Source organism: Pseudomonas sp. GW822-FHT04H02 (assembly GCF_058800645.1).
The window spans coordinates 1-55,393 of the sequence record NZ_JBXAMM010000004.1; the positions used below are offsets into that span (position 1 = coordinate 1).

The window sequence follows — 55,393 nt, forward strand, 5'->3', positions numbered from 1 at the left end:
CCCCCCCCCCCCCCCCCCCCCCCCCCCCACCCTGCCCCTTCCTGCTCATTGGAAAGGCCAAACATGAAGCTGTGCTATCTGTTGCTCGTGCTGTTTCTAGCCGGCTGCGACAACACCCAAGATACCGCCTCGAATAAAACCCGGAGCAGCGTCGCACGCCTGCACATCCCCTTGGGCACACCGGTTGCCGAGTTCCTGGAAAAGAGCCCGGTGAGCTTTACCGCCGACTGCCTGGATGCGGTCAACCTATGTTGGTATGAGGCGGATCGTCAGGGAGCACTCCTTGACCTGAGCCTGGCCCAGCCCGAGGGCACGCTTGAACTGGATCAGGTGGCCGGGCTGCTGATTGCCGTTGATGGCAAGACCTCAAACACCATCCAGGAATTGAACATCGACCTTCGCGGGCTGCCGGACAACAGCACTCACAAGGCCAACAGGGCGCTTGTCTATAACCTTCTCAGGACGTTGAAGAACGCTGGATGGCAAAAATACTACTTCCCTTCCGACCCCCGAATAGCCGCTGGCGAGTTGCACAAGCTGGACTGGAAGGAAAGCCTCCTGGGTACCCAGCCACTCAGCCACCCGCTGTTCGATGCCAACCATGAGATGAGCCTTGAGCAGTGGCTGGGCAACAACATGTTCTATGACTGGTATCTCTATCACGGCAACTACATTGCGCATGTCCGAGCCCTGCGCTACGACTCGAAAAGCGCCCCCCTGCAAAGCGCTGTCTACCTGATAAGCCTGAACCTGATGTCCCTGGACACGTTCTGGACCCGCGACTTTGCAGAGGCACAAAGAGCCCAATGGAGAACCCTGTTCCCTGCGCATTTGAAAGAACGGCTGCAACGTCGCTCAGAAGTTGAAAGCCGGGCCAGGGCGGCCGGGGTCGACATCGAGGAAAGCTATAGCCCACCGCTGATGGAGCGCGGCCAATAGCGCCCTGCCACTGACGCCCTTCCCTGCCCCGCGTCACCGGGCAGGGCTTGGCGGCAGCAACCCTCAGCGAGCCCGCTTGCTCGCCTGCTTGTGCAGGTACATGGCCTTGTCGGCGTCCGCCAGCAACGCCTCGATGTCGGAATGGCGTCCGGCGTCGTATTCGATCTGGCCGACGCTGAAGCGGATGTCATAACCCCGCTTCAAGGTGGCATTGCGCTCGTCGAGAATCTCCCGCAGGCGCGCCATGATCGCCGAAGTCTCGACATGGTCGGCAGCGGTCAGCAGGGCCACGAATTCATCGCCCCCCAGGCGGCCGATCACGTCGCTCTCGCGAAAGGCGATGCGCAGCACGTCGGCGAAGGTCTTCAGGGCGCCGTCGCCTTCGGCATGGCCGTAGGTGTCATTGATCTGCTTGAAGTCGTTGAGGTCGAAGAACAGCAGGGTTGCCGGTTTTTCCAGGCGCTTGCACACTCCCAGGGCATGCCGGGCCAGGGCCTCGAAGCCGCGGCGATTGGACAGCAGGGTCAGCTCGTCCATGCTGGCCATCTGCACCGCCGTCAGTTCCTGCTCGGCCATGCGCGCCAGGTCCCGTAGCAGTGCCCGATCCTCGTCGTCCAGGTCGCGGGGCTTGATGTCGATCAGGCACAGAGTGCCGAGCTTGCTGCCATTGGTCACCGTCAGCGGGCAACCGGCATAGAAGCGGATGCCCGGCGCGCCCACCACCAGCGGGTTGTCGTGGAAGCGTTCGTCCAGGCCGGCGTCGGGCACGGTGAGGATCTGGTCGCCGAGGATCGCGTGGCCACAGAAGGAAATGTCCCGCGAGGTTTCGCTGACGTCGAGCCCCACGCAGGACTTGAACCATTGGCGGTCGGCATCCACCAGGCTGACCAGGGCAATGGGCACGTTGAACAGACGCTTGGCCAGCCGGGTCAGGCGGTCGAAACGCTCCTCCGGTGAGGTATCGAGCACATTCAGCTCCCGCAGGGTCTGGATTCTCAAGGCCTCATTGTTGGGTTTGCTGGGATACAACATCGCTGACTCCATTCGCGGCTAAGATTCCAAGCGTAGTCCAGAATAACGACGGCTTATCATCTAAAGCGGCGCGGCAGGAGCCAGTGAGCAGGTGGCCCTCACAACCGGGGGGTCAACAGAATCCTCCCGTAGCCAGCCACGAACACGGCAAACGCCAGGCCTGCCAGCAGCGCTGAAAGGCCCAGCCCCAGGCTGCTGAACGGCACCAGCAGGACCCGGCACAGGGCCGCCAGGAACAGCAGCGCAAAGCCACCGGCCATGGCCCGCGAAGCCTGCAGGGGCCGACCACTGTGGCCGAGGCTGACCCGCGCCACCATGCCCAGCACCAGCCCGCCCAGGCCGCCCACCGCCAGGGCATGGGTCACCAGGCTCTGGGGTATCGACCAGCCCAGGTGCCAGAGGGCCATGCCCAGGGTTGCCAGGGCCAGCCACCCGTAGGCCAGGTACAGCGACCAGAGCAGCGGCACCCGCCACACCCCCGGCCGGTGCCAGCGCCACAAGCGCCAGCCTTGCAGCCCCGCCAGCAGGGCGAACAGCGGCGCCAGCCACCCGCGGGGAGCGTCACCGCCGCCCAGGGCCATGGACAAAGCGGCCAGCAGGCTGCCCACCAGCAGCACCCGGGTCGGCCAGGGCGATGTCGGCGCCTGGGGGGGCAGTTGCAGCCCGCGCTGGATGAAGAAGGGAATCACCCGGCCGCCGATCACCGTCATCAGGGTCGCCACCAGCCACAAGGCACCCAGTTCGCCGCGCCGCTGCCAGCTGTCCTGGTGTTCCAACAGGCCCCACAGGGTCAGCCCCTGAAACAGCGCCAGCAGCCCCAGTACCAGGACCATGGGGTAGTTCTCGCGCTTGCCGGCGCACCACAGCTCGCGCCCGATCACCGCCGCCAGCAACGGCATGAACGCCAGTTGCACCACAACGAACAGCGGGCCCGGCAGCGGCAGCCACCAGGCCAGGCGCCCCGCCAGCCACAGCAGCCACAGCAACAGCAACGGCGTACGGCTCAGGCCCGGGCGGCCGGTCCAGTTGGCCACCGCCGTCAGCAGGAAGCCGGCAACGATCGCCACGGCAAAGCCGAAGAGCATTTCGTGACGGTGCCAGGCCAGCATCCCGGCCACCGGTTGCAGGCCCGCCAGCGCACCATGCAGCCACAGGCCCCACCCCACCAGGGCAAGGCAGGCGAAGCCGGCGCCGGCGAGGAAGAACGGGCGGAACCCCAGGCTCCAGAGGGGCTGGCCGGTCCAGCGGTGCCAGGCTTCAGGCAAAGACACAGGCAGCCCTCCCCTGGCACTGGGCCATGCGCCGCTGGGCCAGCAGCCGCATGACATAACCGATCTTCAACAGGGTCGGCCCGATCATCACCAGGCTGTGCATCAGCACCAGGGTGGCGATAGGCAAATGGCCGGAATGGACATAGGCGGCGTACACCCCCAGGCCCAGCAACAGGCTGCCCGACCACAGCAGCGCATTGGACAGGTGCAGTACATGCAGCGGCGAATCGAAGTAACGGCTCATGTCGACAACTCCTCGAACACACAATGGCATGACTGGCCCTTCACGTTTCATGCCAGCGCGCAGAGCCCGTAAAACCGGGCCCCTGCCACCTCAAGAGTCTTTATGACCAGATAAAGAAGAAGTCATAAAGACCGCCAGCGCAGTCAATATGACTGCATTTTTCCCCGCTGCCCTTTTTCGCCGGCAAGGGCAGATTGCCCCTCTTGAGCCAATCCCCCCTCTGCAGGAGCGAGCTTGCTCGCGATGCATCGGAAAACGCCGCGCACTTCCTGTAGACCCGCGTTATCGTTGACGCCCATCGCGAGCTCGCTCCCATACAAGGATGTCGCCGATGCCCGAAGCTTCCTCCCCCGCATCCGAAAAGAGCCTGTCACGCCTGTTGCTGGAGTTGCTCTGGCAGTTGGCCGCCCTGCTCATCCCGATCTTCTTCGTCACCCTGCTGCCGCCCCCGGCGGCCCTGGGGGTGTTGCTCGGCTGCGCAGCGGCGATGACCCTGGCGGCGCGCCTGGGCTGGCCTAAAACCGCCCGCGGCCTGGCGCGGCTGATGATCAGCGCCGCGTTCGGCCTGGGCTTCAGCCTGGGCCGGGCCCTGCCGGCCTACTGGGATATCGCCGCCGCCTTCACCAGCATCTTTGCCGGGCTGGCAGCGGTCAGCCACCTGGAACGCCGCCTGGGGCTGGTGCAGCCGAGCCTCACACCAATCAGCGCCTGGGGCGGCAACGAACCGCAACAGACCCCGGAGGGCCAGCCGATCCGGGTGTTCAACCACGGCGAGATCGCCATGGGCGGGCCCACCTATTGCGACTACCTGTTCCCCGATGGGGTGCTGCTGCAAGGGCTGGGGTCCTCGGCGCGGTTTTCCAGTGACGGGCGCTACTTCGCCGCGCCGCTGCCTTCCAGGCAACACTGGGGGCTGGCCATCCTCGACCGTGAACAGCGCCGCCTGTACCGCTGCAACCGGGAGCAGTTCTGGGAGCTGGATGCCTTCAGCGCCGACACCCTCAGCGGCCGCCACAGCCCGCTGGTAGACAACGGCCAGCACCAGGCCAGCCTGAACAGCCTGCTGCAGGAGGCCGAATGCGTCGATCTGGTGGCGGTAGCCGATCTCTGGCTGGAGCCGGGCCAGTGGCTGGAGGCCCTGGCTCGCCAGGATTTCGAAGAAAGCGCACCCCACGGCAGCCACCGGCTGCACACCAGCCTGGCGCTGCCGGCCAGCCTCAGGGCCCTGGAGCAACCCCTGGAACCCCTGCGTACGCCGCCCTATCGCATAAGCCTCGACGGCCAGCCCAGCGGCTTGCTGCTGCGGGCGGACGCACCCCGCATCTGGCGCGACGACGGCCAGGCCCTGGCCTGCATCGCCCACGAGCAGGCGCAGCCTGAGGCCGCGTGCTGCTGGCTGTGGCAGGCCGACAAGGGCTGGCGGGCATTGCCCGCGCCCTGGGTCGCCAGCCATGCAGAACCATCCTTCTACCCTGGCCCGCTGCTCAGCCTGGATCGCCACTGGCTGGGCTACAGCGCATACCTGGACCTGGCCGAGGCGGACCACGGGCGCTACGGCTATCGCTTGCACAGTACCCACAGCGACAGCGAAACCGGCGTCGGCCACGACCGGCAAGGCTGCCTGCAAGTGGCGCCGCTGCCGCTGACCCGCACCCAGTTGCTGCAGCCCCTGGACGGCAGCGGGGCCCGGGGCGAAAGCCGGATCCAGTCCCAGCCCCTGCTGGGCGAGCAGCGCGCGCTGTTCAGCTGGCTGACGGACAACCCCCGGGGCCTGGGTGCCTACCGATGCCAGATCGGCACCTGGCAACTGCCCGGGTGCTGGTTGCTGGACCATCGGGTTTCCGATTGCCAGCGCTACCTGGCCCTGCTGCCCTGGAGCGAGACCCTGGAGCTGGCCCCCCAGGTGGTGGTGGCGGACCTGCAACAGCAGCGCCTGATTTACAGCCCGGCACTGCTGGCGGCGCGCCTGCTGGACTTTCGCCAGGGCCGCCTGAGCCTGGCCGTGCTGGTCGGGCGCCTCGACCCGGACCACGCCAGCAGCCCGCTGCAACGCTTCAACCGGCCGGCGCCCGCACCTGAACACGCCGCGGCGTTCTGCACCGAAGGCCCGGCCTCGCAGCCCTGCTATGAGCGCCAGGACTGGCTAGTGATCGATGACCAATTGCAGCCCGTGGCGCCCTGGCGCCTGGTGGATCGGCCTCAGGCCGCGGTCGCCGAGGGTGACTTTATCCAGCCTGCCCCCGATGGCCGCGACGCCGCGTGGCTGTTTGGCAGCGAAACCGAGTACGCCGACAGCTGGCTGCGGGAAACCAGCCCGCGGCTCGGCGGCCACCTGCTCACCGCCTCCGGCTGTGCAGTAGGCGATCTGGCCCCGTCGCTGATCTGGTCCACCGACGCCCGCTACCTGGCCTTGACCCGGCTCCGGCTCGGCGCCGGCGACCCGCAGCAGGGCTACCGCGCCTGGCAGTTGCTGCTGCTCGATGTGCAGGAACGCAGCCTGCGCATCGCCCCCGACTGGCTGCGCCACCGCCCGCTGTTCCAGCACTTCGATGCCCGGGGCCTGGCGCTGCAGCTGTTCGAACGGGATTGGCAGGCGGCGGACGATCCCGATCCGGGCCACAGCCTGGAGTGGGCACTGGAGGACCTGTTGCGCCTGCCCGCCGAACCCTTGCGTGAACACCAGGGGCTGTGGCTGAGCGCCACCGACTGGCCCCAGGCCCGGGCGTGGCAGGCGCTGCGCCGCCCGGCGCACCCGGCCTTCCGCGCCGGGGCTTGAGCCCCGGGGTCAATCGGCCTTCAGTGCCTGGGCGTCCCGCGCGCGCTGGCTGACAAAACCGGGGATCTGCTCCCCGGGCAGGGATTTGCTGTAGTACCAGCCCTGGATGGTCAGCTCGGCACTCGATTGCAGGAAATCCAGCTGCTCGCGGGTTTCCACCCCTTCCACCACCACTTTGAGCTTGAGGGTTTCGCAAAAACGCAGCAGGCCGTTCAACACCTGGGCGCCCTTGGGTTCACGCTGGGCGAGGACAAAGCTGCGGTCGATCTTGATCCCGTCCACCGGGAACTGGTGCAGGTAGCTCAGGGCGGAAAAGCCGGTGCCGAAGTCATCGATATAGACCCGGGCGCCCAGCGCATGGAGCTTGCCGATCCATTGCTGGGTCAGCAGCGCATCGCCCACCAGGGCATCCTCGGTAATCTCCACCGACACCTGGCCCTGGGCCCGGGCCAGAATCTCCAGCAGGCGCTGGCCATGTTCCCGGGAGGCCAGGGTGGCGCTGGAGATGTTGATGGTGATGGGCAGCTCGAAACCGACCTTGCGCCACGCCAGGTGCTGGCGCACCGCCTGGGACGCCACCCAGAAATCCACCTCGGGCATCAGCTTGGCCTGGCCCAGCCACTGCAGCAGTTCCCAGGGCGACTGCACCTTGCCCTCGCGGTCACGGGCGCGGATCAGCGCTTCGCAACCGCTGCACAAGCCGCTGTCCTTGATCACCTGGGGCTGATACTCCAGGTGGAAGTCGTAGTCGCTCAACTGCTGGATACGGGCTAGCTGCAATGACTGCTGGGCGGCCTGCTGGTAGGACGCCACCATCGGGTCCAGCTCGAACAGCCGGCCCCGCTCCTCCAGGCCATGGAAGGTGGTGTCGAAGGTTTTCAGGTAGACCTGGGCACTTTGCTCGCCCTGGCGCTGGATACTGCGCACATAGGGCATGTAGATCAGGATGCCGACCCCCAGCAGCAGCCCTTGCAGCAGCACCGCGCCCCAGTCGCCCTGGGTGCTGAGGTAGGCATTGAGCAGCACCGGCGAGGTAAAGGGCAGGCTCACCAGCGCCGGGCTCACCCACCCCAGTTGCACCACCAGCAGCGCCAGGCAGGCATTGACCATCGGCACCAGCATGAACGGTACCAGCAGGCGCGGGTTGAGGATGATCGGCACACCGAACAGCAGCAGTTCGTTGACGTTGAACAGCGACAGCGCCAGGCTCGCCAAGGCCAGCAGACGCATGGAGCGGTTGCGCGAGAAACCGAGGATCGCCAGCACCAGTGCCAGGGAACCGCCAGAGCCGCCAATGAACGCAAAACAGCCCAGCAAGCCGCTGTTCAAGGCATAGCGCAATGGCCGGCCAGCGGCCTGATCCGCGGCGTTGAGCGTCACGGCCTGGTCCATCACATCCATCAGCGGCTGCATGGCATGGGCGCCATGAATGCCGAAGAACCACAGCAACGAATTGGTCGAGGTCAGGAAGATCGCGTTGAGGTAGGGGTTGTCCAGGTTGTCGATATCGATCGGCCGCTCGACGTAGGCAAAATCATGGAACTGCAGCAGCAGTTGCAACACGCAGACCAGCACCAAAGAGGTCACCATCCCCGGCAGCACCATGTTGATGGTGCCCTTGAGGTTGTGCCCCACCAGCCCTTCGTCCACCAGCCGGGTCCAGCGCTGGCGGTGCAGCCGGGCCATCAGCGGCACATTGACCAGGGGCGAGGCAATGGCGATGAACAGCACGAAGGTCGCCGCCGCCCGCGGGTAGTCGCGCAGCAGGTAGATGGCGATCACCACATGGGACAGGCAGAGGAAGGCCACCGGCAGTTGGGGCAGGCGGTATTTGATCGCCAGCATGTAGCCGATGGACGCCGCCACCAGCAGGGGAATGATCGAACTGATGCGGTTGTGCAGGCCGGTCAGCAGCTCCACCAATGCTGGCGGCGCACCCAACGCCTGGGCGCACTGGCCGAGGATCAGCAGCAGCGCCGAGACCAGAAGGCATGGCAGCAGCCACAACAGGCCTTCGCGGATCGAGCGTAATGACTCGGCACCCGCCAGGAGTGCCAGACGATGGGTGAAAAACAGCTTGAACCCCACGTTTCGCATAAGCCCCGCCCCTTTGCCGCTGCGCGTCCGATACCCCCCGGACGTTGCCGCCCGCCCCATGGATACGCAATGCAGCGCCAGGCCATGACAAGCGAATACCGGCGAAGATACCACTGAAGAAACCCCATTCAGCAAGCACTGAATGGCCCCGATCCCAGTCTTATATCGTCCTGTTCGCGCCAGGCTTGACTGCCCGCGCGGCCACCCGCTCAAGCACGGTCGATTGCGCCAGGGCGCGGCGATATCGTTTGCAGGGGCCGATGGCTTTTGCTTTAATCGCGATCAATTCCCATTTACAACCAGAACGCCAGCGGACACGCCTCCTTGCCCTCCACGCCTCTCGCCAGCCCGGACTCGGTCCACAGCCTTTACGACGCCCATCACCGCTGGCTCTACGAGTTGTTGCGTCGGCGCCTGAATCACGCCTGGGACGCTGCCGACCTGGCCCACGACATCTTTGTCCGGGTGCTCAAGCGCCCGCCGGTGCTGCGTGACGAGGTCCACCAGCGTTCCTACCTGGCCACCGTGGCCCGGGGCCTGTGCATCGACCACTGGCGGCGCCGGCAACTGGAGCAGGCCTGGCTGCAGGCGCTGGCTGCACGCCCGCAGGCGGTGCAACCCTCGGCGGAGCAGCAGGCAATCATTGTCGAGACCCTGTACGAAGTGGACGCCATGCTCAGCCGCCTGCCGGCCAAGGTGCGCTCGGCCTTCATCCTCGCTCAACTGCACGGCCGGCCCTACCAGGCCATCGCCGATGAGCTGGGGGTATCGGAGCGCATGGTGAAGAAGTACCTGGCCCAGGCCCTGCTGCATTGCGCGCTGCTGGAGGCCGAACTCGACGGCCTGCTGGTGGACTGAACCATGGACCCTCGACCCGGCGGCCGGCTCAGCCACGCCTGCCTGCAACAGGCCGCGCACTGGTACGTGCAACTGCAGGACCAGGGCAGCAGCGACGAACAGCGCCGCCAGTGGCAGGACTGGTTCGAGCAGAGCGCGGAACACCGCCAGGCCTGGAGCTATGTCGAGCGGGTCAGCCAGCGCCTGCTGCCATTGCAGGAGGCCAACACCCGCCCATCCGCCAGCCGCGCCCTGAGCGCCGCCCGACGTCCGGCCCTGGCACGGCGCCAGGTGCTCGGTGCACTGCTGCTGGCTGGCCTGGGCTGGGGCACCTGGCGCAATAGCCCGTTGCCCCAGGCCCTGAGCCGCTGGCGTGCCGACTACGCCACCGGCACCGGGGAAGTCCGCGACACGCTGCTCAGCGACGGTACGCGCCTGTGGCTCAATGCCCTGAGCGCGGTGGATGTGCGCTACAGCACCGAGCAGCGGCTGCTGGCGTTGCACCTGGGGGAGATCCTCATCGACACCGCCAAGGACCCGCGCCGGCCATTCCTGGTGCAGACCGAACACGGCCGCCTGCGCGCCCTGGGCACGCGCTTCAGCGTGCGCTGCGGCGCCAGCGACAGCCTGCTCAACGTCTACGCCGGCGCGGTGGAGGTACGCAGCGCCAGTGGCTTGCAGGTGCAGGTGGTGAATGCCGGCCAGCAGCTGCGCTTCGATGGCCGCACCCTGGGGCCGCTGCAGGCCGCCAGTGCCGCCCGCGAAGCCTGGAGCCACGGCCTGCTGCTGGCCGACAACCTGCCCCTGGAGCAACTGCTGGAGGAACTGGGGCGCTATCGCAACGGCCACCTGGGTTGCGACCCGGCCATCGCCCAACTGCCGGTGATGGGCTCTTTCCCCTTGCACGACTCCGACCAGGCCCTGGCCCTGCTGGAAGCGGCGTTGCCGGTGCGGGTCAAGCGCCTGGCGTCCTGGTGGGTGACCCTGGAGCCACGTACCTGAAGCCGGAAAACTTTTTTCACCTGGCAGGTTCCCTTTTTCCGACGCCCTTCGGTTAACCCGGTAACAGTCCTCACATTGCCGACCCACAAGGGAACCCCATGCCATCACCCCGTCGTTCGCGCCTGCCCTTTCATACCCTGCCCCTGTGCACCGCACTGCTGTGCGGCGCCGCGCCCTGGGCCCACGCCGCTGCCGATGCGGGCCAGAACCAGCCCCAGGCTGAACGGCGCAGCTACAGCATCGGCCCCGGGCCGCTGGTCACGGTGCTCAACCGCTTCGCCGAGCAGAGCTCGGTGTTCATTGCCGGGCACAACGACCTGGCCGTCGGCAAGCAGAGCCCCGGCCTGAACGGCCGCTACAGCATCGCAGAGGCTCTGCAACTGCTGCTGGCGAACTCCGGGCTGCAAGCCCAGGCGGTCAGCGGCGGCTATGTGCTCAAGGCACTTCCCGCCACCAGCGGCCCGCTGCAACTGGGCACCACGCAGATTTCCGCCCAGGGCCTGGGCAGCGTCACCGAAGGCAGCCAGAGCTACACCACCGGGGCCAGCGCCTCGGCCACCGGCCTCAACCTGTCGCTGCGCGAAACCCCGCAAACGGTGACGGTGATCACCCGCCAACAGATGGACGACCAGGGCGCCACCAGCATCGCCGACACCCTGCGCCGGGCCCCCGGGGTCAGCGTGCAGAACTACGACAGCGAGCGCTGGGAGTTCTCCAGCCGCGGCTTGCCCATCACCAATTTCCAGTACGACGGGGTCAACGCCACCTACGACGGGGTCTACGACTACGGCACCACCAGCACCGACATGGCGACCTTCGACCGGGTGGAAATCATCAAGGGCGCCACCGGCCTGATGACCGGCTCCGGTGACCCGTCGGCCACCGTCAACCTGATCCGCAAGCGGCCGACCAAAGAGTTCAAGGCCTCGGTCACCGGCACCGTCGGTTCCTGGGACAACTACCGCAGCGAAGGGGACATTTCCGGCCCGCTGACCGAAACCGGCAACCTGCGCGGGCGCTTTGTCGGGGTCTACCAGGACCGCAGCTCCTACCTCGACCACTACCAGAACACCAAGGACATCGCCTACGGCGTGCTGGAGGCCGACCTGACCCCCGACACGCTGCTGACCCTCGGCCTGGACCAGCAGAACACCCGCTCCCGGGGTGCCACCTGGACCGGCTTCCCGATGTACTTCAGCAACGGCTCGCGGACCCACTTCTCCCGCTCGTTCAACCCGGCCACCGACTGGAGCCGCCGCGACTTCAAGAACCAGACCCTGTTCACCTCCCTGGAACAGCAACTGGCCAATGACTGGACCCTGAAGGTCAGCTACGACCACCTGCGCCGCCAGCACGACACCCTGCTGGGCTCGGCCAGCGGCGACAACCCGGACCAGGCCAGCGGCGACGGCATGTTCATGTACATGGGCAAGTTCAAGGGCGACCAGCGCCAGGACAACCTCGACATCAACCTGCACGGCCCCTTCAGCCTGTTCGGCCGCGAGCACGAGCTGATCGCCGGCTTCATGCTGATGAACGCCAGACAGGACATCCCGGTCCACGGTTCGGTGTACCCGCCAGTGGGCGGCAGCATCTACGACTGGCGCGGCGAGTTCGCCAAGCCGGACATCCCGAAGATCGGCGACAACGATATCCTCCAGCGCCAGACCGGCGCCTACCTGGCCACCCGCCTCAAGCCCACCGACGACCTGGCGGTGATCCTCGGCACCCGGGTCAGCGACTTCAAGGGCATCGACAACACCCGCTACCTCGACCCCAACAGCCCCGACGCACGCCAGCGCTACCAGCAGACCGGCGTGGTCACCCCCTATGCCGGGCTGGTCTACGACCTCAACGACAGCTACTCGCTGTACACCAGCTACACCAGCATCTACCAGCCGCAGATGAGCAAGGACGTCGACGGCAAGATCCTCGACCCGGTGCAGGGCGACAGCTACGAAGCCGGGATCAAGGCCGAGTACCTGGATGGCCGGGTCAACGCCAGCTTCGCGGTGTTCCACACCGAGCAGGACAACGTCGCGCAACTGGTGGACGGCTGGGGCATCGACGCCATCTACCGCCCGACCAAAGGCGCGACCACCAAGGGTTTCGAGGTGGAGGTGGCTGGCGAGCTTAGCGAAGGCTGGAACCTGTCGGCCGGCTACAGCTACAACCACACCCGCGACGCCAATCACGACTACGTCTACGGCTCGGTGCTGCAGAGCACCGAACCGCAGCAGGTGGCGCGGCTGTTCAGCACCTACCGCCTGCCCGGCGCCTGGGACCGCCTGACGGTGGGCGGCGGGGTCAACTGGCAGAGCCAGTTCTTCGGCAAGGTGCTCCAGCCCGACCCGAGCGATACGGTCAATGGCGGGCATGACTCGCGCATCACCCAGGACGGCTACTTCCTGGTGGATGCCATGGCCCGCTACCAGTTCAGCCAGCACCTGAGCTCGACCCTGAACGTGAAGAACCTCTTCGACAAGAAGTACTACACCGGTATCGGCAACTTCAGCACCGGCTTCTACGGCGAGCCGCGCAGCCTGCAACTGGCCACCCGCTGGGACTTCTAGCCCCGCGCCGATCCACGGTAGCCCGCTCCGGCTGCGGGTTGACTACGCTTGTGCGAGCGTGCTCAACCCGCAGAGGAGCGCCCCCATGCAACGCATCCAGACCATCACCCCGTGCCTGTGGTTCGACCATCAGGCCCACGAGGCCGCACAGTTCTACTGCTCGATCTTCGAGCACTCGCGCATCACCCACGTCAGCCACTACGGCAAGGCCGGCTTCGAGTTCCATGGCCGCGCCGAAGGCTCGGTGATGAACGTGGCGTTCGAGCTTGACGGCCAGGGCTTCAGTGCCCTCAACGGCGGCCCGGCGTTTACCTTCAACGAAGCGGTGTCGCTGCAAGTGCACTGCCGCACCCAGGCCGAACTCGACCACTACTGGAATGCCCTGGGGTTTGGCGGCCCGAAACAGGCCCAGCAATGCGGCTGGCTCAAGGACCGCTTCGGGCTGTCCTGGCAGATCGTGCCGCAGACGCTCGCGCAGATGATGTGCGACCCCGACCCGGCCCGTTCCGAGCGGGTGATGCAGGCCCTGCTGGGGATGAAAAAACTCGATATCGCGGCACTGCAACGCGCCTTCGACGCGCGAAGCTAATACACTCGTGGCCGGTCCTTGAGCGATGGATATGGCCTTGACGAAAACCGCCCCGCCCTCTGCAGACGCCCCCCTCTTCTGGCGCGATGCGGCCCTGCCCTTCATCGAGGCCCGCTCCATCGCCGACGGGCGCAAGGTCTGCTATTGCGCTCATGCCCATGAGCAGTTCTCCATCGGCTGCATCACCGCAGGGGTCAGTACCTACGTCAGCGAGCAGACGCAAAGGCAGGTGGGCACCGGCACCGTGGTGCTGATGAACCCCGGGGTGGTCCACGCCTGCAACCCCATCGACGACCAGCCCTGGTCGTACCGCATGCTGTACGTCGACACGCCCTGGCTGACCCGCCTGCAACATGAACTGGGCGTGAGCCCCGAGTTGCAGTTCCAGCCCTTCGAGGAAACCAGCAGCGACGACCCGCAACTCTTCGCCGACCTCGAGCAGCTGTACCACGCCCTCGTGGACCCACAGGCCGAGACGCTGCACAAGCACAGCTGCGTGGTGGCGTTCTTCAGCGAGCTGCAACAGCGCCTGAACCCGGCCAAGGCTCCGCCCCGGGAGAACAACCACAAGCTTAAGCGGGCCGCGCAGTTCATCCGCCAGCACTGTACCGAGCCCCTGGACCTGGAACAGATCTGCCAGGCTGCGCAGCTTTCGGCCTCCTACCTGATCCGCGCCTTCAAGCAGCAGTACGGCATGGCGCCCCATGCCTACCTGGTCAACCGGCGGGTGCAGTTCGCCCAGGCCCGCCTGCGCCAGGGCGTGCCGATCGCCGAGGTGGCGCAGGCCGCGGGCTTCGCCGATCAGGCGCACTTGCAGCGCGCGTTCAAGCAGCATCTGGGGGCCACCCCGGGCCAGTACCAGGGGCCGCGACGGGCCAGGCGCGGCGAACCCCAGGCCCACTGACGCCCAGCTGCATTCAAAGCAGCAGGCAGGCCGCGCTGACTGCCAGCAAGGCGGCCATGGCCCGGTTGAACAGGCGCATGCCCGCCGGGTTGCCCAGGTAATGGCGCAAAAAACTGCCGGCATAGGCCCAACAGGCCACCGACAGGTAGCAGATGACCAGGTACACCGCCGCGAACAGCCACACCAGCCGCGCCTCGCCATCGGCGGCGAAGGCCCCCATGCCGGCCACGCAAGCCAGCCAGGCCTTGGGGTTGAGCCACTGCATCAGGGCGCCATACCAGGCCGACGGCGCCCGAGGCTGGCCCTCGGTATCCAGCCGGCCATCGTCCCGGGCCAGCTTCCAGGCCATGTACAGCAGGAAGGCCACGCCGGACAGGCGGATGCCCTGGGTCAGGGCCGGCCACTGGCGCAGCAGTTCGTGCAGCCCCAGGCCGACCAGCACCAGCAACAGGACAAACCCCAGGGTGGCCCCGGCCACATGGCGCAGGCTGGCCCGGAAGCCGAACCGCGCACCGCTGCCCAGGGCGACGATGTTCACCGGCCCCGGGGTAATGGAGGCCGCCAAGGCAAAGGCCGCCATGGAAAACACTACGCTCATCACTTGCCTCTTTGTCTCTGTGGGTTGGAGCCGCACAGACTACGAGGCCGGGGTGAGGCGGTATTGAACAAAACTACCCTGCCGGTGGCGGGCTGTCGTGACACCGGGCAGGCCGCGATGAACTTGTGGATCGCGCCCGGCAATCAACTATTGAATCGGGTCACCAGTGCATTGAGTTCATGGGCGGTGGACTCAAGGTCGCCACCAATGCTGCAGGAGTGCACGGCAATATCGGCATTCTGGTCCGAGACCCGGGCGATATTGCTGATCTGCTCGGAGATTTCCTCGGCCACATGGGCCTGCTGCTCCGACGCCGCGGCCATCTGCTGGCTCATCTGGTGAATGCGCTCCACCGCCGAGTTGATGCCGTCCAGCGCCTGCTGGGTGCTGACTACCTGGGCCACCCCGGAGCGCGCCTCCACGCTGCCCTGGCGCGCCACTTCCACGGCCTGGCCCGCCACCTGCTGCAGGCTCTGGATGATGCGCTGGATGCTCTGGGTCGATTCCCGGGTCTTCGACGCCAGGGCCCGCACCTCATCGGCGACCACGGCGAACCCCCGGCCCTGCTCGCCGGCCCTCGCCGCCTCGATGGCTGCGTTCAAGGCCAGCAGGTTGGTCTGCTCGGCGATCGAATGGATCATGTTCGCCGCCACCTGGATCGACTGGGTTTCCTGCGCCAGGCCTTCCACCGACTGGCTGACCGCATCCACCGTATCTGCCAGTTTCTCGATCACCACCCGGGAACGGCGCGCCTCCAGGGAGCCCACCTGGGTCAGCTCGTTGACCTGGTCGGCCGCGGCGGCAGTGTCATGGATGTGCACCGAAACCTCGGCGATCGACGAAGCCATCTGGTTCATCGCCGTGGCCGCCATGTCGGCTTCGTCGCGCTGCTTGCCCAGGGCCGACTCGGCCTGGCGCGACAGGTTCTGGCTGGTGGAAGCCAGTGACGCCGCCTGGTTGGCGTAGTCCCCCAGGCGGCTGAGGGCGGTACGGATCTTCGCCGCCTCGCTGATCAGGATCATCTGCAGGCGTGCCACCGGGCCTCGCTCATCGGTATAGGTGCGGGCAATCAGCTCGCTGTCGAAACTGCCCAGGGACACCGCGCTGATGCGCCCCAGCAACTGCCCGGTGCGGTAGGCGCCGTGGGCCTGCACGGCAAAGAGCCCGAGCAGCGCCGCTCCCAGCCCGGCCCAGGGCCCGGCCAGCCAGCCGGCCATGGCGCTGGCCAGTACCGCCAGCAGCGGCGGCAGCACAAACACCCCGGCGCCCAGCAGCCGATGGCGCCAGGGCGTGGCCAGGCGGGTGCTGCGCAGGTGCGAGTACAGGGCGGCGGCGCGCTCCACCTGCTGGCGCTCGGGCTTGACCCGCACCGATTCGTAGCCGGCAATCACGCCCTGGCTGAATATCGGTGTGACATAGGCGTTGACCCAGTAATGATCACCGTTCTGGCAACGGTTCTTGACGATGCCCATCCAGCTCTTGCCGTCCTTGAGGTAGGACCACATATGGCCGAACACCGCTTCGGGCATGTCCGGATGGCGCACGATGTTGTGCGGGCTGCCAATCAGCTGTTCGCGGCTGAAACCGCTGACCGCAACGAACTCGTCATTGCAGTAAGTGATCTTGCCATGGGTATCGGTGGCGGAAATAAGCCGTTGTTCGGCAGGAAACACCCGCTCACGCTGAGTCACCGGGAGATTGTTTTTCATTTGAAAAACCTCGCAGGAAGTCTGGTAATTGCTCGTCATGATCAAACAGCAACTGGCGCATCCTGCGATTACCCGAAGACTTCTTCTGCGTACCTGCAGAACTTTCCCGAGCCTGATGAGCAATCCACTACAACAACTGCCCAGCGCCCGACCGAATCGAGTTTAGATAGCACTTTTAATCGCGCTATTGCCTCCAGGGAAATAACTTCCCTGGCAACGGAACTAGATTCAACTCTCTTGACCTGGATCAATACTTAGCCTGGCAAGCAATGCCCCGGCCGCCCCTGGTTGAGAACCGATGGCCCATCACCTACCTTCTCCAGGCCCCTAAGCCATAGAGCCGCGCCAATGCCTGCCTCCTGCCAAGAAACTGCCCGCCTGCTACTGCGCGCCCCGACCCTGGACGACCTGCCCCAGGCCTGTGCCATCCATGGCGACCCGCAGACCAACCGCTTCAACCCCAACGGCCCGATCAACGCTGCCGCCTGCGCCGACAAGCTGCACGGCTGGATCGAACACTGGCAGCAGCACGGTTTCGGCTACTGGGCCATCGCCCTGCGCAGCGACCCGCAACGACTGATCGGCTTCGGCGGGATCATGCAGGGCTTCTTCGGCCACGAGCCGGGGCTGAACCTGTACTTTCGCTTGCGCCCCGAGGCCTGGGGCCAGGGCTATGCCGCGGAAATGGCCCGGGCCGCCCTGCACCTGGCCTTCAGCGAACTGCATGCACCGCGGGTCACTGGCCTGGTGCGCCCCGACAACCTGCCCTCGCGGCGCGCCCTGGAGCGCCTGGGGCTGAGCCTGGAAGGCGAACTGGATGATTTTCCCGGCCAGGCGCCGAGCCTGCTGTACCGCATCAGCGCGCCGGACAACCCAGGCCCGGGCTAAGCCTCAGGGCAGGCACCCTGGCAGCCTGCACGGCGGATTCAACGGATTCGAGGATTGACAAAGCGATCGCCGGCTTTTAAAACTGGGCGCCTGATTCTTGAGCCTGCAGCGACCATGTCCCCAGCCACGCCCTTCATCCTTCGCACCATTGGCCTGTCGGCCAAGGTCGAGGCGCGCGTGGCCTGCAGCTCTAAATCGAAGAAACAGTCGCTCATGTGACCGGGGCGCTGTGTCCCGTCAGATGAGCTGACAGGACCTCAAGCGCTACGGACACCCTCCCCCTGCTTACCGCCCTTCTACTCTTCTGACGACGACCCGACGGTCAACCATCAGGAGAACACGCATGTCATCGTTTCAAGGTATCTGGGTCCCTATCGTCACCCCTTTCATCGACGGTGCCGTCGATTTCGCCGCCCTGGGGCGCTTGACCACTCACCTGCTGGAAAGCGGCGTAGCCGGGCTGGTGGTTTGCGGCACTACCGGCGAGGCCGCGGCCCTGGACAAGGACGAGCAGTTGGCGGTGCTCGATGCGGTGCTGGAGCGAGCCCCCGCCGGGAAGGTGATCATGGGGCTGGCGGGCAATAACCTGAAGTCGCTGCTGAGCCTGCAGGAACAGATCCTCGAGCGTGCGGTGGCCGCTTTGCTGGTGCCCGCGCCCTACTACATCCGGCCGTCGCAAGCAGCCCTGGAGAGCTTCTTCGCCACCGTGGCCGACGCCTCCAGCGTGCCGCTGATTGTCTACGACATTCCCTACCGCACCGGGGTGAGCCTGGACACCGCTACTTTGCTGAACATCGTGGCCCATCCACGGATCGCGGCGGTCAAGGACTGTGGCGGCAACCTGGAAAAGACCCTGGCGCTACTGGCCTGCGGGCAGATCGAAGTGCTGTGCGGCGAGGACCTGCAATTGTTCAACGCCTTGTGCCTGGGCGCCCATGGGGCCATTGCGGCCTCGGCGCATATCCACCCGCAACGGTTCGTCGCCTTGCTGCAACAGGTCCGGGCACAGCAACTGGACGCGGCCCGGAGCACCTTCATGCAACTAGTGCCGCTGATCAAGGCGCTGTTCGCCGAACCCAACCCGGCGCCGGTCAAGGCACTGCTGGCCCACCAGGGGTTGATCGGAACGCAGTTGCGAGCACCGATGCACGATTGCAGCGCCGCCCTGCAAACCCTGCTCCGCACCCTGTAGGAGCGGGCTTGCCGGCGAAGAGGCCGCCACGGCTCGCACCCGCCCCAGGTAGGCTTTCGCGGGCAAGCCAGCTCCTACAGCGATGCGACATCGGTGGGGTTCTTGCAGGTGCCTTCAGCGGATGGGCGGAATGCGGATCTGCCCGGCGCGGCACTGGTTCTTCACGCCTTTGCCGCAGGCGCCGAACTCCAGGTCCTTGGTCAGGCAAACACGAACCTCGGACAGCTCGGGGCCGCTGCACAGAATGGCGATGCCGTTCTCGGCGATCCCCGGGTTGCTCTGGCGAAACTGCTGGGCAATCTGGCTGGCCTCGAAATAGCGCACCGTGGTCGAAGGCTGCAGCGCCTCGGGAACCTGTACCCTGGCCAGGGCCTTGTCCGCGGCATCCAGGTACCCCATGGCCCCCAGGCCGCTGCAGGTGCCGTGCTTGCTCCACTCATGGTTCATCAGCTTGGCGGTGGGAAACAGGGTCAGGCCCTTGGCCCGTTCCTGGGCATTGAGCTGGGTCAGGGGTGGGCAAGACTCAGGCCAGCCACCCTTGGCGTATTGCGGCCACAGGCCGTGCAGGACAAAACCGTAGCCCTTGCCGGTGCACTGCTCGTTTTCCGGGTGCATGAGGCAGAAGGTCGGCGACCAGGACAGGGTCAGCAGGTAGTAGTCGAAGGTGCCCGCCACCGAATCGCGCTGCTGCTTGGGCTGACGTGCGTCGCTGATGCCCACCATCCCCAGGGTCAGCACCAGGGCTGCCATCAGGGTAAAAAACTTTCTCATCGTGACCTTCTCCTTGGGAAAGCGCATCGTCCTGGCCCCGCCATCGGGGTGGAACGGATTGAAAACAACCTGATCTTTCTGGCAGGCCGGCGTTGCCGGAACATGACAGCAATTGCCCGGTGTCCCGCAGAAGCCGGTCAGGCAGCGGCCCGGAGAATACCCGCCAATGCCCTAGGCGGCAGCGCCCTCACTGCGCCGATACAGGCCGACACCCAGCGCCAGCACCGCCAGCAGGCCGGCACAACTGCGGTTGATCCAGCCCATGACCCGGGCGGAAAAGCGCGCCATGGCCCGCCGGCCACCCACGGCATAGAGGCTCATCATCAGGCAGTCCACCAGGGCGCTGACCACGGCCAGGACCAGGTACTGCTCGGCCACCGGCTGCTCCGGGCGCACGAACTGCGGCACGAAGGCGGAGAAAAACAGCAGGCCCTTGGGGTTTGACAGCCCCACCAGCAACGCCCGGCGAAACGCCGACCAGCCGCTGGCCGAGGCCCCGCCCACCGTACAGGCCAGGGCACGGGTCGGCGCTCGCCACAAGCCCCAGGCCAGATACAGCAGATAGGCCGCGCCGCAGCTCTTGACCACCACGAACAGCTCTTGCGAGGCCTGCAGCAACGCCCCCAGGCCGCAGCCCACCGCGCCGATCAGCAGCAGGTCGGACAACGCCGCGCCGGCGATGCCCCAGCCAGCCACCCGCATGCCATGCACCGCGCCATTGTTCAAGGCCAGCAACATCGAGGGGCCGGGGGTAATCATCACCGCGCTGACGGTGACGATGTACAGCAGCAGGGTTGGTATATCCATGGGTTCGCTCCAAGGTCATCCGCCGCGATCCGAAATCGCCCGGAGCACCTCAGGGCGCCCACTACGCGGGGGGCAAAATATGACGGATCACTGCGGCACCGGGCAAGCACGACGGACCGCACACGCCACTCAGGCGTCGGGAACGCTGACGAAGATGCTGTAGCGGGCCCCTTCCATGGCTTCGAAGGCGATCAGTTTCTGCACCAGCGGTTCGCTGAGCACCTTGCCGGCATTGAGCAGCAACATGCCGTTGTCGGCATTCAGGTTGCGCCGCAGGACCATCCCGGCCTGCAGCTCCCGGGTTCCCAGGACCTTGACCGTCGGATCATCGACGGTGACATCGCTCTGGTAGGCGGCACAGACCTGGACAAAGTCTTCCACCAGATTCGGGTCGTACAGGCGGCCCGCGTACTTGCGAATGAACAGCAGGGCTTCATCGCTGTTCATGTGCCGCTCCAGAATCAGCCCGCACTGCAATTCGATGAAATCCACCGCCAGCTTCAACAGCCGGGAGCCCCAGGGAATCGCCTCGCCCTTGAGGCGCTGGGGAAAGCCGCTGCCGTCCCAGCGCTCCTGGTGATGAAGGATCAGCCGCGCGGCATCCTGCATCGGTTCCAGTGCCATCAGCACCGATTCGCTCTGCTCGGGATAGGCGCGGTAGCGCGCCTGATCGGTATGGCGCAACAAGTCCGCCGGCGCCAGCAGCATGGCATCGCTCCAGCTCAACTTGCCGATATTGTACAGGGCCGCCGCCATGGTCAGGTCGCGGCTGCTGGCCTCGTCCAGGCCGTGCCTTTTGCAGCAGGCACGCACCAGTTCGATGATCTTGCGGTTGGTTTGCTTGTCCGCGGGCAGCCGCAGGTTGGCCAGCAGCGAAAACACCTCGGTGGCGGTCACATAGCTGTGCTTGAGTTCTTCGTAGGCCAGGTCGAGCATGTCGGCAGTCTGCTGCAGCTCCGCGGTCCGCGAAGCCACATGCCGTTCCAGGCTGGCGTTGCTGGCCTTGAGTTGCTGGTTCTGCTCCAGGACCAACTGCTGCAAACGCTTGAGCTCACGCTCGGCGAGCTGGTGCTCCAGGGTCTGGCGCAGGATCAGCAGCAGCTCTTCGTCATTCCAGGGCTTGCTCAGGTACTGGTGGATCTGCCCGTCGTTGACGGCCTTGATGATGGTGTTCAGATCGGCATAACCGGTGAGCAGGATTCGCCGCACCGCCGGGTACTTCTCCCGCACCCGGGCCAGCAGGGCCGCGCCGTCCATGCCGGGCATGCGCGCGTCGCTCATCACCAGGTCGACGGGGCCTTCGGCGAGGATCTCCAGCGCTCTGGCGCCGCTGTTGGCCAGCAGCACTTCATAGGGCTCGGGACGCAGCAGGCGCTTGAGACTGTTGAGAATCGACTCCTCGTCGTCCACCAGCAACACACGTGGACGCCTACCTGGCTCAACCGGCTGCGGATCTTCCATGGGGCTCTCCCTGTGCGGCATAGGCTGCCCCGCTCCGTGCTCACGGACGGCTCGGCAGCGGCGGTTTTTCCCAGACAATCCTAGATGAGTTTTTTATTTTCACGCCATTGCCCCCCGCGAAATAAATTCGTCGGCCGCGGCACTGCGCAATGACTATGCTGACAACGTTGCAAGGCGGGCTCAGGGTACTAGGGAAGGTCTATGGACGCTGGCAGTGACGCACAGACAAAGGCACAAGGCGCCTCGGACCAGCCCCCAGGGCGGGCCAACCGACGGATCCTGATTGTCGATGACAGCCCGACAATCCATGAGGATTTCCACAAGATCCTGGCGCCGCGCCAGGCCCCGGACCTGAGCCTGGCCGAGCAACAGTTGTTCGGCCACGCCACGATGCCAGCGCAGCAAGCGCCCTTCTGCCTCGACTCGGCGTTCCAGGGCCAAGAGGCCCTGGCCCGGGTCGAAGCGTCCCTGGCCCTGGGCCTGCCCTATGCCATGGCGTTCATCGACATGCGCATGCCCCCCGGCTGGGATGGGCTGGAAACCATCGAGCGCTTGTGGAACGCCGACCCGGACCTGCAGATCGCCCTGTGCACCGCCTATTCCGACTATTCCTGGGAAGCCATGGCGCAACGCCTGGCATTCGGCGACCAGTTGCTGATCCTGAAAAAGCCCTTCGACAGCCTGGAAATCCGCCAGATGGCCAGCGCGCTGACCTGGAAGTGGCAGATGGCACAGGACGCCCGGCAGAAACTCGACGACCTGCAACAGACCATCGAAAGACGGGTGGCCGAACTGCTCAAGGTCTCCCACCTGCTGCACTACGACGTGCTCACCGGCCTGCCCTCCAGCACCTTGCTGGGGGACCGCCTGGGCCAGGCCATGGCACGGGCCCGCCGTTATGAGCAGCGGCTGGCGGTGATGTTCCTCGGCCTGGACCGGTTCAAGCGGATCAACCATGCCCTGGGATACCCGGCCGGGGACGAGTTGCTCAAGAGAATCGCCCGGCGCCTGGAACAAGGCATGCGCGAGTCGGACTCGCTGTTTCGCTACGGCTCCGACGAGTTCGTGGTGGTGCTCCATGACCAGCAGCATCCGGCGCAGATACGCGCGCTTGCGCAAAAGCTGCTGGCCACCGTGAGCCAGTTCGATGACATCGCCGGGCACGACCTGCAGGTGACGGCCAGCCTGGGCATCAGCCTGTACCCCGAGGATGGCCAGGATGCCCTGGCGCTGATCAAGAAAGCCGAGATGGCCATGCGCACCAGCAAGGAGCAGGCACCGGGCAGCTACTGTTTCTTCACCGATGACATGACGCACCGGGCCCGGGAGCAGCAATACCTGGAGTCGGGGATTCTCCAGGCCCTGGAACGCCGGGAGTTCCACCTGCATTACCAGCCGAAAATCCACCTGGCCTCGGGCAATGTGGTAGGCGCTGAAGCGCTGATTCGCTGGCAACGCCCGCAACAGGGCTGGATCAGCCCCGAGCTGTTCATTCCAGTGGCCGAAGACAGCGGCTTGATCACCCGCATCAGCCAATGGGTCCTGGGGGAAGCCACTCGCCAGTGCCGGGCCTGGCAGAACGCCGGCCTACCCCCTGTGCCGTTGTCCATCAACCTGTCGGCGGCTGACTTCAGGCAGCCGCAACTGCTCCAGCAACTGCGCGACGCGCTCAGCGACAACGCCCTGGACCCGGCCTGGCTGGAACTGGAAATCACCGAAGGCGTACTGCTGCAGAACGTCGAGGTCACGCTGGCTACCCTGCTGGCGATCAAGGCCCTGGGCGTGCGCCTGGCCGTCGATGATTTCGGTACCGGCTATTCGAGCCTGAGCTACCTGCGCAAGTTTCCCGTGGATGTGCTCAAGATCGACCAATCCTTCATCCACGGGCTGAGCCACGAACACAAGGACGCCGTACTGGTCAGCGCCATCATCAACCTGGGGCGCAGCCTGAACCTGAAGGTCATCGCCGAAGGGGTGGAGACGCACCAGCAACTGACCTTTCTCCAGCAGCAAGGCTGCGAGGAAGCCCAGGGCTACTACTTCAGCAAGGCGCTGCCCGCCGAAGACTTCGCTCGCCTGCTGGGCAAGCACAGGCCGCAGTTCCAGGTGACGGACCATGACCACTGAACAACCGCGCCAGCCGCCGCGCCGCCGCGCACGGGTACTGCTCCTGCTGCTCTGGGCAGGGCTGGGCGCCAGCAGCCCGAGCGCTTTTGCCGCGCCCCTGGACGAACCGCTCAAGCCGTTGCCCGCACCGCCGGCACTCGACCCCCAGCGGGTCGAGCTCGGGCGCCAGCTGTTCAACGAACCGCGCCTGTCCCAGGACCACAGCCTGTCCTGTGCCAGCTGCCACCGGCTGGACCAGGGCGGGGCCGACTCCCAGGCAAAATCGCCGGGTTTCAAGGGGCAACCCACCCGGGTCAACACCCCCAGCGTGTTCAATGCCGCGCTGAATTTCCTGCAGTTCTGGGACGGGCGCGTCGAATCCCTGGAAGCGCAGATCGACAGCGTCGTGCAAAGCCCCAGCGAGATGGGCAACACCTGGCCGGCGCTGATCCGCACCTTGAGCGATGACAGCGCCTACCAGAAGTCCTTCGGTGCCCTGTACCCGGACGGCATCACCGCAGCCAACGTGCAAAATGCCCTGGCCACCTATGAAAAGACCTTGCTCAGCGCCAACTCGCGGTTCGACCAGTACCTGCAAGGCAATACCGACATCCTCAGCCTGGAAGAAAAATACGGTTACCAGCGCTTCAAGGATTACGGCTGCATCGCCTGCCACCAGGGGGTCAATATCGGCGGCAACATGTTTCAGAAGTTCGGCGTGATGGGCGACTACTTCGCTGCCCGCGGCAACCCCACCGACGCCGACCTGGGGCGCTTCCTGGTCACCGGCGACGAACAGGACCGCAACGTGTTCAAGGTGCCCAGCCTGCGCAATGTCGCAGTGACTGCGCCCTACTTCCACGACGGTTCGGCGCCGACCCTGGAGCAGGCAGTGGAAGTCATGTTCAAGTATCAGCTGGGGCGCCCGCCCAATACCCAGGACATCAGCCTGATCGTCAAGTTTCTCAAGACCCTGACCGGCGAATGGCAGGGCAAGCCCTTATGAAGCTGTCCCGACGCGTGCCGATCATGCTGCTGTCGCTACTGACCCTGAGCCTGGTGCTGGGGCTGGCCTTTCTCTACTTCAAGACGGTGATCGGCCAGCCCTCGAACTACGTACTGGCGCGGGACCTGATCAGCCATATCAAGCAGTTGAATGCCCAATGGGAAACCGAGGTGCTCAAGGCTCGGATCGCCATCACCCACGACTACGATCCACTGGTCATGCCGGTGCAAGAGATCAACCAGCTGTGGAACCGCTTCGATCAGCTTTCACAACAGAACCACAATGACCCGGCCGCCTGGACGGCCGGCCACCAGGCGTTCATCGAGGCCTTCCAGGAAAAGGCCGGCCTGGTGGAGCGTTTCAAGACCCACAACGCGGTGCTGCGCAACTCCCTGGCCTTCCTGCCCACTGCCGAAGACGATATCCAGCGCCGCCTGGCCGGCCTTGACGACCAGGCGCGGCTGTCAGAGCAGACCATTGCCATCGATACCTATGACCTGCTGCTCAGCAGCCTGGAGTTCGCCCAGGTTTCCAGCGACGACCGGGCCGCAGACATCCTGGTGGGGCTGAACAAACTGGCGGTCAACAAGGAGCGCCTGCCCGAACCCATGCATGAGCCGGTGGAGATCCTCAGCAACCACGTCTCGGTGATTCTGCGGGAGCAGCCGGTGGTCAACGACCTGCTGGAGCGCATCACCTCGATCCCCATCGCCCAGCGCCTGGACGACATCACCCATCTGCTCAACGCCGATCAGTTGCAGGCCGATCTGCAGGACCAGAAGGCCCACCAGTACCTGCTGCTCTTTGCCGCCTTGCTGGTGATACTGATTCTCTACCTGGCCGTCAGGCTGGTACGCAGCTACGCGGTCATCCGCCGGGTGAACACGGCCCTGCAGAGCGCCAACGAGCATCTGGAACACCGGGTCGAGGAACGCACCCGGGAGCTCAAGGAAGCCCAGAGCGAACTCATGGACAGCGCCCGCCAGGCTGGCATGGCGGAAATTGCGACCAACGTCCTGCACAACGTCGGCAACGTGCTCAACAGCGTGAATATCTGCAGCGAAATGCTCAGCCGCACCCTGCGCTCCAGCAAGGCACAAGGGCTGGGCAAGGCCATGCAGTTGATCAATCAGCACCAGGATGACCTGGGGCATTTTTTCACCGAAGACGACAAAGGCAAGCTGCTCCCCGGCTACCTCAATCAATTGGTCGAAGCCATAGCCACCGAGCAGCAGGGCATGGGCGAAGAACTGGCTCAGTTGGCCCGCAGCGTCGACCACATCAAGGAAATCGTCGCCACCCAGCAATCCTATGCCGGAGCCTCTCGGCTGATAGAACCCCTGCGGGTCGCCGAGCTGATCGAAGACGCCCTGCGCATGAACTCCGGCGCCCTGGCCCGGCATCAGGTCACGGTGGTCAAGGACTATGGTCCGTTGCCTCCGGTGATGGGCGACAAGCACCGCATGCTGCTGATCCTGATCAACCTGATCAGCAACGCCAAGTACGCCATGTCCAACCTCGATGATCATTCACGGACCCTGACCCTGAGCGCCAGAGTGCTGGACGGCCAGACCCTGAGCATCAGCGTCAAGGATGAAGGCGAAGGCATCCCCGCGGAGAACCTGACGCGTATTTTTTCCCACGGCTTCACCACCCGCAAGGACGGCCACGGCTTCGGCTTGCATAGCTGCGCCCTGGCGGCCATGGAGATGGGTGGACAATTGAATGTGCACAGTGATGGCCCCGGCCTGGGCGCCACCTTCACTCTGGACATCCCGCTGATCAGCGCAGAGGACCCATGATGGACCAGTTGAACAATCGCCGGATCCTGCTGATCGACGATACCCCGTCGATCCACGAGGACTTTCGCAAGATCCTCACCCCGCCCGAGGCAGACGACAACGGTCTGGATGACCTGGAGGCACAGCTGTTCGGCGCCACGGCCAAGCCCCGGCAACAGCCTTTCGAACTGGATTCGGCCTACGGCGGCGAGGAAGGCCTGGCCATGGTCTGCCAGGCCCAGGAGCGGCAGCGTCCCTATGCCCTGGCGTTTGTCGACATGCGCATGCCCCAGGGCTGGGACGGCGCGCAGACCATCGAGCGCCTCTGGCAACAGGACCCGCGGCTACAGGTGGTGGTGTGCACCGCCTACTCCGACTATTCCTGGGAAGAGCTGCTGGAGCGCCTGCAGGGTCATCACCGCCTGCTGATCCTGAAGAAGCCCTTTGACAACATCGAAGTCCAGCAGATGGCCAACACCCTAACCAGCAAGTGGGAAATGACCGCCCGCGCGCTTTTGCAAATGCATCACCTGGAGCACCTGGTGCAGCAGCGCACCGAAGACCTGAGGCAGGCCGGGGCGGCGCTGCAACTGGAGATCGACGAACGCAAGCAGTTGGAAAACCAGCTGGTGCAATCGGAAAAACTGGCCTCCCTCGGGCAACTGGCCGCCGGGGTCGCCCACGAAATCAACAACCCCATCGGTTTCGTGTCCTCCAACCTCGGCAGCCTGGCAGGCTACCTGCAGCAGCTCGACCAGATGCTCAGCGCCTATCGCCAGGCCGAAGAAGCCATCGCCGCGCCGGAACTGCGCAAGCACCTGCAGAGCCTGCGCGAGAGCATCGACCTGGACTTCCTCCAGCAGGACATTCCGGTACTGATCAGGGAGTCCAAGGAAGGCATCGGCCGGGTGGCGCAGATCGTCAAGGACCTGAAGAACTTCTCCCGGGTCGACAGCGACCAGCAATGGCAGCTGGCGAGCCTGCAACAGGGCATCGACTCGACCCTGAACATCGTGGCCAACGAACTCAAGTACAAGGCCGACCTGGTCACCGACTACCAGCCGTTGCCGGAAATCGAATGCCTGCCCTCCCAACTCAATCAAGTGGTGATGAACCTGGTGGTCAACGCGGCGCAGGCCATAGGCCCCGAGCGCGGCACCATTACCCTGCGCAACGGCGTGGACGGCGAGCGGGTCTGGCTGGAGGTCAGCGACAGCGGCTGCGGCATCGACCAGGAGCACCTGGCCAAGATCTTCGACCCCTTCTTCACCACCAAGCCGGTGGGCCAGGGGACCGGCCTGGGCCTGTCGCTGTCCTACGGCATCGTCAAGAAGCACGGCGGGCAGATCAGCGTGCAGAGCCAGCCCGGCGTAGGCAGCACCTTTCGCGTGGAACTGCCGATCCGGCAGGCGCGCCAGGAGTTGCCCGCACAACCCTAGCCAAACCTCCCCCCCTACCGCTAAGGCCTGGTACAGGAGCTGTCCATGAACCGCCCCGACGATTCGATCAAGCTCGGCAAGCAAGCCCGCAAGGACTGCCCCCGCAGCTCCCATTCCGATCCCGGGCAGATCAAGCGCGACCCCTTGCCGTTGATCGAGGCCTCCAGCCAGGGCCGGGTCCAGTCCCTGGTGGCACTGCGCTACGGGCGCATGCTGGTGTCGCCCTTCACCTTCTACCGTGGCAACGCCCTGCTCCAGGCCCACGACCTGGCCAGCACCCCGGACATGGGCCTGCGCTCGACCATCTGTGGCGACTGCCACCTGATGAACTTCGGCGGCTTTGCCACCCCCGAGCGCAACCTGCTGTTCAGCGTCAACGACTTCGACGAGGTCCATCCCGGCCCCTGGGAGTGGGACCTCAAGCGTCTGGTGGCGAGCTTCCTGATAGCCGCCCGGCACCTGCGCCACGGCCCGGGGGTCGAAGAGGCCCTGTGCCGCGAACTGGTGGGCGCCTATCAGCGGAGCATGGCCACCTGCGCCGGGCAAAGCGCCCTGGAGATCTGGTACGACGCCCTGACCTACGAAGACCTGCTGCACCAGGCGCGCTCCAACAGCGACACCCTGGAGCATGTGCAACGGGCCATCGACAAGGCCGCCCGGCGCACCCATGCCGAACTCCTGCCCAAGATCAGCGAACGCGACGCCCGGGGCCGCCTGCTGATTCGCGACGACCTGCCGGAAATCTTCCACCTGCACAACACCACCAGCCTGCTGGACCCCGACGATGACTGGATGCGCCTGGAAGACTGGCGGCCGCTGTACGACACCTTCATGCGCGACTACCGCGGCACCCTGCAGGCCGACCGCCGCGACCTGCTGGCACGGTTCCAGCCCAGCGACCTGGCCTTCAAGGTGGTGGGGGTTGGCAGCGTCGGCACCCGCTGCCTGGTGGCGCTGCTCACCGACGCCCAGCAGCGGCCACTGTTCCTGCAATTCAAGGAAGCCCGGCGCTCGGTGCTCGCCGACTATGTGCGCGAACGCTCAAAGCCAAGGCACAACGGCCAGCGGGTGGTGGAAGGCCAGCGCCTGATGCAGTCCGCCAGCGATCTGTTCCTGGGCTGGACCACCGGCCCCAACGGCCGTCATTTCTATGTGCGCCAACTGCGCGACATGAAGGTCTCGGCGGAACTTGAGACCTTCGACGAGGACACCTTCGCCGCCTATGCCAGGATCTGCGGCCGGGCCCTGGCCCGGGCCCACGCCAAGGCCTCGGGCCAGGCCGCGCGGATCAGCGGCTACATCGGCAAGAGCGAAACCCTGGCCGAAGCCCTGTGGCACTACGCCCAGGCCTATGCCACGCAGAACGAACGGGATTTCGAGCGTTTCCAGCAGGCCTGCCGCAAAGGCCGCCTGCAAGCGCGCTCGGAGGCCGACTTCGCCGCCGACCACCTGCCCTGAAACACAGGCTCAGGTGATCGGGCGCGAGGCCCGGGCGGCTTCGCCATAGAGTTTCAGCAGGGCCTCCTGGTCCAGCGGCGGGCTCAGGTGCGGGCCCTGCACCTCATCGCACTGAATGTCGCGCAAGACCCCAAACTGCTCTGCGGCCTGCACCCCCTCGGCAACCACCCGCAAGGACAATGCATGCCCCAGGTCGACAATCGCCTCGACAATGGAGCGCCCGGCATCGTTGTGGTTGAGCCGGGCGATGAAGCTGCTGTCGATCTTCAGGCCATCCAGGGGGAAGGTCTGCAGGTACTGCAGCGCCGAGTAGCCGGTGCCGAAATCGTCGATCAGCAACTGCACCCCCAGCGCCTTGAGCCCCTGCATGATGGTGAGCACGTGGCGGCTGTCGTCCAGCAGCACCTTGTCGGTCATTTCCAGCTCCAGGCGTGACGGCTCCAGGCCGCTCTGCTTGAGCACCGCCGCGATCCGCGCCACCAGCTGGCCGCGCAGGAATTCCGCCGGCGACAGCTTGACCGCCAGCAGTCGGCCTTCCGGCCAGGCTCGCGCCGCACGACAGGCTGCGTGCAGTACCCAGTTGCTCAGCGGCAGGATCAACCCGGTGTCCTCGGCAATCGGCACGAACACGTCCGGCCCCAGCAAGCCATGCTGGGGATGCTGCCAGCGCACCAGGGCCTCGGCGCCCATCAACTGGCCATCGAGCACGCGGTAGCGCGGCTGGAAATGCAGGAGCAACTGGTCCTGCTCGATGGCATGGCGCAGGTCACGCTCCAGGCGCCGCCGTTCGATGATCCGCACATTCATGTAGGGCGCATAGAAACGCCAGGTGCTGCGCCCCGCCGCTTTCGCCTCGTACAGGGCGATGTCGGCAAAGCGCAGCAGTTCTTCGGCCTGGGAGGCGTCGCCCGGGGCCCGGGCAATGCCGATGCTGGCGCTGATGAAGACCTCGTGCCCGGCGATATAGAACGGTTCCTCGATCCGCTCGATCAGCCGCCGGCACAAGCCTTCGATCTCGTGGCCAGCCACCTGGCCGGTGACCACCAGGACAAACTCGTCGCCGCCGACCCGGGCCACCAGGTCCTCGCTGCGCAGGCATTGGGCCAGGCGCTGGGACACCTCGTGCAGCACCTGGTCGCCAGCGGCGTGCCCCAGCAGGTCGTTCACCGGTTTGAAACGGTCCAGGTCGACGCTGAGCATCAGCAGCGGTTCCTGCAGGGTCGGCGGGGCCTGCAGCCGGCCTTCGAGAAACTCCTGCATGCGGGTGCGGTTGGCAAGGCCGGTCAAGGCATCGTGCTGGGACAGGTACTCGACCCGCCTTCGAGCCGCGACCTCCTCGGTGATATCACTGGCGGTGCCGCGAAAGCCCCCGGCTGCCATGGCCCGCACCGACAGGCGACAGACTCGCGCCTGCCCCTGGCCATCCCGGTACAGGCACTGCTGGATCGCCTGGGAACGCCGCTCCGGGGCCGCCAGCCACTGGCCCAGCGAACCCTGTTCGCAGCTCAGCAGCTCGGTCATCGGCCGCCCCAGGGTCGACTCCCGGGTCAACCCGGTGACCGCCTCGAAACGTTCGGACAGGTAGGTAAAGCACAGCTGCCCGTCGACTTCCCAGATCCAGTCGGACGCAGCTTCAGCCACATCGCGAAAGCGCTCCTCGCTCGCGGCCAGGGCCCAGCGGTTGGCGCGCAGCGCCTGGACCTGCCGGTCCATGACCTGCGCTGCAGCATCGGCGCGGCGCAACAGGAACGCCGCCATCAGGCCCACCAGCAGGCCGGCCAGCAGCAACAGCGGCATCACCAGCACCAGCAACTGGTGCCCGGGGCGCGCCGGCCGCCATTGCAGGGTTCCGGCGCCGTCGGGCAAGTCCAGGGTCGGCAAGCTCTGGTCCGTGGCGGCACGGGCCACCTGCAGATGCTCGATGTCCAGGCCTTGGCCCAGGGCCAGTAACCGCGGCGGGTCGAAACGGGCGACGAAGACCAGCACCGACTGCGGCCCGGCATCTGGGCGCACTTGCGGGTCGTTGCCCGGGCCTATGACAGCGGCGAGCACCAGCGCCGGGGTGCCGGCAATCGACTGGTAACGGTCCACCACCTTGCCGCCGGCCTCCCGCGCTGCGCTGACCAGGGGCGGCAACGCCTCGCCCAGCCAGTTGCGGGCATCCATCTCGCTGAGGTCGCCGGCCACCAGGGAGTACACGGTGTGGCCGGCCGGGTTGATCACGAACACCCCGTCAAAGCCCAGGTCGCGATACAGCGTGGGGCCGAAATTCTGCCGGTTGAAGGCCCAGTCCAGGTCGACCTTAAGGTGCAGGTGCTGGTAGGCATCGCCCCAGAGGGCATAGTCCTTGAGGGTGGTGCGGGCATTGCCGGCAAAGGATTGCAGGGCCTTGTCGATGTCCAGGCGGTTGTGCTGCTCGGCCTCGAGGTTCTGGTCGAGGGCGATGTATACCAGCAGCACACCGGTGAAGAGAAACAGCGCCAGCAGCAGCCCCGAGCACCCCAGCAAGGTGGCGCGGGTCAGCGCCTGATTGGAGGTGCTGCGCCCTTGAGACGGATCAAGACCGAAGTTTTCCATAGTGCTCCAGGCGCCATAACGACAAACCGACCGGTGCGACCCTGCCTCACGCGGCCTTCGACGAAGCTCCCGCTTGCCTATTGACGATAGACAGTTTTTCCCCGCAAGACCTGAAGAAAAGCCCCTGGCGGGGCCTGTGCGGGTATTCCCCCGGCGCCGATTGCCGGCGCCGGGGCATCCTGGAGCGGCGCGTCAGCCAGTGCCGCCGGGCACCACCGGCAGTTGCTCCACCCGGTGATAGAGGGCCAGGCCCAGGCGCTGGCCGATCTCGACCATGGCATCGCAGCCCGCCGACGGCCCGCCGATGCGCAGCACCGCATCGCAGCGTTCCAGCAGGCGCTCGGCGTAGGCATGAAAGCGCTGGTTGTAGATCTCGTCGCCCACCGCCCGGGAACCCGCCAGCCGGGTCATGGGCAACGCCACCCATTCCCCCAGTACCGGAAAGTGCCCCGCCGCCAGGACCTGCGCCGCGCAGTGCTCCATGGCCTCGACATTGCGCGCCAGCAGCGCCGGGTCATCGTCGGTACCAGAGCGATAAGGGCCGGCCACCAGCACCATCAGGCTGCGGGGCTTGAGCACATGCAGTTGCAGGTATTGCAGGAGCATGATGGTCTTGCCGTCGGCGATCTCCCCGCTCTTGATCATGCCCAGGGCCTGGTCGATATCCAGTTCCAAGACCTCGATGTCCTCGCCCTCGTGCTCCAGCCCGCCGCCTGCGTCGATCCGGTCTTCGGCCTGGTAATGGCCAATGAAGAAATGCACCCGCTCGGTCACCGAACCCGGGCTCATGAAGGCATCGAAGACCTTCTGCACCTCGCCGACCCGGTAGCCGGTTTCCTCCTGGGCTTCCTGGCGGATGCGCACCTCGGGGCTGGCGTTGTCCAGGAGCCCGGCAGCGGTCTCGATCAGGTAGCCGCTGTGGCCGTTGACGAAGGCCGGCATGCGGAACTGCCGGGTCAGCAGCACCGTGCGCCGTTGCAGGTTGTACAGCAGGATGGTTGCGCCATTGCCCCGGTCGTAGACCTCGCGGTCCTGGGCCTGCCAGCTGCCGTCGCGGCGGCGCAGCTCGAAGCTGTACTTCTTCAGCACGTACCAGTTGTCGGAGAGGGTCTGTTCGGCGGTGATGCGGATGGTTTCCTCGCTCATGGCTGCTCCTGGGCGTGAAGGGGTGCGGGGCGAAACCCGGCCAGTTGTTCCAGCAATTGCGCCTGGTAGGCCGGGGCCAGGGCGAACCCGCCCGCCGCCTGCCGCAGCTGGCCGCCTGCCAGGCGGTTACGGAACCAGTCGCGGATGAAGTCCGGGGCGTAGCCGCCGGTGCCGAAGCCCCTGGCGAAGGCGATCATGTCCTGATAGACCTGCAGGTACGCCTCTTTGTCGGGGACCGGGTAGCGATTCTGGTACAGCCAGAACTGCAGGTCATAGAGCAGTTGCGACAGTGGATCGGCATGCAGGGCGAAGTAGCGCTTCTCATGGACGATGCGCAAGGCGATCTGGCGGATCAGCGACCCCAGGTCGGGGACTGCGCTGAAATGGCCGAGCAGTTCCTCCAGCAGGGGCGAGAACGGCGCGTGGGCGACCTTGTCCAGATCATCCAGGTAATCCTGTTCCGAGGTGTCGTAGACCTCGGGCGACACCAGCCCGCGGACAAAGGCCTCGAAATCCGCTGCCAGCACTGTCACCGCGTAGTCGGCCTCCTGGTCCACATGCACCACACGCGGCTCGCCCTCGGGCCCGCACTCGCTGTAGTCCAGGGCAACCATGTCATGGCCGGCGGAGGGGCAATCGCAGATGTACACCCCCAGGTCCGGGTAGCCCCACTCCTCGATCATGAAACGGCTGCCCAGGCCACCGCCCAGGGAATAGTCGCCATCGCAGCCGATGCTCAGAAAGCTGTCGATCGCGCAGTGGTCCTCGGCCCAGGAGGTGCCCTGCTCGGTGGGGAAACAGCTGAGGTGCGGGCGCCCGCCGTTGTAGCGGTTCATGAAGGCCACGTAGGACAGCGGCAGGCGATAGCCCAGTTGCGCCTGCAACTGGGCTATGACGCCAGGGCTGGCGGGGGGCTGGTTGATCTTGCTGCTGGTGGCCCGGTCCCAGAACGCGTCCAGGTCGATATCGTGGGGAAATTCGCTCATCCGATGCATCCGTTGCGGTTGAAGGTCGGCCGGTGCCGAAAGCTGCACAGGCTACCGCAAACGGCCCTCAGAACCACCAGCGCAGGAGGAAAAAGAACCCCATGCTCAACAGCATGCTGAGCAGGGTGTTGCGGGTGTAGATCACCAGCGCAATGGCCACCAGGGAGCTGAGCAGGTAGGGGTTGCTCCAGTGCAGGTTCAGCTCGTGGTCGGGCATGAACACGATGGGGCCGCAGATCGCCGTGAGCATGCCCGGCACCGCAAAGCCGAGGAACTGCCGGGCATTGCTGCTCAAGCGCAACGGCAGGCGCGGTTCGAGAAACACGTAGCGATTGAGAAAGACCAACAGGCCCATGCCGAAGATGACTGCCCAGACCATCATGCTTGCCCCCGATAGAGTTTGTTGCAGACAAAACCTGCGGTCATGCCCGCCAGCCCCGACAGCACCAGCGCCGATCCCCAGTGCCAGTAGCTGAACAGCACCGAGCAGAACAGCGATACGGCAACGCAGACCACGGTGGGCACATTGCGCACCAGTGGCGTGATCAGGGCGATGAAGGTGGCGGCGATGGAGAAGTCCAGGCCCAGGTGCTCAAGGCCAGGAATGCTTTTGCCCAGCACGATGCCCAGCAGGGTGAAGAGGTTCCAGGCCACATAGAAAGTCAGCCCGACGCCCAGGGCGTACCAGCGGTCGAACTGCTGCTTGTCGTGGGCGCTGGTCAAGGCGAACAGCTCGTCGGTGAGCAGAAAGCCCAGGCCCACCCGCCAGCGGCCCGGCAAGGGCGAGATCACCGAGCGCATGCTCATGCCGTAGAGCAAGTGCTGGGACGTGAGCAGCAAGGTGGTGAGCAGGATCGAGAAGATCCCCGCCCCGCCCTTGAGCATGCCGATGGCCACCAATTGCGCGGCCCCGGCGAAAACGATGCTCGACAGGCCCTGGCCCTGCAGCGGCGTGAGATTGGCCTCGATGGCCATGGAACCGGCCAGCAGCCCCCAGGGCGCGGTGGCCAGGGACAGCGGCATGATGGCGATGGCGCCACGGATGAACGCGGCACGGGGTAGGAGAACGCTGGACATAGAACCCTGCACACAAGTAACGGACGCTGACTGTGCCATCTGCCGGCGCCCCTGGCTTGAACGATCTTGCGCAATTGCCCCGCCCCGCCCTCGTAGGAGCTGGCTTGCCAGCGAAGGCGTCTCCAAGACCAGCACAAGACCTGCGGGCCTCTTCGCCAGCAAGCTGGCTCCTACGGGAAATAGGGGGATGCAAACGACAGCGCCCCTCACGAGGGAGGGGCGCTGGCTGATGCTACGAGCGGATTACAGCTGGATCAGGTTGCTGATCTTCACGTCCGGATCGACGTCGGCTTCGTAGTCGACACCTTCGATCTCGAAACCGAACAGGCGCAGGAACTCTTGCTTGTAACCGACGAAATCGGTCATCTCGTAGAGGTTCTCGCTGGTCACCTGGTCCCACAGCTGCTTGACCCGGTCCTGGACCTGCGGTTGCAGTTCCTTGTAGTCGGCACGCAGGCGACCTTCCTGGTCGATCACCGGCTCGCTGTTGTACAGGCTGTCCTTGTACAGGCCGTAGACCTGTTCGATGCAACCTTCGTGGCTGCCCTGCTCCTTCATCACCTTGAACAGCAGCGACAGGTACAGCGGCATGATCGGGATCGCCGAGCTGGCCTGGGTCACCACGGCCTTGAGCACCGACACCCGGGCGTCGCCGCCCAGGCCGGCCAGTTGCTGGCGCATGCCGATGACTTTCTGGTCCAGGTCCTTCTTGGCTTCGCCAATGGAACCGTTCCAGTAGATGTCGTGGGTCAGCTTCTCGCCCAGGTAGGTGAAGGCGGTGGTCTTGGCGCCTTCGGCCAGGACACCGGCTTCGTGCAGCGCGTCGATCCACATCTGCCAGTCTTCGCCGCCCATCACCGCCACGGTGCCGTCGATCTCTTCCTGGGTCGCCGGCTGCAGGGTGGTTTCCTTGACGATTTCCTTGTCGGTGTCGACACCGCGCAGGGTCACGGACTTGCCCAGTGGCTTGAGGGTCGAGCTCAGCACTTCACCGGTCTTGGGGTGGGTGCGGCGCGGTGCGGCCAGGCTGTAGACCACCAGGTCGATCTTGCCCAGGTCGCGCTTGATGGTCTCGATGGTCTCGGCCTTGACCGCATCGGAGAAGGCATCGCCGTTGATGCTCTTGGCGTACAGGCCCTTTTCTTCGGCGAACTTGTGGAACGCCGCGGTGTTGTACCAGCCGGCGGTGCCCAGCTTGCCGTCAACGCTGCCGCGCTCGAAGAACACCCCGAGGGTGTTGGCGCCACAGCCGAACGCTGCGGTGATCCGCGCTGCCAGGCCGTAGCCGGTGGAAGCGCCGAGTACCAGTACGTTCTTCGGCCCTGCGTCGATGGCGCCCTGCTGGGTGACGTAATCGATCTGTTGCTTGACGTTGGCTTCACAGCCGACCGGGTGGGTCGTCACACAGATAAAGCCGCGAACGCGGGGTTTGATGACCATACATACTCTCCCAATTTCAAAGTGCCAGGCGCCGATGACGGCGGCGGCAGTGTCACTTGCACTAGTCGTAGACGCTCATATTCGCTTCGCGTCACCAACCTGAGGAATTTGCCCGTCAGGCCCCGGTTCCAGGGGGCACGGCGGTGGTGTTGCGCGCCCGCCAAGCGCGATTGCGCACAGCCCGGGGCGAGACTCTAGCAGGTGCGCCGACGCTGTTGCCTGTCCGTCCGGCGAAATCTCTTGCGCGCCCTGCCCCTGGCCGCTCGCCGCGCCGGCTCAGGGCATCATGTCCAGCGGCAGCTGCTTGTCCTTGCTGCGCGCTTCATACCAGCTCTGCACCACATCCGGCAGGCTGTGCTTCCACTCAGGCTCGGTGGTGTAGTAACGCACCCGCACTTCATCCTTGGGCCCTGCCACCACCAACAGCGCGACCCACAACTGGCCCTGGGTACCGCGCACGAAAATCGCCGCATTGGTGGTGGCCAGGCCCGGCAGCCACATATCGGTGACCTCGGCGCCCTTGAGTTCGGCCGAGGTATCCGCGGAGAACGACGAGCCACTGTCGAGCAGGGTCTGATAGTCCTTCTTCAGCAGTTTCCGGGCGCGCCGGTCTTCTTCCTCGGTGCGCACCAGCGCCGTGGACAGCAGGTCGTAATGGCTCTCCAGGGCTTGCTTGGAAGCCACATAGAGCCCGTCGTAATACACCCCTGAACCGGCGCCGCAGGCAAAGGAGTCGCCCTCCTGGCTCACCTGCAACAGGCCGTTGCGCTGCGTGAAGCGCAGGTTGCAGCCCTCGACGCTGTAGCTGGCCTCACCGCCCTTGATCTGCGCCTTGCCCGCGAGCGAACCGGAGTTGGCGCCGCCCATGGCCGACAGATCGAAGCTCAGGCGATCCTCGCCAGTGCGCCGGATCACCAGATCACCGGCGTAGAACGGGCTGACCGAGACCCGCTGCCAGGTTCCCTGCCACTCGAACGGCACATTCACATAACGCAACGCGACCAGGCGGTTCAGGTATTTGCTGCGCAGGCAACCCAGGTCGGCTGCGCACTGATCCCGCTCCTTGAGCCATTCACGCTGGTCCAGGCGCAGCGCCTTGGGGTCCTTGGCCTTGGCCAGGGTCGCCTTCCAGGCCTTGCCCAGCTGGCTGTCCAGCGAGGCGGTATAGGGGTCGGCACACAGGGCCTTTTCACTGCTGCTGGCGGCCTTGGCGCAGTCGAAACTGCTGGCCTGCACGCCCTGGGAACAGGCCAGGACCGCGAACAGCAAGCCAGTGGCTCGCAAGGGACGAACAAGGGGAGCGAACATGGGTCGATTCCATTCTGAAAAGGCGGCGCAAGAATAACTGCAGTGGAGTGTTTTCAGCGACATCCCGACGAAAAAAGCCCCCGGGCAACCCCCTCTGAAGCCTGGCACGGAGCCGGCAGCTTTTATCGCGACAGGCGGCAACCAGTCGTACTAAGCTCTGCGTTTTCAAACTCCAAGGGCACTGCATGAAATGGATGCTGCAGGCACTGTTGCCGCTATTGAGCCTTGCGGCCCACGCTGGCGAGTTGCGCATGCTGACCGACAACCACCCGCCGCTGCACTTCCAGCAGGGCGAGCGGATGGTGGGGTTTGGTGTCGATGTGGTGCAGGCCCTGGCGCAGCGCAGCGGCGACACGGTGAACGTGCAGCTGCGGCCGATGCTGCGGGCCCTGCGCGATGCCGGAAGCGATGACGACACGGCGGTGTTCACCATACTGCGCACCGCCGAGCGCGAGTCGCGCTACCAGTGGGTAGGCCCGTTGATGCGCACCGAAACCGCCCTCTATACCCGCAATGGCGACAGCACGCCGGTCACCGACCTGCACCAGACCCGGGGCCAGATTGCCGTGCCGCGCAAATGGCTGGTCTACAGCTACCTCAAACAGCAGGGGCTGGACAACCTGTGGGGCGTCGACAGCCCGGAAATCATGATCCGCCTGCTGCAGGTCGGCCGCGTGCAATACGTGGTGGCCGACACCATGAGCGTAAGCACCTTCGCCGCCGAAGAGGGCTTGGCCCTCGACCAGTTGCGCTACCAGATGCCACTGATGCACCAGGACGCCTACATCGCCTTTTCGCCCAAGGTCGATGCGGCCCAGGTGGCCCGCTGGCAGCAGGCCCTGGACGGCATGAAGCGCGATGGCAGCCTGCAGCAGCTCAAGCAACGCTGGCATATTGACCAGGCCACGCCACAGGTAGATTGATTCACCCATGACCAGCCTTGCCCCCTGGAGCCCCATGCCCCATCAGTTGGCGCTCAGTTGCCCGCAGTGCGCAGGCCAGGCCTGCTTCGACTTCGTCGTGGCCAGGCCCATCGAACGCAAGGCCGATGTGCCGTTCTTCCAGGCCCACCCGCTGCTGGAGTACTGGAAAGAGCAGGACAACTGCGGCCACTATCACCACTACGCCCTGTACTTTCCCGGCCTGCATGGCGACCCGATGCAGAGCCTGGGTCCGTTGCCCGATGGCTACAGCCCCAGCCACTGGCAGCGTTCAGCCTACTGGTACCGCGATCACGGCCTGGACCTGGGGTCGGTACGCTGCGAGCACTGCCACTACGCGGCGCGCCACCATCTGAACTGGCCAGGCGAAGCCTATTTTTCCGTACTCTACAAAGGCCAGATGCTCTGGGCCTTCAACCGCGAATCGGCCCTGGCCCTGCATGATTACCTGGGTTCCGCGGAGCGCAATCCCGGTGGCTACCCCTGGCGCAGTTTCCTGCGGCACATCCCGGGGCCGTTCAAGAGCCGCAAGGCACGCCAGCCGCTGACCCGCTCGCTCAAGCGCCTGTTGACCCCGGGCTGAGGCCCCTGACCTGGAGTTCCCCTATGCCGACCTTTACCCCTGCCCGCCCTTTGTATCGCCTCAATTGCACCGGCTGCGGCTGGGACCTGGCAATACTCGGCCAGAACGATGCAACCGTGCGCAAATGCCCCTGGTGCGGCTGCAATGAATTCAGCGAGCAACAGCCGAACCGCAGCGGCGCCGGGCAGATCCTGGAATGCAGGCACCATGGCCCGGTGGTGGTGCAGGTGCTGGACACCAACATCGACAGCCAGGACTTTCTCGACAATCTGTATTGCCCCTTCTGCCCCTGACCGATGGCCATGCTTTCCTGACTTGCACACGGCACTAAATCTCGTCCGCGGCGGCTACTTTCGCTACTATGGCGTGCCGATTCCTGCCTTTGCCGACCCGCCAGACCGGAGCTTCAATGCCTACCCCCAAGGACCTTGCCAGTGACAGCGGCGCACCGATGATTCCCGAGCAGCGCCGCGAGCAGATCCTGCGCCAGTTGCGCAAGCACCAGGTGCTCAGCGTGCATCAGTTGATGGAGATGTTCGACTGCTCGCACATGACCGTGCGCCGGGATATCGCCCTGCTGGAGCAGGAAGGCCGCGCCCACTCGGTCACCGGCGGGGTGCGCATCGCCAGCCAGTTGCACAGCGAGCCCAGCCATCAGTCCAAGGCTGTGGTGGAGCTGCCGCAGAAGCAGGCCATGGCCAAGCTGGCGGCGAGCCTGCTGCACGCGGACATGACCGTGTACCTGGACGCCGGCACCAGCACCCTGGAAATCGTGCCCTACATCAAGGCGCTGTCGGGGATGACCGTGGTGACCAACGATTTCGGCGTGGCCCAGGCCCTGATGGACGCGCCCCAGGTGACGGTGATCCATACCGGCGGGCAATTGGACCACTCCAACCACTCCTGTGTCGGCGGGCTGGCGGTGGCCACCCTGCGCCAGGTGGTGACCGACGTGGCCTTTATCTCCACCAGTTCCTGGGACCTGCGCCGGGGCATCACCACGCCATCGGCGCTGAAGGTCGAGGTCAAGCAGGTGGCGATGCAGTCGGCGACCCAGGTGGTGCTGGTGGCCAGCAGCTCCAAGTACGGTACCTTCAGCATGTACAAGATCGCCGGGCTGGAACAGTTCGACATCATCATCAGCGACGCCGCACTGGCCCCTGCGGCGGCGGACGGGATCCGCAAGCACGGTGTAGAACTGCTGCTGCCGGCACAATCCTGAGCCAGCGATAGCCCCGGCCCACAGCAGCCCGTGGCGCAGGACTTGCTCCCGGGCGACGAAGAGACCGCAGTAGCCACTAGCGGTTTTTTTCAGTCTCGGCCATGAACTGCCCCAGCTCGCGGGCGTAGAACCGGGCCATGCCGGTGGTGCCGTGGCCACGGGTTTCGGCGCTGGCGGGAATCAGCAGCAGGCGGGCATTTTTCACCTGTTTGAGCGCCGCTTGCAGGGTGCCGGTTTCCGGCGGGTTGCGCTCGTCGTCCGCGGCGTTGATCACCAGCACCGGCGCCTGGATCCTGCCCAGCCCCGGCATGGCGTTGTAGTCCGCCGAGGACTGCCACTGGTAGATGAAGTCATTGGCATCGGCGCCCTGGCTGGCCTTGAGGCGCTCCTGCACCAGCTGGTCAGCCTGGGCCCGGGTCGGCGCCAGGGCCTGATAGGCCAGGGTGCCGCCGCTGGTGCCGGTGGCGAACAGCGCGTTGGCCAGGCGCAGCGACGGCGGCTGTTGCCGGTAGTTGCCCTGCTCCCAGGCCGGGTCCTGCTTGATCGACTCCACCAGCAGGCGGCGCATCATCCAGTTGCGCGAAGACATTTCCCCCGGCTGGGAGGCCATGGGCACCAGGGCGTCCATCATCTGCGGCCACTTCTGGCCCCAGATCCAGGCCTGCATGCCGCCCATGGAATTGCCGATGATCAGCCGCAGGTGCTTGACCCCCAGCCCTTCGGTCAGCAGCCGGTACTGGGCCTGGACCATGTCCTCGTAGTTGTACTGGGGGAACCGCGCCCGCAGGCCGTCCGAAGGCTTGCTCGACTGGCCGACGCCGATGCCGTCGGTGGCGATGATGTAGTACTTGCTGGCATCCAGGGGTTGCCCGGGGCCGAACAGTTCACCGCCAAAATCCTTGCTCAACAGGTCGCTGGCCGGCCGATAGGTGCCATGCAGATAGAGGATCGCCGGGTGCTTGGGGTCCCCCAGGGTGATGTAGTGCAGCTTCAGGTTGGCCAGCTGCTCACCGTTGTGGAAGGTGAATTGCGGGGCCACCCAATCCCCCTCGGTGGCCGGCGGCAAGCTCGCGGCCGCGGCCAGGGACATACCGCCCAGGGACAAAATCAGGCCGAGCGCGGCCCGGCAGGCAAAACGCTGCATGGGAAAACTCCTGTGTTTATCGCTACGTATCATCGCGAGCCGTTCGCGGCCTTCGCATCATCTGTGGCCGCTGCCGCAGGCTGCGCAAGGCACCGCAGGGGCCTCGACGGCCGGGGAGTCGCTGCGAGCCTGCGGCTCGTTCGCAGCCTGCGGCAGCGGCTACATAAAGCGATGCGCGAAGGCCCCCAGGGCCTTGCGCGACGCTCCCCAGGTACCTTTTGCTTCGCAACCTGCAGTGGCAGCTACACCGCCGAGCCTTAGCGCGCCTGCCAGTCCCGCAGCCACTGCAGGCCGGCGGAGGTGTTGCCGCGCGGGCGGTATTCACAACCGACCCAGCCGTCGTAGCCAAGGTCGTCCATCAGCTGGAACAGGTAGGGATAGTTCAGTTCGCCCAGGTCCGGCTCGTGACGATCCGGCACCCCGGCGATCTGGATGTGGCCGATCCCGGCCAGGTCGCGGCGCAGTTTCACCGCCAGGTCGCCTTCGACGATCTGGCAGTGATAGCAGTCGAACTGCACCTTGAGGTTGGCCGCGCCGACTTCCTTGCAGATGGCCTGGGCCTGGTCCTGGCGGTTGAGGAAGAACCCCGGCATGTCCCGGGTGTTGATCGGCTCCAGCAGCACCGTGACCCCGACCTTGGCCGCCTGGGCCGTGGCGTGGGCCAGGTTCTCCAGGTAGACGCCGTGGTGCCGCGGGCGATCGTTCTCGGACGGCAACAGGCCGGCCATCACGTGGACCCGCGAGTTGCCCAGCACCGCGGCGTATTCCAGGGCCTTGTCGAACCCCTGGCGGAACTCCTGCTCGCGCCCGGGCAGGGAAACGATGCCCCGCTCCCCCGCCGCCCAGTCGCCGGGCGGAGCGTTGAACAAGGCCTGTTGCAGGCCGTGGTCGTCCAGGCGCTGTTTCAGCTCCTGGGGGCTGTAGTCGTAGGGAAACAGATACTCCACGGCCGTGAAGCCGTCGGCCGCCGCGGCAGCGAAACGTTCGAGAAAGTCATGTTCCGGGTAGAGCATGCTGAGGTTGGCAGCAAAACGAGGCATGGGAACTCCTGGGACAAAGGGTCAGACAAATGGCCAGATCAGCAGGGTAATACAGAACCCCAAGGTGCCGAGCAAGGTGGTGATCACGGTCCAGGTACGCAGGCCGTCCGCGACGTTGAGGCCGGCCAGCTTGGTGAAGATCCAGTACCCGGCGTCATTGATATGGGACATGGCCAGCCCGCCACCGCCCATGGCCAGGCACAGCAGGGCCATGTGGTTGGGGCTCAGGTTGAGGGTGGCGATCAGCGGCGCGATGATCCCGGCGGTGGTCACCAGGGCCACGGTGGTGGAGCCCTGCACCGCACGCAGCAGCATGGTCAGCAGAAAACCCAGGGCCAGCACCGGCAGGCCGGTGGTGCGCAGCAGGTCGGAGACCACCGCACCGATCCCGGTATCCACCAGCACCTTGCCGAACACCCCGCCGGCACCGGCGATCAGGATCACCATGGCCACCCCGGGCAGCGCCGAGCCGATCACGTCGGACACCTGGCTGCGGCTCCAGCCGCGGCGCGAGCCCAGCAGCCAGGCACACAGCAAGGTGTCCAGCAGCAGCGCCACCAGCGGCGCGCCAAGTACCGTCAGCACCCCGCGCAGGGTGGATTCCAGGGGCAGCAAGGAAGTAGCCAGGGTGCCCAGCAGGATCAGCACGATGGGCAGCAGGATCAGGCTGACGATCAGGCCGAACCCCGGTGGCGGCGCCGGTGGCAGTTTCGCCGCCAGGCTGCCGGTGGATTCTTCCAGGCCCATGTGCGCCACAGCGGCCACCGCCTGGGGGCTGGCAGGCTGCTCGGAACCGTTGTTCCAGGCGGCGAGGTCTTCATTGGTGACGTGCGGGCCGTAGACTTCGGCGCGGATGTCATCGGTCATCGGGTAGTTGCGCCGGGTCATGCGCCCCGCCACGCGGTAGCCCACGTAGCACAGCAGCGCGGTCAGCGGCAGGCCGAACATCAGCACCCGGCCCAAGTCCGCGCCCAGCTGGCTGGCCGCGGCCACCGCTCCAGGGTGCGGCGGCAGGAAGGCGTGCACGGTGAGGAGCGCGGCGCACATCGGCAAGGCGAACACCAGCAGCGGCTTGCGCGCACTGCGGGCCACGCCATAGGCCAGGGGCATGAGAATGATCACCCCGACCTCGAAGAACACCGGCACGCCGATGATGAATCCGGCCATGGTCAGTGCCAGGGGCGTGCGCCGGTTGCCGAAGCGCTCGATCAGGGTCTTGGCCAGCGCCTCGGCGCCGCCGGAAAGCTCGATGATGCGGCCGATCATCGCGCCCAGGGCGATGATGATGGCGATGTGGCCGAGGGTCTTGCCCATGCCGCCCTCGATGGTGGCCACCAGCTCCGCCGGTTTCACCCCGGCCACCAGCGCCACCAGGATGCTTACCAGCATCAGCGCGACAAAGGGCTGGAACTTGTACTTGAGCACCAGGAACAGCAACAGGGCGATACCGGCCCCGGCGGTGATCATCAGAATCAGCGGGCTCATTGCACAAGCCCTCCACCCAGTGGCTGGCAGGGGGTGCTGGTGGTGCGGGAACCCGTAAAGCAAATGCAGTCATTCATCTCGGGAAATCCTGTTGTTATTGTTTTTCAACGGCAAGCCGCTCCCCGCGAAAGCCTCATGAAGGCTTCCGTGGACTGGCGTGCATGAAACGCTGGCAGTGTCGCGGGCTTACCAGGTGGCGCCGAAAGCGTCCCGCAGCTCATCCAGGGCGGCCTGATCCAGAGGTGCCGGGCGCGGCTGGCTCATCAGCCACAGGCGCGCGGTTTCCTCCAGCTCTTCCAGGGCGTAGCTGGCCTTGGACACACTGCTTTCCCAGACCACCGGGCCCAGGCGTTCGAGCATCACCCCACGCACCTGGTTGGCCAGTTGCGCCACCTGCTCGGCGACCTTGGGCGAACCCGGGCGCTGGTAGCCGATCAGCGGGATATGCCCGACCTTCATCACCTGGTACGGGGTCAGCGGCGGCAGGATGTCGTCCTCGCGCCAGACCCCGGCCAGGGTCAAGGCCACCAGGTGGGTGGAATGGGTATGCACCACGCCGCCCACCCCGGGATTGCGGTCATACACCTGGCGATGCAGGGCCAGGGTCTTGGACGGTTTGTCGCCGCTGACCCACTCCCCCGCCAGGTTGACCTTGGCGATGGCTGCAGGGTCGAGCCGGCCCAGGCAGATGTCGGTGGGGGTGATCAGCCAGCCATCATCGAGCCGCGCACTGATGTTGCCGGCGCTGCCCACGGTGTAGCCGCGCTGATAGAGGCTGCGGCCGACATCACAGATTTCTTCGCGCAGAGCGTTTTCCCGGCTCATGCCTGACCTCCCGCCAGTTGACCCAGGGCCTTGCTGAAAAAGTCGCGACCACCGAAGTTGCCGGACTTCAGCGCCAGGGCCAGGGGCTCGCCGCCACTGCTGACGGTGGCCGGGACCCCGGGATCGATCTGCGCGCCGATCTGCAGCAGGCGCACGTCCAGGGCCTTGACCACGGCGCCGGAGGTTTCCCCGCCAGCCACCACAAAGCGCCGCACGCCGCTGTCGCGCAGGCCCCGGGCGATCTCGCCCAGGGCATCCTCCACCAGCGCTCCGGCACGTTCGGCACCGAGCTGACGCTGCACCGCCTTGACCTCTTCCGGCGTGCTGGTGGCGTAGATCAGCACCGTGCCTTGCTGCTCCCGGGCAAAGGCCAGGGCCTGTTCCACCACCGCCTCGCCGGCCGCCAGGGCCAGCGGGTCGATGCGCCAGGCCGGGCGCTCGGCTTCAAGCCAGGCATCGACCTGGGCATTGGTGGCCAGGGAGGCACTGCCGGCCAGCACCACTTCGCCACCGGCTACCTTGGGCAGGCTTGCAGCATCGAGGTCACGCAGCTTGCCGGCGCGACGGAAGTTTTCCGGCAGGCCCAGGGCCAGCCCGGAACCGCCAGTGAGCAGCGGCAGGTCGGCGCAGGCGGCGCCGAGGGTATAGAGGTCGGCATCGGACAGCGCGTCGGCAATCGCCAGGGCAACACCCTGCCCGCGCAGTTCGGCGATCCTGCTGCGCACCGCCTCCACGCCCTGGGCGATGCTGTCGTAGCGCAGCAGGCCTACCGGCAGCCGGGTCTGGGATTGCAGGACCCGCACCAGGTTGGCATCGGTCATCGGCGTCAGCGGGTGATGCTGCATGCCCGATTCGCTGAGCAACTGGTCCTGGACGAACAGGTGGCCACGGAAAATGGTCCGGCCGTTCTCCGGGAACGCCGGGCAGGCCAGGGTGAAATCGCTGCCCAGGGCCTCGAGCAAGGCCTCGCTGACCTGACCGATGTTGCCCGCCGCGGTGGAATCGAAGGTCGAGCAGTATTTGAAGAAGATCTGCTCGCAGCCCTGGTCCCGCAGCCATTGTAGGGCGGCCAGGGATTCGGCCACCGCTTCGCTGGCCGCAGTGGTACGCGACTTCAGCGCGATCACCACGGCGTCGGCGTCCAGCCCGGCAGCCACTTCAGCGCTGGGAATGCCGATGCTCTGCACAGTGCGCATGCCACCGCGAACCAGCATGTTGGCCAGGTCCGTGGCCCCGGTGAAATCGTCGGCGATGCAGCCCAGCAACGGGCGTGGATTGGAAATCGTCATCACGGGCTCCTCACTCGGCATCGGGCTTGGCCACGGGCAGGTCGATGCCCGGGAAGATCTTGATCACCGCCGAGTCGTCCTCGCGGCCAAAACCGGCGCTGGAGGCCTGCATGAACATCTGGTGCGCGGTGGCCGACAGCGGCAGCGGGAATTTGCTGGCCCGGGCGGTATCCAGCACCAGCCCCAGGTCCTTGACGAAAATGTCCACCGCGGACAGCGGTGTGTAGTCGGCCTTGAGGATATGCGGAACGCGGTTCTCGAACATCCAGGAGTTGCCCGCGCTGTGGGTGATCACCTCGTACAGGGCATCGGCGTCCACCCCTTCGCGCAGCCCCAGGGCCATGGCTTCGGCGGATGCCGCGATATGCACCCCGGCCAGCAACTGGTTGATGATCTTGACCTTGGAGCCCAGGCCATGGGCATCCCCCAGGCGATAGACCTTGCCGGCCATGCCCCCCAGAATCGCCTCGGCCCTGGCGTAAGCGGTGGCCGGGCCGGAGGTCATCATGGTCATCTCGCCGGCGGCAGCCTTGGCCGCGCCACCGGAGATCGGTGCATCCAGATAGAGCAGGCCCAGGGCCTCCAGGCGCTGGCCCAGGTCCACGGCGTAGGTCGGGGCCACGGTGGCACAGCCGATCACCAGGCTGCCGGGACGCAGTGCCGCTGCCGCCCCGCCCTCACCGAACAGCACGCTTTCGGTCTGCTCGGCATTGACCACCACGGTGACAATCACATCGCATTCGCCGGCCAGTTGCGCCGCCGAGGCGCAAGCCACGCCGCCTTCGCTGGCGAACTGCGCGGTGACCTCGCTGCGCACGTCACAGGCATGCACCTTGAAACCGCTGCGCAGCAACGACCGGGCGATGCCCAGGCCCATGGCGCCAAGACCGATGACACCGACATTGTTGTTATTCATGGGGGACTCCAGAAATAGACCAGGACTGTGCCGCGCCAGACAGACGCCGGGCAAGAACCGGGCAGGACAGGGAAATCCGGATTGCAGGTCCGGCAAATGCAACACAGGCAGCAACAGGCGCAGCGCCAGACGGCAAGCCCGGAAGGTGCATGGCACCGTGGGCAGGTGCCGAGAGAGGCAGGAGCGAATCGATCATCATGGCCATCCTGTTGCTGTTGTTATCAGGTTGAGCTTTGGCTGTGAACGATCATCCACCAATGAACGGATTATGTGAAGAAGTTTTTCAATCTAACATTTTTTAACATCACCTTGAGCGCCCGGCCCCGGCCAGCCACTAGTCGGAAGCCGACGGCCGGTGCCCCGTGGGCTGCTACAACCCTTCACAGCCCTGATCTGGATCAGCATGGCCCGGGGTGACCTGGCCGAGGCTGAATGAACGAGGGCTGCTGACTGGCGGTAGCACCCTTCATCGCAACCCCGTTGACGCTCCCCCTGGCGGAGAGCTCAATGGCCTGTCTGGTTATGCTTGGATAAGGATGATTCAACATGGCAAAGATTGAGGTTTTATCAGGTGATTTCCTGCAAGGCGCCGGCGAGTACCGGCACGGCACCTTCAGGCTCAAGACGGTATTCAACAGCAACGGCGTCGAGGTCAAGGCATCGGCCTTCAAGACACTGGAGATCGCCAGCGAAAGCCCCATCACCAACAAGGACGCCCTGGGCTACGGCATTGCCGGCGCCATGCTGTTGGGCCCGGTGGGCGCCCTGGCCGGGTACCTGATGGCGGGTACGGAAAACGAAGTGACCTTCATCGGCACCCTCAAGGATGGCCGGCAGTTGATGGCGGCCACCGATAGCGCGACCTACAAGGATATCTCCCAGCACTTGCTGCACTGATAATCCTCGTCGCTATATTCAGTGCTCATGACATCCCCATCTGTCATGGGCACTTTCTTTATATGAAACTTATATATATCCGCCTCTCGCATCAGCTAATTCCCACCCTTAGCTGAACCTCACCTGAAACTTCGTAACTGATCAATGATTCAGGGCAATTTAACCTTGACTCCAGCACCCCTCCTGAGTAAATTGCGCGGGCCGGTAATTACGGCCCTTTGTTTAACTCACTAAAGAAGCCAATGGACACAGTATCTAGACGCTGTCTGGTCACTGCCGCTGCGCAGAGCCAGGCACTTAACCCTGAAAATGACGGGACTCGACTCCGCGGTCGGGTAAGCTGCGCTAGGGCTTGACGCTCCAACGTAACTTGCCTCCCCCGGAACCAGTCCGGTCGCGAGGCAAATGTTATGCACTTCACTTCCTCTGTAATGCCAGGCGTTCGCGCCTTCGCCGCTACCATGCGGGTCAAGCTGTGCCGTGAGCCCAAGGTTCTGGCGCGCTCGCCGTTTTCTCGTGCCGCCCCCACCCCCTCGACCGCCCTGCGAGCCAATTGGCGCGTCTGCCCGATGACCGGGCAGTTGCAGCAACGCTGGAGCTTCGACGATAGCCAGGACCCGCAGAGTCGGGGCGCTGCCCTGCTCCTGCAGCAGGCCGGACTGATCTTCGGCCTGTACCTCGGGGCACGCAGCTCAGCCTGAACCAGCGGTAACTTTCCGTTGTTTGCAAACGAACTTTAAAAGTTTAAGTTCGGCGGCGTGCTAGTGCCTGTCAGTTAATAAAGTTACTGGAGAAAGTTATGGAAGAGGCCAGTAGTAGGTTCGCTGCCCATACAACTTCATTGTTTGGGCAGCGAACGTTAAAACCTGAAAAACGCCAAGATCAAAATCGATCGCTAACCTGCGGCTCGACATGTTTTCGCTCGCCTTTAATTAGTTGAGTGTTGCTGTGTCGTGCCGCAAGCAGGCGGCAGGAGCACAGACCATGACTGTAAAAACCCCAACTTCCCGCAACACCAGCGCCACCAGTGACAGCAACAAGCTGTCGATGCGTGCCGCCCGCGAAGCCCAGAACGGCCTGGCCGTCACCCTGGCCAACGTCAACTCCACCACCGCCGGCCTCACTGAACTGGATGCCGAGGGCCGCCTGCAACGGGACGGCCACAACGAGGTCGCCCACGACCGTCCGCCACACGCTCTGGTGCAGTTGCTCCAGGCTTTCAACAACCCTTTCATCTATGTGCTGATGACCCTGACCGGTATCAGTTTCTTCACCGACTTCTGGCTGCCGCTGCAGGCCGGCGAAGAAACCGATCTCACCGGGGTCATCATCGTCCTGGTGATGGTGCTGGCCAGCGGCCTGATGCGTTTCTGGCAGGAACACCGCTCGGCCAAGGCCGCCGAAGCGCTCAAGGCCATGGTACGGACCACCGCCGCCGTACTGCGCCGCGAGCAGATGGGCATGCAGGCCCGGGTGCGTGAAGTGCCGATGCGCGATTTGGTGGTGGGCGACATCATCCAGCTGTCCGCCGGTGACATGATCCCTGCCGATATCCGCCTGATCGAATCCCGCGACCTGTTCATCAGCCAGGCGGTGCTCACCGGCGAAGCCTTGCCGGTTGAAAAGTACGACACCCTGGGCGCCGTCCAGGAAAAGTCCGCCACCGCCCAGGCCGCCGATCAGCAAGACCTGCTGGACCTGCCGAACATCTGCTTCATGGGCACCAACGTGGTCAGCGGCACGGCCACCGCCGTGGTCGTGGCCACCGGCTCGCGCACCTACTTCGGTTCCCTGGCCCGCTCCATCGTCGGCTCCCGCACCCAGACCGCCTTCGACCGCGGGGTCAACAGCGTCAGCTGGCTGCTGATCCGCTTCATGCTGGTGATGGTGCCCATCGTTCTGCTGATCAACGGATTCGCCAAGGGCGACTGGGCCGAAGCCTTCATGTTCGCCCTGGCAGTGGCCGTCGGCCTGACCCCGGAAATGCTGCCGATGATCGTCAGCGCCAACCTGGCCAAGGGCGCCTCGGCCATGGCCAAGCGCAAGGTGGTGGTCAAGCGCCTCAACGCGATCCAGAACTTCGGTGCCATGGACGTGCTCTGCACCGACAAGACCGGCACCCTGACCCAGGACCGGATCATCCTCGAACATCACGTCGACATCAGCGGCAGCCGCTGCGATGAAGTGCTGCAACTGGCCTGGCTCAACAGCTACCACCAGAGCGGCATGAAGAACCTGATGGACCGCGCAGTGGTCAGCTTCGCCGAGGAGAACCCGCACTTCACCCCTCCTGCCGCCTGGCGCAAGGTGGATGAGCTGCCGTTCGACTTCGTCCGGCGCCGCCTGTCGGTCATCCTCGCCGATGCCCGCGGCCACCACCTGCTGGTGTGCAAGGGCGCAGTGGAGGAAATGCTGGAAACCGCCACTCGGGTCCGCAAGAACGGTGTCACCCAGACCATCGACGCTGCCCTGCGTGCCGAGTTGCTGCAACTGGCCGAAGACTACAACCGCGACGGTTTCCGCGTGCTGCTGGTGGGCACCCGTGACATCGCCCGGGACCAGATCAAGAACCAGTACAGCGCCAGCGACGAACGCGAGCTGGTGATCGAAGGCTTCCTGACCTTCCTCGATCCGCCGAAGGAAACCGCCGGCCCGGCGATTGCCGCCCTGCGCGACAACGGCGTCACCGTGAAGGTACTGACCGGTGACAACGCCATCGTCACCGCGAAGATCTGCCGCGAGGTCGGCCTGGAAGTCGGCGAGCCGCTGCTGGGTCGTGACATCGAGCGCATGGACGACGAAGTGCTGGGGCGCCTGGTGGAAGAGCGCACGGTATTTGCCAAGCTCACCCCACTGCAGAAGTCCCGGGTGCTCAAGGCATTGCAGGCCAACGGCCACACCGTGGGCTTTCTCGGCGACGGCATCAACGACGCTCCGGCGCTGCGCGATGCCGACGTCGGCATCTCGGTGGACAGCGGCACCGACATCGCCAAGGAATCGGCGGACATCATCCTCCTGGAAAAGAGCCTGATGGTGCTGGAGGAAGGGGTGATCAAGGGTCGCGAGACCTTCGGCAACATCATGAAGTACCTGAACATGACCGCCAGCTCCAACTTCGGCAACGTGTTCTCGGTGCTGGTGGCCAGTGCCTTCATTCCGTTCCTGCCGATGCTGGCGATCCACCTGCTGCTGCAGAACCTGATGTACGACTTCTCCCAGCTGGCCCTGCCGTGGGACAAGATGGACAAGGAATACCTGAGCAAGCCACGCAAGTGGGACGCCAAGAACATCGGGCGCTTCATGCTGTGGATCGGGCCGACCTCGTCGATCTTCGACATCACCACCTTTGCCCTGATGTGGTACGTGTTCGCCGCCAACAGCGTGGAAATGGCCGCCCTGTTCCAGTCCGGCTGGTTCATCGAAGGCCTGCTCTCCCAGACCCTGGTGGTGCACATGCTGCGCACCCGCAAGATCCCGTTCATCCAGAGCACCGCGGCACTGCCGGTCATGCTCGCCACGGGCCTGGTGATGGCACTGGGTATCTATGTGCCCTTCTCGCCTCTGGGCAGCATGGTCGGCCTGGTGCCGCTGCCATGGGAATACTTCCCTTGGCTGGTGGGTACCCTGCTCAGCTACTGCGTGGTCGCCCAGACCATGAAGACCCTGTACATCCGCCGCTTCAAGCAGTGGTTCTAAGGGCCTGAGCCCGGTGCGACCGCCCCACGGCGGTCGCACCAGATACAGCAAACCAACGATGCCACCGTCGGCGCGGCCAGCGCCCTGTCGACGGCGACGCTGTTCGCCCGAAAGGAGCATCGCCATGTTTTTCAAACCTTTTTCGCTGTTGCAACGCGGCCTGAAGGCCTTGCTGGTCTGCGGCCTGTGCGCCTGCGCCAGGCTGCTCGCCCGCCTGAGCATCCGCCTCTATGTGCGGGGCCTGCTGAGCGCCGTTGAAATGCGTTTCCTGCTGGGGTTCAGCGCCGCCATCACCCGCGCCTCGCTGCGCCTGGCGATTGCCTGAAACCTGTCACAGTCCCGGGAGAATACTCATGTCGGGCACTACTCTTCTGATCAACCTGGCCGGCGCCATCGCGCTGTTGCTGTGGGGCTCGCAGATGATCTGCGGCTCACTCCTGCGGGGCTTCGGCAGCCCGCTGCGGCACTGGCTCGGGCAACACCTGAACAACCGCTGGCTGGCGCTGCTGTGCGGCGTCGGCATCACCGGCGTGGTGCAAAGCAGCACTGCGGTGAGCCTGATGGCCAGCTCCTTCACCGCCGCCGGCACCCTGGGCCTGGCCCCGGCGCTGGCGGTGATGCTGGGGGCCAATATCGGCTCGACCCTGGTGGTCCAGCTGCTCAGCCTCGACCTCTCGCTGGCGGCACCTGTGGCATTGCTGGCGGGCTTCCTGTGCTTTCGCCTGCGGGACGATTCGCGCTTTGAAAGCATCGGCTGCGCACTGATCGGCCTGGGCCTGATGCTGCTGGCCCTGGGCATGCTCGGCGCGACCCTGGGGGCGGTGGAAGGTACCCCAGTGTTCCAGCTGGTGATGACCAGCCTCGACGGCGACCTGCTGCTGGCCCTGCTGGTGGCGCTGCTGCTGACCTGGATGTGCCACTCCAGCGTTGCCGTGGTGCTGCTGATTGCCTCGCTGGCCGGCACTGGGCTGCTGTCGCCGGCCACCAGCATGGCCCTGGTGCTGGGGGTCAACCTCGGCAGCACCCTGCCCTCGCTGCTCAGCGCCAGCGGCAACGTGGCCCGGCGCCTGCCCCTGGGCAACCTGCTGGTGCGCCTGTCGGGAGCGGCGCTGCTGATGCCCTGGATCGCCACCCTGGGCCAGTGGCACGTCATCGAGCAACTGCCTCCGGCACTGCTGGTGGTGGCCCTGCACACCGCCTTCAGCCTGGTGCTGGCGCTGCTGTTCATCGGTTTCACCGGGCCAATGGCCAAGCTGCTGACCCGGCTGCTGCCGGCCCCGGCCGCGGTGACCGACCCGGGCATGCCGCTGTACCTGGACGAAGCCGGCCTGGAAGTGGCCAATATCGGCCTGTCCAACGCCGCCCGCGAAGCCTTGCGCATGGCCGACATGCTCTCGGGCATGCTCGACCGGGTGCTGCAGCTGTTTCGCACCGCCAACCAGGCCAATGCCGATCAGGTGCGCCATATCGATCAGTCCCTGGACCTGCTCAGCGCGGCGATCCGCGCCTACCTGGCGGATATCGGCAAGGAAGGCATCAGCGACCAGGATGCCGACCGCTCCCAGGAAATCCTGCTGCTGGTGATCAACCTGGAACATGCCGGGGACATTCTCGCCACCAGCCTGGCGCACCTGGCCGCGCGGCGCTTGCGCCGTGGCGAGCCGTTTTCCGAGTTCGAGCTGAGCACCCTGTACCCGCTGCACCAGGAACTGCTGGACAGCCTGAGCCTGGCCATCACCGTGTTCCTGCGCGAAGACCTGCCCACCGCCCACCAACTGGTGGCGCGCAAGGAAAACGTGCGGCGCCTGGAAGCCGCCGCCAGCCGCGAGCACTTTCGCAAGTTGCGCGAAGACCGTGGCGCCTGGGCCGAATCCGGGGACATTTTCCAGCGCTTGCTGCGCGACTACCGGCGGGTTCACCACCACATCGCCGCCCTGGCCTACCCGGCCCTGGAGCGCGCCGGTGAACGGGACATCGAGCACGCTTACCTCAACGAACCGCTGCCCGGCGAGACCAGCATCAGCCCGGTAAAGGAGAACAGCCCATGCGCGTCCTGATCTGCGCCGGCCGCTACTACGCCGACGACCGCCGGTGCCGCCAGGTCCTCGACGCCTTTCAGCGCCTGCATGAAACCCGCGTGGTGATTCATGGCGGCAGCCAGTTCCTCGGCGCCCATATCGAGGACTGGGCCCGGGACATCGGCGCCGACATCGTCCGCTACCCGCCCAACTGGCAACGCCATGGCAAGCACGCCGAACGCCTGCGCAACGCCTTCATGCTGGCCGACAGCCGCCCCGACATCGTCCTCGCCCTGCCCGGTGGGGAAGACACCGAAGAACTGCTGGCCCAGGCCCGGGCCCGGCAGATCCAGGTTCTGTCGATGGCCGACCAGTAAGCCTCCCTAGCCGCCACCCTCTGCACCGGCCCGCACGCCAGATGCACCGGTGCCCCAACCCAGAACGAGATCCGCCATGTCCAAGCACACCCCACATCGCCCCTCGCGTTCCAGCGCCTTTGGCCACCCTCTGCCTGCCGCGAAAAGCCGCATGCTCAAGCGCAATCTGCTGTTCCTCGCCCTCACCGCCAGCGCGACCGCCACCCTGGCCCTGTGCTCCAAGGCCCAGGCCGCCGGCGGCGCCTACGTGGTGGACGACGGCGCCATCAACGCTCCCGGGGAATGCAATGTCGATGTCTGGTACCAGAGCACCCGCCACCAGGGCTCCAGCCACACCAGCGTGGTGGCCCCGGCCTGCACCTTCAGCCAACTGCCCTGGGTGCAACTGGGGGCCGCGATGCAGCGCCAGCAGGCCGACGGCCAGGGCGAGACCCAGCTCAGCCCCCAGGTCAAGCTGGCCCTGCTGGACCGTGAAGACCTGGGCCTGCAACTGGCCCTGGCCGGCTCCGCCCACTGGGCCCTGAACCGCAGCCACAGCTTCGATGGTGGCGACCTCGCCCTGCCACTGACCTTCAGCCCTGTTGCCAGCCTGCGCCTGAACCTGAATGCCGGCTGGGCCCACGCCTATGACGACGGCGACCAGAGCCACCGCTGGGCCTGGGGCAGCGGGCTGGAGTACGACCTGGCCCAGAGCCTGACCCTGATTGCCGAGCGCTACGGCCAACGCGGCGGCGAACAGGGCTGGCAGGCCGGCCCGCGCCTGCATCTGGGCCAGCACCTGGACCTGGACCTGATCGTTGGCCAGCACCTGACCGAAGACCGCGATCGCTGGCTGACCACCGGCGCGACCCTGCGCTTCTAACCCCCGAAAGCGCCCCACCTCTGTAGGAGCTGGCTTGCCAGCGAAGGCGTTGGCAAGGGCGATGGAAGACTCAAGGGCCTCTTC

47 protein-coding genes and 1 pseudogene are annotated in these 55,393 nt (G+C 65.5%); 25 read left to right on the forward strand and 23 right to left on the reverse strand.

Annotated elements, in window-relative coordinates; all coding sequences use genetic code 11:
- Positions 1–63 precede the first annotated feature (63 nt).
- Positions 64–939: a hypothetical protein gene (locus AC1RMG_RS17500; RefSeq protein ID WP_493169731.1), complete on the forward strand. Its 876-nt coding sequence runs from the start codon at positions 64–66 to the stop codon at positions 937–939.
- Positions 940–1,002: 63 nt separating this feature from the next.
- On the opposite strand, the gene AC1RMG_RS17505 is transcribed toward AC1RMG_RS17500, so the two are convergent.
- The 3 genes from AC1RMG_RS17505 to AC1RMG_RS17515 all read right to left on the reverse strand — a co-directional run bounded on the left by AC1RMG_RS17505 (position 1,003) and on the right by AC1RMG_RS17515 (position 3,486).
- On the reverse strand, positions 1,003–1,971 hold the full coding sequence (locus AC1RMG_RS17505; RefSeq protein WP_493169735.1) for a GGDEF domain-containing protein: 969 nt from the start codon (positions 1,969–1,971) through the stop codon (positions 1,003–1,005).
- 98 nt (positions 1,972–2,069) lie between these two features.
- Positions 2,070–3,242: an NnrS family protein gene (locus AC1RMG_RS17510; RefSeq protein WP_161466303.1), complete on the reverse strand. Its 1,173-nt coding sequence runs from the start codon at positions 3,240–3,242 to the stop codon at positions 2,070–2,072.
- A complete protein-coding gene (locus AC1RMG_RS17515) occupies positions 3,229–3,486 on the reverse strand; it encodes a hypothetical protein (protein ID WP_011061592.1) in 258 nt (85 codons plus the stop codon). Before AC1RMG_RS17515 ends, AC1RMG_RS17510 begins: the two co-directional genes overlap by 14 nt.
- A 331-nt stretch (positions 3,487–3,817) precedes the next feature.
- Between AC1RMG_RS17515 and AC1RMG_RS17520 the strand changes: the two genes are divergently transcribed.
- Entirely contained in the window at positions 3,818–6,262 is a 2,445-nt protein-coding gene (locus AC1RMG_RS17520; protein ID WP_262211997.1) for a hypothetical protein, read from the forward strand.
- A 9-nt stretch (positions 6,263–6,271) separates the two neighbouring features.
- Here the strand turns inward: AC1RMG_RS17520 and AC1RMG_RS17525 are convergent, their stop codons facing one another.
- Positions 6,272–8,359, reverse strand: coding sequence for an EAL domain-containing protein (locus AC1RMG_RS17525; protein ID WP_262211998.1), 2,088 nt, complete (start codon positions 8,357–8,359; stop codon positions 6,272–6,274).
- A gap of 324 nt (positions 8,360–8,683) precedes the next feature.
- On the opposite strand from AC1RMG_RS17525, the gene AC1RMG_RS17530 reads away from it, so the two are divergent.
- The 5 genes from AC1RMG_RS17530 (at position 8,684) to AC1RMG_RS17550 (ending at position 14,264) form a co-directional block, all read left to right on the forward strand.
- Positions 8,684–9,217 (forward strand): sigma-70 family RNA polymerase sigma factor, encoded by a 534-nt coding sequence (locus AC1RMG_RS17530; RefSeq protein WP_011061595.1) that lies wholly within the window; start codon positions 8,684–8,686, stop codon positions 9,215–9,217.
- 3 nt (positions 9,218–9,220) lie between these two features.
- Positions 9,221–10,198, forward strand: coding sequence for a FecR domain-containing protein (locus tag AC1RMG_RS17535; protein ID WP_077934219.1), 978 nt, complete (start codon positions 9,221–9,223; stop codon positions 10,196–10,198).
- 98 nt (positions 10,199–10,296) lie between these two features.
- Positions 10,297–12,771: a TonB-dependent siderophore receptor gene (locus tag AC1RMG_RS17540; RefSeq protein WP_493169742.1), complete on the forward strand. Its 2,475-nt coding sequence runs from the start codon at positions 10,297–10,299 to the stop codon at positions 12,769–12,771.
- Between the two features lie 85 nt (positions 12,772–12,856).
- Positions 12,857–13,360: a VOC family protein gene (locus AC1RMG_RS17545; protein ID WP_103407975.1), complete on the forward strand. Its 504-nt coding sequence runs from the start codon at positions 12,857–12,859 to the stop codon at positions 13,358–13,360.
- A gap of 25 nt (positions 13,361–13,385) precedes the next feature.
- Positions 13,386–14,264 carry an AraC family transcriptional regulator gene (locus AC1RMG_RS17550; protein ID WP_493169745.1) on the forward strand — a complete coding sequence of 293 codons (879 nt, stop codon included), beginning with the start codon at positions 13,386–13,388 and terminating at the stop codon, positions 14,262–14,264.
- Positions 14,265–14,277: 13 nt separating this feature from the next.
- Here the strand turns inward: AC1RMG_RS17550 and AC1RMG_RS17555 are convergent, their stop codons facing one another.
- From AC1RMG_RS17555 to AC1RMG_RS17565, 3 genes and pseudogenes are all read right to left on the reverse strand, one after another.
- The gene (locus tag AC1RMG_RS17555) at positions 14,278–14,862 is read right to left on the reverse strand and encodes a LysE family translocator (RefSeq protein WP_011061600.1); all 585 of its coding nucleotides are present in this window, start codon (positions 14,860–14,862) and stop codon (positions 14,278–14,280) included.
- A 143-nt stretch (positions 14,863–15,005) separates the two neighbouring features.
- A complete protein-coding gene (locus tag AC1RMG_RS17560; RefSeq protein ID WP_493170251.1) occupies positions 15,006–16,079 on the reverse strand; it encodes a methyl-accepting chemotaxis protein in 1,074 nt (357 codons plus the stop codon).
- A 168-nt stretch (positions 16,080–16,247) separates the two neighbouring features.
- A pseudogene (locus AC1RMG_RS17565) lies at positions 16,248–16,610 on the reverse strand (PAS domain-containing protein); the annotation flags it as partial.
- Between the two features lie 309 nt (positions 16,611–16,919).
- On the opposite strand from AC1RMG_RS17565, the gene AC1RMG_RS17570 reads away from it, so the two are divergent.
- Both AC1RMG_RS17570 and dapA read left to right on the forward strand, forming a co-directional pair.
- Positions 16,920–17,459 carry a GNAT family N-acetyltransferase gene (locus tag AC1RMG_RS17570; protein ID WP_103290934.1) on the forward strand — a complete coding sequence of 180 codons (540 nt, stop codon included), beginning with the start codon at positions 16,920–16,922 and terminating at the stop codon, positions 17,457–17,459.
- Positions 17,460–17,802: 343 nt separating this feature from the next.
- Positions 17,803–18,651 carry a 4-hydroxy-tetrahydrodipicolinate synthase gene (gene dapA, locus AC1RMG_RS17575; RefSeq protein WP_011061603.1) on the forward strand — a complete coding sequence of 283 codons (849 nt, stop codon included), beginning with the start codon at positions 17,803–17,805 and terminating at the stop codon, positions 18,649–18,651.
- Positions 18,652–18,765: 114 nt separating this feature from the next.
- On the opposite strand, the gene AC1RMG_RS17580 is transcribed toward dapA, so the two are convergent.
- From AC1RMG_RS17580 to nosR, 3 genes are all read right to left on the reverse strand, one after another.
- Positions 18,766–19,422: a ribonuclease T2 family protein gene (locus tag AC1RMG_RS17580; RefSeq protein WP_047336983.1), complete on the reverse strand. Its 657-nt coding sequence runs from the start codon at positions 19,420–19,422 to the stop codon at positions 18,766–18,768.
- 171 nt (positions 19,423–19,593) lie between these two features.
- On the reverse strand, positions 19,594–20,229 hold the full coding sequence (locus AC1RMG_RS17585) for a LysE family translocator (protein ID WP_072450188.1): 636 nt from the start codon (positions 20,227–20,229) through the stop codon (positions 19,594–19,596).
- 129 nt (positions 20,230–20,358) lie between these two features.
- Positions 20,359–21,690 (reverse strand): response regulator c-di-GMP phosphodiesterase, NosR family, encoded by a 1,332-nt coding sequence (gene nosR / locus AC1RMG_RS17590; protein WP_041118501.1) that lies wholly within the window; start codon positions 21,688–21,690, stop codon positions 20,359–20,361.
- Positions 21,691–21,891: 201 nt separating this feature from the next.
- On the opposite strand from nosR, the gene AC1RMG_RS17595 reads away from it, so the two are divergent.
- Genes AC1RMG_RS17595 through AC1RMG_RS17615 form a run of 5 tightly spaced genes read left to right on the forward strand, consistent with a single transcriptional unit; the run spans position 21,892 to position 29,480 of the window.
- On the forward strand, positions 21,892–23,817 hold the full coding sequence (locus AC1RMG_RS17595) for a GGDEF/EAL domain-containing response regulator (RefSeq protein WP_493169750.1): 1,926 nt from the start codon (positions 21,892–21,894) through the stop codon (positions 23,815–23,817).
- Positions 23,807–24,802: a cytochrome-c peroxidase gene (locus tag AC1RMG_RS17600; protein WP_493169752.1), complete on the forward strand. Its 996-nt coding sequence runs from the start codon at positions 23,807–23,809 to the stop codon at positions 24,800–24,802. The genes AC1RMG_RS17595 and AC1RMG_RS17600 overlap by 11 nt, the downstream gene beginning before the upstream one ends.
- Positions 24,799–26,604, forward strand: a complete 1,806-nt coding sequence (locus tag AC1RMG_RS17605; protein ID WP_370059213.1) for a DAHL domain-containing protein — start codon at positions 24,799–24,801, stop codon at positions 26,602–26,604. Before AC1RMG_RS17600 ends, AC1RMG_RS17605 begins: the two co-directional genes overlap by 4 nt.
- Complete coding sequence (locus AC1RMG_RS17610) at positions 26,604–28,022, forward strand: ATP-binding protein (RefSeq protein WP_011061610.1); 1,419 nt, start codon at positions 26,604–26,606, stop codon at positions 28,020–28,022. The genes AC1RMG_RS17605 and AC1RMG_RS17610 overlap by 1 nt, the downstream gene beginning before the upstream one ends.
- A gap of 45 nt (positions 28,023–28,067) precedes the next feature.
- Positions 28,068–29,480: a DUF2252 domain-containing protein gene (locus AC1RMG_RS17615; RefSeq protein WP_011061611.1), complete on the forward strand. Its 1,413-nt coding sequence runs from the start codon at positions 28,068–28,070 to the stop codon at positions 29,478–29,480.
- 9 nt (positions 29,481–29,489) lie between these two features.
- Here the strand turns inward: AC1RMG_RS17615 and AC1RMG_RS17620 are convergent, their stop codons facing one another.
- The 7 genes from AC1RMG_RS17620 to AC1RMG_RS17650 form a co-directional block, all read right to left on the reverse strand.
- Positions 29,490–32,057, reverse strand: a complete 2,568-nt coding sequence (locus AC1RMG_RS17620) for a bifunctional diguanylate cyclase/phosphodiesterase (RefSeq protein WP_125062380.1) — start codon at positions 32,055–32,057, stop codon at positions 29,490–29,492.
- A gap of 192 nt (positions 32,058–32,249) precedes the next feature.
- Positions 32,250–33,203, reverse strand: a complete 954-nt coding sequence (gene nudK, locus AC1RMG_RS17625; protein ID WP_011061613.1) for a GDP-mannose pyrophosphatase NudK — start codon at positions 33,201–33,203, stop codon at positions 32,250–32,252.
- Positions 33,200–34,189, reverse strand: a complete 990-nt coding sequence (locus tag AC1RMG_RS17630; RefSeq protein ID WP_401154208.1) for an SMI1/KNR4 family protein — start codon at positions 34,187–34,189, stop codon at positions 33,200–33,202. The genes nudK and AC1RMG_RS17630 overlap by 4 nt, the downstream gene beginning before the upstream one ends.
- Positions 34,190–34,256: 67 nt before the next feature.
- Positions 34,257–34,568 (reverse strand): AzlD domain-containing protein, encoded by a 312-nt coding sequence (locus AC1RMG_RS17635; RefSeq protein ID WP_011061615.1) that lies wholly within the window; start codon positions 34,566–34,568, stop codon positions 34,257–34,259.
- Positions 34,568–35,266, reverse strand: coding sequence for an AzlC family ABC transporter permease (locus AC1RMG_RS17640; RefSeq protein ID WP_011061616.1), 699 nt, complete (start codon positions 35,264–35,266; stop codon positions 34,568–34,570). Before AC1RMG_RS17640 ends, AC1RMG_RS17635 begins: the two co-directional genes overlap by 1 nt.
- 243 nt (positions 35,267–35,509) lie before the next feature.
- Positions 35,510–36,706, reverse strand: coding sequence for an enoyl-ACP reductase FabV (gene fabV / locus AC1RMG_RS17645; protein WP_041118506.1), 1,197 nt, complete (start codon positions 36,704–36,706; stop codon positions 35,510–35,512).
- A 276-nt stretch (positions 36,707–36,982) separates the two neighbouring features.
- A complete protein-coding gene (locus AC1RMG_RS17650) occupies positions 36,983–38,014 on the reverse strand; it encodes a lysozyme inhibitor LprI family protein (protein WP_401154206.1) in 1,032 nt (343 codons plus the stop codon).
- A 185-nt stretch (positions 38,015–38,199) separates the two neighbouring features.
- On the opposite strand from AC1RMG_RS17650, the gene AC1RMG_RS17655 reads away from it, so the two are divergent.
- From AC1RMG_RS17655 to AC1RMG_RS17670, 4 genes are all read left to right on the forward strand, one after another.
- Complete coding sequence (locus AC1RMG_RS17655; protein ID WP_236203140.1) at positions 38,200–38,937, forward strand: substrate-binding periplasmic protein; 738 nt, start codon at positions 38,200–38,202, stop codon at positions 38,935–38,937.
- Positions 38,938–38,944: 7 nt separating this feature from the next.
- Positions 38,945–39,538, forward strand: coding sequence for a hypothetical protein (locus tag AC1RMG_RS17660; protein ID WP_019095487.1), 594 nt, complete (start codon positions 38,945–38,947; stop codon positions 39,536–39,538).
- 23 nt (positions 39,539–39,561) lie between these two features.
- On the forward strand, positions 39,562–39,831 hold the full coding sequence (locus AC1RMG_RS17665; protein ID WP_262212012.1) for a hypothetical protein: 270 nt from the start codon (positions 39,562–39,564) through the stop codon (positions 39,829–39,831).
- A gap of 116 nt (positions 39,832–39,947) precedes the next feature.
- Positions 39,948–40,760, forward strand: coding sequence for a DeoR/GlpR family DNA-binding transcription regulator (locus AC1RMG_RS17670; RefSeq protein WP_015635853.1), 813 nt, complete (start codon positions 39,948–39,950; stop codon positions 40,758–40,760).
- A 76-nt stretch (positions 40,761–40,836) separates the two neighbouring features.
- Here the strand turns inward: AC1RMG_RS17670 and AC1RMG_RS17675 are convergent, their stop codons facing one another.
- The 6 genes from AC1RMG_RS17675 to ltnD form a co-directional block, all read right to left on the reverse strand.
- Positions 40,837–41,904 (reverse strand): alpha/beta fold hydrolase, encoded by a 1,068-nt coding sequence (locus AC1RMG_RS17675; RefSeq protein WP_053158897.1) that lies wholly within the window; start codon positions 41,902–41,904, stop codon positions 40,837–40,839.
- A gap of 257 nt (positions 41,905–42,161) precedes the next feature.
- On the reverse strand, positions 42,162–42,944 hold the full coding sequence (gene otnI / locus AC1RMG_RS17680) for a 2-oxo-tetronate isomerase (RefSeq protein WP_011061624.1): 783 nt from the start codon (positions 42,942–42,944) through the stop codon (positions 42,162–42,164).
- Between the two features lie 21 nt (positions 42,945–42,965).
- The gene (locus AC1RMG_RS17685; protein ID WP_011061625.1) at positions 42,966–44,429 is read right to left on the reverse strand and encodes a GntP family transporter; all 1,464 of its coding nucleotides are present in this window, start codon (positions 44,427–44,429) and stop codon (positions 42,966–42,968) included.
- Positions 44,430–44,615: 186 nt separating this feature from the next.
- On the reverse strand, positions 44,616–45,254 hold the full coding sequence (otnC, locus tag AC1RMG_RS17690) for a 3-oxo-tetronate 4-phosphate decarboxylase (protein ID WP_011061626.1): 639 nt from the start codon (positions 45,252–45,254) through the stop codon (positions 44,616–44,618).
- A complete protein-coding gene (gene otnK, locus AC1RMG_RS17695; protein ID WP_346624309.1) occupies positions 45,251–46,543 on the reverse strand; it encodes a 3-oxo-tetronate kinase in 1,293 nt (430 codons plus the stop codon). The genes otnC and otnK overlap by 4 nt, the downstream gene beginning before the upstream one ends.
- A 10-nt stretch (positions 46,544–46,553) precedes the next feature.
- Complete coding sequence (gene ltnD / locus AC1RMG_RS17700; RefSeq protein ID WP_368994748.1) at positions 46,554–47,459, reverse strand: L-threonate dehydrogenase; 906 nt, start codon at positions 47,457–47,459, stop codon at positions 46,554–46,556.
- A 546-nt stretch (positions 47,460–48,005) separates the two neighbouring features.
- Between ltnD and AC1RMG_RS17705 the strand changes: the two genes are divergently transcribed.
- From AC1RMG_RS17705 to AC1RMG_RS17735, 7 genes are all read left to right on the forward strand, one after another.
- The gene (locus AC1RMG_RS17705) at positions 48,006–48,356 is read left to right on the forward strand and encodes a hypothetical protein (RefSeq protein WP_011061629.1); all 351 of its coding nucleotides are present in this window, start codon (positions 48,006–48,008) and stop codon (positions 48,354–48,356) included.
- Positions 48,357–48,766: 410 nt separating this feature from the next.
- Positions 48,767–49,057, forward strand: a complete 291-nt coding sequence (locus tag AC1RMG_RS17710; protein ID WP_011061630.1) for a hypothetical protein — start codon at positions 48,767–48,769, stop codon at positions 49,055–49,057.
- A gap of 283 nt (positions 49,058–49,340) precedes the next feature.
- Positions 49,341–52,052: a magnesium-translocating P-type ATPase gene (gene mgtA / locus AC1RMG_RS17715; protein ID WP_047287087.1), complete on the forward strand. Its 2,712-nt coding sequence runs from the start codon at positions 49,341–49,343 to the stop codon at positions 52,050–52,052.
- A 124-nt stretch (positions 52,053–52,176) separates the two neighbouring features.
- Complete coding sequence (locus AC1RMG_RS17720) at positions 52,177–52,377, forward strand: hypothetical protein (RefSeq protein ID WP_019095481.1); 201 nt, start codon at positions 52,177–52,179, stop codon at positions 52,375–52,377.
- 28 nt (positions 52,378–52,405) lie between these two features.
- Positions 52,406–54,109 carry a Na/Pi cotransporter family protein gene (locus AC1RMG_RS17725; RefSeq protein ID WP_011061633.1) on the forward strand — a complete coding sequence of 568 codons (1,704 nt, stop codon included), beginning with the start codon at positions 52,406–52,408 and terminating at the stop codon, positions 54,107–54,109.
- Complete coding sequence (locus AC1RMG_RS17730) at positions 54,097–54,447, forward strand: DUF2493 domain-containing protein (RefSeq protein ID WP_041752297.1); 351 nt, start codon at positions 54,097–54,099, stop codon at positions 54,445–54,447. Before AC1RMG_RS17725 ends, AC1RMG_RS17730 begins: the two co-directional genes overlap by 13 nt.
- A 76-nt stretch (positions 54,448–54,523) precedes the next feature.
- Positions 54,524–55,309 carry a PA4824 family protein gene (locus tag AC1RMG_RS17735; RefSeq protein ID WP_053158903.1) on the forward strand — a complete coding sequence of 262 codons (786 nt, stop codon included), beginning with the start codon at positions 54,524–54,526 and terminating at the stop codon, positions 55,307–55,309.
- Positions 55,310–55,393 lie beyond the last annotated feature (84 nt).

Coding starts and splice junctions, on each gene's coding strand:
- AC1RMG_RS17520 (WP_262211997.1), top strand. CDS start 3,818: ATGCCCGAAGCTTCCTCCCCCGCATCCGAAAAGAGCCTGTCACGCCTG.
- AC1RMG_RS17595 (WP_493169750.1), top strand. CDS start 21,892: ATGGACGCTGGCAGTGACGCACAGACAAAGGCACAAGGCGCCTCGGAC.
- AC1RMG_RS17720 (WP_019095481.1), top strand. CDS start 52,177: ATGTTTTTCAAACCTTTTTCGCTGTTGCAACGCGGCCTGAAGGCCTTG.
- nudK (WP_011061613.1), bottom strand. CDS start 33,203: ATGAGCGAGGAAACCATCCGCATCACCGCCGAACAGACCCTCTCCGAC.
- AC1RMG_RS17600 (WP_493169752.1), top strand. CDS start 23,807: ATGACCACTGAACAACCGCGCCAGCCGCCGCGCCGCCGCGCACGGGTA.
- AC1RMG_RS17660 (WP_019095487.1), top strand. CDS start 38,945: ATGACCAGCCTTGCCCCCTGGAGCCCCATGCCCCATCAGTTGGCGCTC.
- AC1RMG_RS17540 (WP_493169742.1), top strand. CDS start 10,297: ATGCCATCACCCCGTCGTTCGCGCCTGCCCTTTCATACCCTGCCCCTG.
- AC1RMG_RS17710 (WP_011061630.1), top strand. CDS start 48,767: ATGCACTTCACTTCCTCTGTAATGCCAGGCGTTCGCGCCTTCGCCGCT.
- fabV (WP_041118506.1), bottom strand. CDS start 36,706: ATGGTCATCAAACCCCGCGTTCGCGGCTTTATCTGTGTGACGACCCAC.
- AC1RMG_RS17640 (WP_011061616.1), bottom strand. CDS start 35,266: ATGTCCAGCGTTCTCCTACCCCGTGCCGCGTTCATCCGTGGCGCCATC.
- AC1RMG_RS17570 (WP_103290934.1), top strand. CDS start 16,920: ATGCCTGCCTCCTGCCAAGAAACTGCCCGCCTGCTACTGCGCGCCCCG.
- AC1RMG_RS17735 (WP_053158903.1), top strand. CDS start 54,524: ATGTCCAAGCACACCCCACATCGCCCCTCGCGTTCCAGCGCCTTTGGC.
- AC1RMG_RS17630 (WP_401154208.1), bottom strand. CDS start 34,189: ATGAGCGAATTTCCCCACGATATCGACCTGGACGCGTTCTGGGACCGG.
- AC1RMG_RS17505 (WP_493169735.1), bottom strand. CDS start 1,971: ATGTTGTATCCCAGCAAACCCAACAATGAGGCCTTGAGAATCCAGACC.
- AC1RMG_RS17550 (WP_493169745.1), top strand. CDS start 13,386: ATGGATATGGCCTTGACGAAAACCGCCCCGCCCTCTGCAGACGCCCCC.
- AC1RMG_RS17610 (WP_011061610.1), top strand. CDS start 26,604: ATGGACCAGTTGAACAATCGCCGGATCCTGCTGATCGACGATACCCCG.
- AC1RMG_RS17500 (WP_493169731.1), top strand. CDS start 64: ATGAAGCTGTGCTATCTGTTGCTCGTGCTGTTTCTAGCCGGCTGCGAC.
- AC1RMG_RS17635 (WP_011061615.1), bottom strand. CDS start 34,568: ATGGTCTGGGCAGTCATCTTCGGCATGGGCCTGTTGGTCTTTCTCAAT.
- AC1RMG_RS17675 (WP_053158897.1), bottom strand. CDS start 41,904: ATGCAGCGTTTTGCCTGCCGGGCCGCGCTCGGCCTGATTTTGTCCCTG.
- AC1RMG_RS17685 (WP_011061625.1), bottom strand. CDS start 44,429: ATGAGCCCGCTGATTCTGATGATCACCGCCGGGGCCGGTATCGCCCTG.
- AC1RMG_RS17730 (WP_041752297.1), top strand. CDS start 54,097: ATGCGCGTCCTGATCTGCGCCGGCCGCTACTACGCCGACGACCGCCGG.
- otnC (WP_011061626.1), bottom strand. CDS start 45,254: ATGAGCCGGGAAAACGCTCTGCGCGAAGAAATCTGTGATGTCGGCCGC.
- otnK (WP_346624309.1), bottom strand. CDS start 46,543: ATGACGATTTCCAATCCACGCCCGTTGCTGGGCTGCATCGCCGACGAT.
- AC1RMG_RS17525 (WP_262211998.1), bottom strand. CDS start 8,359: ATGCGAAACGTGGGGTTCAAGCTGTTTTTCACCCATCGTCTGGCACTC.
- AC1RMG_RS17670 (WP_015635853.1), top strand. CDS start 39,948: ATGCCTACCCCCAAGGACCTTGCCAGTGACAGCGGCGCACCGATGATT.
- AC1RMG_RS17615 (WP_011061611.1), top strand. CDS start 28,068: ATGAACCGCCCCGACGATTCGATCAAGCTCGGCAAGCAAGCCCGCAAG.
- AC1RMG_RS17580 (WP_047336983.1), bottom strand. CDS start 19,422: ATGAGAAAGTTTTTTACCCTGATGGCAGCCCTGGTGCTGACCCTGGGG.
- mgtA (WP_047287087.1), top strand. CDS start 49,341: ATGACTGTAAAAACCCCAACTTCCCGCAACACCAGCGCCACCAGTGAC.
- AC1RMG_RS17655 (WP_236203140.1), top strand. CDS start 38,200: ATGAAATGGATGCTGCAGGCACTGTTGCCGCTATTGAGCCTTGCGGCC.
- AC1RMG_RS17705 (WP_011061629.1), top strand. CDS start 48,006: ATGGCAAAGATTGAGGTTTTATCAGGTGATTTCCTGCAAGGCGCCGGC.
- AC1RMG_RS17665 (WP_262212012.1), top strand. CDS start 39,562: ATGCCGACCTTTACCCCTGCCCGCCCTTTGTATCGCCTCAATTGCACC.
- AC1RMG_RS17725 (WP_011061633.1), top strand. CDS start 52,406: ATGTCGGGCACTACTCTTCTGATCAACCTGGCCGGCGCCATCGCGCTG.
- AC1RMG_RS17515 (WP_011061592.1), bottom strand. CDS start 3,486: ATGAGCCGTTACTTCGATTCGCCGCTGCATGTACTGCACCTGTCCAAT.
- nosR (WP_041118501.1), bottom strand. CDS start 21,690: ATGGAAGATCCGCAGCCGGTTGAGCCAGGTAGGCGTCCACGTGTGTTG.
- dapA (WP_011061603.1), top strand. CDS start 17,803: ATGTCATCGTTTCAAGGTATCTGGGTCCCTATCGTCACCCCTTTCATC.
- AC1RMG_RS17585 (WP_072450188.1), bottom strand. CDS start 20,229: ATGGATATACCAACCCTGCTGCTGTACATCGTCACCGTCAGCGCGGTG.
- ltnD (WP_368994748.1), bottom strand. CDS start 47,459: ATGAATAACAACAATGTCGGTGTCATCGGTCTTGGCGCCATGGGCCTG.
- AC1RMG_RS17650 (WP_401154206.1), bottom strand. CDS start 38,014: ATGTTCGCTCCCCTTGTTCGTCCCTTGCGAGCCACTGGCTTGCTGTTC.
- AC1RMG_RS17560 (WP_493170251.1), bottom strand. CDS start 16,079: ATGGCCGGCTGGCTGGCCGGGCCCTGGGCCGGGCTGGGAGCGGCGCTG.
- AC1RMG_RS17620 (WP_125062380.1), bottom strand. CDS start 32,057: ATGGAAAACTTCGGTCTTGATCCGTCTCAAGGGCGCAGCACCTCCAAT.
- AC1RMG_RS17605 (WP_370059213.1), top strand. CDS start 24,799: ATGAAGCTGTCCCGACGCGTGCCGATCATGCTGCTGTCGCTACTGACC.
- AC1RMG_RS17535 (WP_077934219.1), top strand. CDS start 9,221: ATGGACCCTCGACCCGGCGGCCGGCTCAGCCACGCCTGCCTGCAACAG.
- AC1RMG_RS17545 (WP_103407975.1), top strand. CDS start 12,857: ATGCAACGCATCCAGACCATCACCCCGTGCCTGTGGTTCGACCATCAG.
- otnI (WP_011061624.1), bottom strand. CDS start 42,944: ATGCCTCGTTTTGCTGCCAACCTCAGCATGCTCTACCCGGAACATGAC.
- AC1RMG_RS17555 (WP_011061600.1), bottom strand. CDS start 14,862: ATGAGCGTAGTGTTTTCCATGGCGGCCTTTGCCTTGGCGGCCTCCATT.